This window comes from Faecalicoccus sp. LCP19S3_E2, assembly GCF_052121255.1.
Taxonomy (GTDB): domain Bacteria; phylum Bacillota_I; class Bacilli_A; order Erysipelotrichales; family Erysipelotrichaceae; genus Faecalicoccus.
This window is the reverse complement of record NZ_JBQKEP010000011.1, coordinates 1-57671: the sequence shown is the minus strand read 5'-3', so window position 1 is coordinate 57671 and position 57671 is coordinate 1. Positions and strand designations below refer to the sequence as shown.

The 57671-nt window shown below is 40.5% G+C and carries 60 protein-coding genes, 1 rRNA gene, 1 riboswitch and 2 other annotated features (1 of these 64 running past the window's edge); of the genes, 3 read left to right on the top strand and 58 right to left on the bottom strand.

Translation table 11 applies throughout. The features are described 5' to 3' along the window. On the top strand, nucleotides 1–162 hold the end of the coding sequence (locus ACTQX6_RS09855; protein WP_117447300.1) for a YdcF family protein. The gene continues 411 nt to the left of window position 1, outside the view; 162 of the gene's 573 nt are visible here — the last part of the coding sequence; its start codon lies beyond the left edge, outside the window; the stop codon is at nucleotides 160–162. Here the strand turns inward: ACTQX6_RS09855 and ACTQX6_RS09850 are convergent, their stop codons facing one another. The 18 genes from ACTQX6_RS09850 to ACTQX6_RS09765 form a co-directional block, all read right to left on the bottom strand. Further along, on the bottom strand, nucleotides 163–2367 hold the full coding sequence (locus ACTQX6_RS09850) for a RelA/SpoT family protein (protein WP_168965548.1): 2205 nt from the start codon (nucleotides 2365–2367) through the stop codon (nucleotides 163–165). 24 nt (nucleotides 2368–2391) lie between these two features. Further along, nucleotides 2392–2913, bottom strand: a complete 522-nt coding sequence (locus ACTQX6_RS09845) for an adenine phosphoribosyltransferase (RefSeq protein WP_117447302.1) — start codon at nucleotides 2911–2913, stop codon at nucleotides 2392–2394. Between the two features lie 61 nt (nucleotides 2914–2974). After that, entirely contained in the window at nucleotides 2975–4528 is a 1554-nt protein-coding gene (locus ACTQX6_RS09840; protein ID WP_294688544.1) for a single-stranded-DNA-specific exonuclease RecJ, read from the bottom strand. Between the two features lie 81 nt (nucleotides 4529–4609). Continuing rightward, nucleotides 4610–5605 (bottom strand): Holliday junction branch migration DNA helicase RuvB, encoded by a 996-nt coding sequence (ruvB, locus tag ACTQX6_RS09835; protein ID WP_117447306.1) that lies wholly within the window; start codon nucleotides 5603–5605, stop codon nucleotides 4610–4612. Nucleotides 5606–5619: 14 nt separating this feature from the next. Beyond that, on the bottom strand, nucleotides 5620–6198 hold the full coding sequence (gene ruvA, locus ACTQX6_RS09830) for a Holliday junction branch migration protein RuvA (protein WP_117447304.1): 579 nt from the start codon (nucleotides 6196–6198) through the stop codon (nucleotides 5620–5622). Between the two features lie 15 nt (nucleotides 6199–6213). Then, nucleotides 6214–6963 (bottom strand): exodeoxyribonuclease III, encoded by a 750-nt coding sequence (locus tag ACTQX6_RS09825; protein WP_168965552.1) that lies wholly within the window; start codon nucleotides 6961–6963, stop codon nucleotides 6214–6216. A gap of 162 nt (nucleotides 6964–7125) precedes the next feature. Next, nucleotides 7126–8409 (bottom strand): GTPase ObgE, encoded by a 1284-nt coding sequence (gene obgE, locus ACTQX6_RS09820; protein WP_195221923.1) that lies wholly within the window; start codon nucleotides 8407–8409, stop codon nucleotides 7126–7128. A gap of 48 nt (nucleotides 8410–8457) precedes the next feature. Further along, the gene (rpmA, locus tag ACTQX6_RS09815; protein WP_022789148.1) at nucleotides 8458–8742 is read right to left on the bottom strand and encodes a 50S ribosomal protein L27; all 285 of its coding nucleotides are present in this window, start codon (nucleotides 8740–8742) and stop codon (nucleotides 8458–8460) included. Between the two features lie 2 nt (nucleotides 8743–8744). Beyond that, a complete protein-coding gene (locus ACTQX6_RS09810; protein ID WP_117446697.1) occupies nucleotides 8745–9059 on the bottom strand; it encodes a ribosomal-processing cysteine protease Prp in 315 nt (104 codons plus the stop codon). Nucleotides 9060–9061: 2 nt separating this feature from the next. Continuing rightward, nucleotides 9062–9364, bottom strand: a complete 303-nt coding sequence (rplU, locus tag ACTQX6_RS09805; RefSeq protein WP_022789150.1) for a 50S ribosomal protein L21 — start codon at nucleotides 9362–9364, stop codon at nucleotides 9062–9064. A gap of 17 nt (nucleotides 9365–9381) precedes the next feature. Further along, nucleotides 9382–9451, bottom strand: a sequence feature (ribosomal protein L21 leader region). Nucleotides 9452–9548: 97 nt separating this feature from the next. After that, nucleotides 9549–10013, bottom strand: a complete 465-nt coding sequence (locus tag ACTQX6_RS09800; protein ID WP_294688539.1) for a B3/B4 domain-containing protein — start codon at nucleotides 10011–10013, stop codon at nucleotides 9549–9551. A gap of 221 nt (nucleotides 10014–10234) precedes the next feature. Beyond that, on the bottom strand, nucleotides 10235–11119 hold the full coding sequence (gene murB / locus ACTQX6_RS09795; RefSeq protein WP_294688537.1) for a UDP-N-acetylmuramate dehydrogenase: 885 nt from the start codon (nucleotides 11117–11119) through the stop codon (nucleotides 10235–10237). An 18-nt stretch (nucleotides 11120–11137) separates the two neighbouring features. Then, nucleotides 11138–14209 (bottom strand): DNA polymerase III subunit alpha, encoded by a 3072-nt coding sequence (gene dnaE / locus ACTQX6_RS09790; protein ID WP_441657447.1) that lies wholly within the window; start codon nucleotides 14207–14209, stop codon nucleotides 11138–11140. Nucleotides 14210–14277: 68 nt separating this feature from the next. Continuing rightward, a complete protein-coding gene (locus ACTQX6_RS09785; protein WP_195221936.1) occupies nucleotides 14278–15204 on the bottom strand; it encodes a DHH family phosphoesterase in 927 nt (308 codons plus the stop codon). Beyond that, on the bottom strand, nucleotides 15194–16393 hold the full coding sequence (locus tag ACTQX6_RS09780; protein ID WP_294688531.1) for an acetate/propionate family kinase: 1200 nt from the start codon (nucleotides 16391–16393) through the stop codon (nucleotides 15194–15196). Before ACTQX6_RS09780 ends, ACTQX6_RS09785 begins: the two co-directional genes overlap by 11 nt. 13 nt (nucleotides 16394–16406) lie before the next feature. Then, entirely contained in the window at nucleotides 16407–16697 is a 291-nt protein-coding gene (locus ACTQX6_RS09775; protein ID WP_022789155.1) for a sigma factor-like helix-turn-helix DNA-binding protein, read from the bottom strand. Further along, nucleotides 16690–17655, bottom strand: coding sequence for a signal recognition particle-docking protein FtsY (gene ftsY / locus ACTQX6_RS09770; RefSeq protein ID WP_320863442.1), 966 nt, complete (start codon nucleotides 17653–17655; stop codon nucleotides 16690–16692). Before ftsY ends, ACTQX6_RS09775 begins: the two co-directional genes overlap by 8 nt. A 1-nt stretch (nucleotide 17656) precedes the next feature. Next, complete coding sequence (locus ACTQX6_RS09765; protein WP_195221928.1) at nucleotides 17657–20584, bottom strand: AAA family ATPase; 2928 nt, start codon at nucleotides 20582–20584, stop codon at nucleotides 17657–17659. Between the two features lie 101 nt (nucleotides 20585–20685). On the opposite strand from ACTQX6_RS09765, the gene trhA reads away from it, so the two are divergent. Then, nucleotides 20686–21351, top strand: a complete 666-nt coding sequence (trhA, locus tag ACTQX6_RS09760; RefSeq protein WP_414601313.1) for a PAQR family membrane homeostasis protein TrhA — start codon at nucleotides 20686–20688, stop codon at nucleotides 21349–21351. 50 nt (nucleotides 21352–21401) lie between these two features. Here trhA and ACTQX6_RS09755 read toward each other — a convergent pair whose 3' ends face one another. The 12 genes from ACTQX6_RS09755 to lysA form a co-directional block, all read right to left on the bottom strand. Further along, nucleotides 21402–22472, bottom strand: a complete 1071-nt coding sequence (locus ACTQX6_RS09755; protein ID WP_195221929.1) for a M50 family metallopeptidase — start codon at nucleotides 22470–22472, stop codon at nucleotides 21402–21404. A gap of 10 nt (nucleotides 22473–22482) precedes the next feature. Then, nucleotides 22483–23253, bottom strand: coding sequence for a phosphatidate cytidylyltransferase (locus ACTQX6_RS09750; RefSeq protein ID WP_294688872.1), 771 nt, complete (start codon nucleotides 23251–23253; stop codon nucleotides 22483–22485). Then, nucleotides 23250–23945 carry an isoprenyl transferase gene (locus ACTQX6_RS09745; RefSeq protein ID WP_117446706.1) on the bottom strand — a complete coding sequence of 232 codons (696 nt, stop codon included), beginning with the start codon at nucleotides 23943–23945 and terminating at the stop codon, nucleotides 23250–23252. The genes ACTQX6_RS09750 and ACTQX6_RS09745 overlap by 4 nt, the downstream gene beginning before the upstream one ends. 48 nt (nucleotides 23946–23993) lie before the next feature. Beyond that, nucleotides 23994–24539 carry a ribosome recycling factor gene (gene frr, locus ACTQX6_RS09740; RefSeq protein ID WP_022789165.1) on the bottom strand — a complete coding sequence of 182 codons (546 nt, stop codon included), beginning with the start codon at nucleotides 24537–24539 and terminating at the stop codon, nucleotides 23994–23996. 9 nt (nucleotides 24540–24548) lie between these two features. After that, nucleotides 24549–25259: a UMP kinase gene (gene pyrH, locus ACTQX6_RS09735; protein WP_022789166.1), complete on the bottom strand. Its 711-nt coding sequence runs from the start codon at nucleotides 25257–25259 to the stop codon at nucleotides 24549–24551. 312 nt (nucleotides 25260–25571) lie between these two features. Beyond that, nucleotides 25572–25799 carry a hypothetical protein gene (locus ACTQX6_RS09730; protein WP_195221930.1) on the bottom strand — a complete coding sequence of 76 codons (228 nt, stop codon included), beginning with the start codon at nucleotides 25797–25799 and terminating at the stop codon, nucleotides 25572–25574. 116 nt (nucleotides 25800–25915) lie between these two features. Next, nucleotides 25916–26509 (bottom strand): hypothetical protein, encoded by a 594-nt coding sequence (locus tag ACTQX6_RS09725; protein ID WP_294688870.1) that lies wholly within the window; start codon nucleotides 26507–26509, stop codon nucleotides 25916–25918. Between the two features lie 249 nt (nucleotides 26510–26758). Then, entirely contained in the window at nucleotides 26759–27436 is a 678-nt protein-coding gene (dapD, locus tag ACTQX6_RS09720) for a 2,3,4,5-tetrahydropyridine-2,6-dicarboxylate N-acetyltransferase (protein ID WP_294688868.1), read from the bottom strand. Between the two features lie 4 nt (nucleotides 27437–27440). Continuing rightward, on the bottom strand, nucleotides 27441–28148 hold the full coding sequence (dapB, locus tag ACTQX6_RS09715; RefSeq protein WP_294688866.1) for a 4-hydroxy-tetrahydrodipicolinate reductase: 708 nt from the start codon (nucleotides 28146–28148) through the stop codon (nucleotides 27441–27443). After that, on the bottom strand, nucleotides 28139–29023 hold the full coding sequence (gene dapA, locus ACTQX6_RS09710; RefSeq protein WP_117446711.1) for a 4-hydroxy-tetrahydrodipicolinate synthase: 885 nt from the start codon (nucleotides 29021–29023) through the stop codon (nucleotides 28139–28141). Before dapA ends, dapB begins: the two co-directional genes overlap by 10 nt. Further along, the gene (gene dapF, locus ACTQX6_RS09705; protein WP_195222775.1) at nucleotides 29010–29828 is read right to left on the bottom strand and encodes a diaminopimelate epimerase; all 819 of its coding nucleotides are present in this window, start codon (nucleotides 29826–29828) and stop codon (nucleotides 29010–29012) included. Before dapF ends, dapA begins: the two co-directional genes overlap by 14 nt. Next, on the bottom strand, nucleotides 29812–31092 hold the full coding sequence (gene lysA / locus ACTQX6_RS09700) for a diaminopimelate decarboxylase (protein WP_294688865.1): 1281 nt from the start codon (nucleotides 31090–31092) through the stop codon (nucleotides 29812–29814). Before lysA ends, dapF begins: the two co-directional genes overlap by 17 nt. 57 nt (nucleotides 31093–31149) lie before the next feature. After that, nucleotides 31150–31314, bottom strand: a riboswitch (Lysine riboswitch). A gap of 72 nt (nucleotides 31315–31386) precedes the next feature. Here lysA and ACTQX6_RS09695 point away from each other — a divergent pair. Continuing rightward, on the top strand, nucleotides 31387–32475 hold the full coding sequence (locus tag ACTQX6_RS09695; RefSeq protein WP_294688863.1) for a M20 metallopeptidase family protein: 1089 nt from the start codon (nucleotides 31387–31389) through the stop codon (nucleotides 32473–32475). A 19-nt stretch (nucleotides 32476–32494) separates the two neighbouring features. Here ACTQX6_RS09695 and ACTQX6_RS09690 read toward each other — a convergent pair whose 3' ends face one another. The 28 genes from ACTQX6_RS09690 to rrf form a co-directional block, all read right to left on the bottom strand. Beyond that, nucleotides 32495–32839 (bottom strand): cupin domain-containing protein, encoded by a 345-nt coding sequence (locus ACTQX6_RS09690; protein WP_117446715.1) that lies wholly within the window; start codon nucleotides 32837–32839, stop codon nucleotides 32495–32497. Continuing rightward, a complete protein-coding gene (gene argF / locus ACTQX6_RS09685; protein ID WP_294688862.1) occupies nucleotides 32836–33750 on the bottom strand; it encodes an ornithine carbamoyltransferase in 915 nt (304 codons plus the stop codon). Before argF ends, ACTQX6_RS09690 begins: the two co-directional genes overlap by 4 nt. Then, nucleotides 33747–34928, bottom strand: a complete 1182-nt coding sequence (locus ACTQX6_RS09680) for an aspartate aminotransferase family protein (RefSeq protein ID WP_294688860.1) — start codon at nucleotides 34926–34928, stop codon at nucleotides 33747–33749. The genes argF and ACTQX6_RS09680 overlap by 4 nt, the downstream gene beginning before the upstream one ends. Nucleotides 34929–34937: 9 nt before the next feature. Then, nucleotides 34938–35798, bottom strand: coding sequence for an acetylglutamate kinase (gene argB / locus ACTQX6_RS09675; RefSeq protein ID WP_294688858.1), 861 nt, complete (start codon nucleotides 35796–35798; stop codon nucleotides 34938–34940). After that, complete coding sequence (argJ, locus tag ACTQX6_RS09670) at nucleotides 35795–37003, bottom strand: bifunctional glutamate N-acetyltransferase/amino-acid acetyltransferase ArgJ (protein ID WP_294688857.1); 1209 nt, start codon at nucleotides 37001–37003, stop codon at nucleotides 35795–35797. Before argJ ends, argB begins: the two co-directional genes overlap by 4 nt. Nucleotides 37004–37017: 14 nt before the next feature. Beyond that, complete coding sequence (gene argC / locus ACTQX6_RS09665; protein WP_294688856.1) at nucleotides 37018–37923, bottom strand: N-acetyl-gamma-glutamyl-phosphate reductase; 906 nt, start codon at nucleotides 37921–37923, stop codon at nucleotides 37018–37020. Beyond that, a complete protein-coding gene (gene argH / locus ACTQX6_RS09660) occupies nucleotides 37916–39304 on the bottom strand; it encodes an argininosuccinate lyase (protein WP_294688855.1) in 1389 nt (462 codons plus the stop codon). The genes argC and argH overlap by 8 nt, the downstream gene beginning before the upstream one ends. After that, nucleotides 39304–40542: an argininosuccinate synthase gene (locus tag ACTQX6_RS09655; protein ID WP_022789180.1), complete on the bottom strand. Its 1239-nt coding sequence runs from the start codon at nucleotides 40540–40542 to the stop codon at nucleotides 39304–39306. The genes argH and ACTQX6_RS09655 overlap by 1 nt, the downstream gene beginning before the upstream one ends. A gap of 110 nt (nucleotides 40543–40652) precedes the next feature. Next, nucleotides 40653–40863 (bottom strand) — a binding site (T-box leader). A 91-nt stretch (nucleotides 40864–40954) separates the two neighbouring features. Beyond that, nucleotides 40955–41845: a translation elongation factor Ts gene (gene tsf, locus ACTQX6_RS09650; protein WP_117446721.1), complete on the bottom strand. Its 891-nt coding sequence runs from the start codon at nucleotides 41843–41845 to the stop codon at nucleotides 40955–40957. A gap of 19 nt (nucleotides 41846–41864) precedes the next feature. Continuing rightward, complete coding sequence (gene rpsB, locus ACTQX6_RS09645; RefSeq protein ID WP_117446722.1) at nucleotides 41865–42782, bottom strand: 30S ribosomal protein S2; 918 nt, start codon at nucleotides 42780–42782, stop codon at nucleotides 41865–41867. A 153-nt stretch (nucleotides 42783–42935) separates the two neighbouring features. Next, nucleotides 42936–43847 carry a site-specific tyrosine recombinase/integron integrase gene (gene xerA, locus ACTQX6_RS09640; RefSeq protein ID WP_117446723.1) on the bottom strand — a complete coding sequence of 304 codons (912 nt, stop codon included), beginning with the start codon at nucleotides 43845–43847 and terminating at the stop codon, nucleotides 42936–42938. After that, nucleotides 43840–45135 (bottom strand): methylenetetrahydrofolate--tRNA-(uracil(54)-C(5))-methyltransferase (FADH(2)-oxidizing) TrmFO, encoded by a 1296-nt coding sequence (gene trmFO / locus ACTQX6_RS09635; protein WP_294688852.1) that lies wholly within the window; start codon nucleotides 45133–45135, stop codon nucleotides 43840–43842. The genes xerA and trmFO overlap by 8 nt, the downstream gene beginning before the upstream one ends. Then, on the bottom strand, nucleotides 45132–47270 hold the full coding sequence (gene topA / locus ACTQX6_RS09630) for a type I DNA topoisomerase (RefSeq protein ID WP_294688851.1): 2139 nt from the start codon (nucleotides 47268–47270) through the stop codon (nucleotides 45132–45134). The genes trmFO and topA overlap by 4 nt, the downstream gene beginning before the upstream one ends. A 55-nt stretch (nucleotides 47271–47325) precedes the next feature. Further along, nucleotides 47326–48066 (bottom strand): DNA-processing protein DprA, encoded by a 741-nt coding sequence (gene dprA, locus ACTQX6_RS09625; RefSeq protein WP_294688849.1) that lies wholly within the window; start codon nucleotides 48064–48066, stop codon nucleotides 47326–47328. 54 nt (nucleotides 48067–48120) lie between these two features. Further along, entirely contained in the window at nucleotides 48121–48729 is a 609-nt protein-coding gene (locus ACTQX6_RS09620; RefSeq protein WP_117446727.1) for a ribonuclease HII, read from the bottom strand. Beyond that, nucleotides 48722–49576 carry a ribosome biogenesis GTPase YlqF gene (gene ylqF / locus ACTQX6_RS09615; RefSeq protein WP_294688847.1) on the bottom strand — a complete coding sequence of 285 codons (855 nt, stop codon included), beginning with the start codon at nucleotides 49574–49576 and terminating at the stop codon, nucleotides 48722–48724. Before ylqF ends, ACTQX6_RS09620 begins: the two co-directional genes overlap by 8 nt. 5 nt (nucleotides 49577–49581) lie before the next feature. Continuing rightward, on the bottom strand, nucleotides 49582–50277 hold the full coding sequence (gene lepB, locus ACTQX6_RS09610; protein WP_022789189.1) for a signal peptidase I: 696 nt from the start codon (nucleotides 50275–50277) through the stop codon (nucleotides 49582–49584). An 80-nt stretch (nucleotides 50278–50357) separates the two neighbouring features. Beyond that, complete coding sequence (rplS, locus tag ACTQX6_RS09605) at nucleotides 50358–50705, bottom strand: 50S ribosomal protein L19 (RefSeq protein WP_022789190.1); 348 nt, start codon at nucleotides 50703–50705, stop codon at nucleotides 50358–50360. A gap of 91 nt (nucleotides 50706–50796) precedes the next feature. Beyond that, nucleotides 50797–51528 (bottom strand): tRNA (guanosine(37)-N1)-methyltransferase TrmD, encoded by a 732-nt coding sequence (gene trmD, locus ACTQX6_RS09600; RefSeq protein WP_117446730.1) that lies wholly within the window; start codon nucleotides 51526–51528, stop codon nucleotides 50797–50799. Further along, on the bottom strand, nucleotides 51525–52013 hold the full coding sequence (gene rimM / locus ACTQX6_RS09595) for a ribosome maturation factor RimM (RefSeq protein ID WP_117446731.1): 489 nt from the start codon (nucleotides 52011–52013) through the stop codon (nucleotides 51525–51527). Before rimM ends, trmD begins: the two co-directional genes overlap by 4 nt. A 38-nt stretch (nucleotides 52014–52051) precedes the next feature. Then, complete coding sequence (locus ACTQX6_RS09590; RefSeq protein WP_022789194.1) at nucleotides 52052–52300, bottom strand: KH domain-containing protein; 249 nt, start codon at nucleotides 52298–52300, stop codon at nucleotides 52052–52054. Then, the gene (gene rpsP / locus ACTQX6_RS09585) at nucleotides 52300–52572 is read right to left on the bottom strand and encodes a 30S ribosomal protein S16 (RefSeq protein WP_022789195.1); all 273 of its coding nucleotides are present in this window, start codon (nucleotides 52570–52572) and stop codon (nucleotides 52300–52302) included. The genes ACTQX6_RS09590 and rpsP overlap by 1 nt, the downstream gene beginning before the upstream one ends. A 77-nt stretch (nucleotides 52573–52649) precedes the next feature. Continuing rightward, nucleotides 52650–54068 carry a signal recognition particle protein gene (gene ffh / locus ACTQX6_RS09580; RefSeq protein ID WP_294688841.1) on the bottom strand — a complete coding sequence of 473 codons (1419 nt, stop codon included), beginning with the start codon at nucleotides 54066–54068 and terminating at the stop codon, nucleotides 52650–52652. 15 nt (nucleotides 54069–54083) lie between these two features. Then, nucleotides 54084–54572 (bottom strand): GNAT family N-acetyltransferase, encoded by a 489-nt coding sequence (locus ACTQX6_RS09575; protein WP_294688838.1) that lies wholly within the window; start codon nucleotides 54570–54572, stop codon nucleotides 54084–54086. Next, nucleotides 54563–55504, bottom strand: coding sequence for a glycosyltransferase family 2 protein (locus ACTQX6_RS09570; RefSeq protein WP_294688836.1), 942 nt, complete (start codon nucleotides 55502–55504; stop codon nucleotides 54563–54565). The genes ACTQX6_RS09575 and ACTQX6_RS09570 overlap by 10 nt, the downstream gene beginning before the upstream one ends. 12 nt (nucleotides 55505–55516) lie before the next feature. Then, nucleotides 55517–56245, bottom strand: coding sequence for an ABC transporter permease (locus ACTQX6_RS09565; protein ID WP_320863439.1), 729 nt, complete (start codon nucleotides 56243–56245; stop codon nucleotides 55517–55519). An 81-nt stretch (nucleotides 56246–56326) separates the two neighbouring features. Beyond that, nucleotides 56327–57184, bottom strand: coding sequence for a YitT family protein (locus tag ACTQX6_RS09560; protein WP_320863438.1), 858 nt, complete (start codon nucleotides 57182–57184; stop codon nucleotides 56327–56329). A 377-nt stretch (nucleotides 57185–57561) separates the two neighbouring features. Next, nucleotides 57562–57671 (bottom strand): 5S ribosomal RNA (gene rrf, locus ACTQX6_RS09555); the annotation flags it as partial.

Sequence of the window (57671 nt, the reverse complement as noted above, 5' to 3'; positions counted from 1 at the left end):
CGACGTGCCTGCGCCATCGGAAAAAGTTTTTTTAAAGAATACAGCGGTCTCTGGTATCCGGATCATAAGCCCAAACACATCCTTCGTGAGATCGCATCACGATGCATCTACATTTCTATCGAATATAAAAAGAAAAAAGCTACAAAACATATCGTTTCATAGCTATTGAATCGTTCGTATGACGTCGGTGACACTGCGAACTTTTTTTAGATTGGTCATGATCACTTTTAAATGATCGGCATCCTGCACCGTGATTGCAAGTTTAGTCGTAGCCGTCAGATTGTTTTCATCAACACAGGAATCTACATGGCGTAAATACGCGTTGCATTGTTGTAGTGTTGTCACGATATCGCTTAAAAGGAAATTACGATCATCACTGTAAACGATCAGTTTCACCTCGTAGCGTTTTTCATCGATATGCTCTGCCCAGCTTACCGGAATCAGACGTTTTTTCTCATTGGCAATGTTTGGACAATCAGCACGATGTACTTTAACACCCTGCCCTTTTGAGATATAACCTACGATCGCATCACCCGGAATCGGTGAACAACAGTTGGCCAGAGAAACCGCAATCGTATCGATACCCGGAACGATAACACCACAGCTTGTGGCTTTTTGTTCTTTTGGTAACGCTTTATTAAACTGTTTAACAATTTCTTCATCGCTTAGAGCCGACTGACGATTTTTGACAAGTCGATCCACGACCGCCTGTACAGAAACCCGTTTATTGGCAATCGCCACATAAAGATCATCCAGTGCTTTAAACGATAAAGAATGTAAGATGCCTTCTATACGCTTTGGCTGCAGATAGGACTCATCCAGCTTTTCCTTTTTGAATTCCTCCTGCAACATCTCCTGTCCTTTTTTGATGACCTCCCGCCGGTCACTTTGTTCCTGACGCTGTAAAAAAGAACGAATCTTATTACGGGCATGACCGCTTTTAACGATCTTGATCCAGTCCTTTGATGGTCCCGGTGAATTGTTATTGGTTAAAATATCGACAACATCGCCGGTTTTTAACGGGGTGTTTAAGGGAACGATGGCGCCATTGACAGTAGCTCCCACCGTCTTATGGCCGACTTCTGTATGTACACGATAGGCAAAATCGATTGGTGTTGAACCACTTGGTAAGGCAATAACCTTCCCTCTTGGTGTCAGACAATAGACATTGGCTTCAAAGATATCTTTTTGAAGCACATTCATATATTCTAACGGATCTTCACTTTCCTCATCGGTCATCATGGAAAAATCACGGAACCAGGAAAGCTTGTCTTCGATTTCTTTTTGTTCGATTTCCGGCACGGAATTTGGTTTTTCCTTATAACGCCAGTGGGCCGCAACACCACGCTCGGCAATCGCATCCATATCTTCCGTACGAATCTGGATTTCAAAAATATTACCATGTTGAGGCTCTACGATTGTTGTATGCAAAGACTGATACATATTTGCCTTGGGCATGGCAATATAATCTTTAAAACGTCCGGGAATCGGACGATAGGTCGCATGAATATAGCCCAAAATTTCATAACAATGCGTTACAGTATCTGTCACGATACGAATAGCTAAAAGATCCAGGATCTCTTCAAACCGTTTATTTTTGGTTACCATCTTTTTATAGATGCTGTAAAAATGCTTAGAGCGTCCAAAGATGCGGTATTTGATATTATACGTATCCAATATCGTAGTGATGTCTTTGATCATCATTTGAACTTGTTCATTTCGCTCTTCTTCTCTTTGTTTGACAAGACCTTTGATCTCGTTATACTTTTTCGGATCGATATACTTAAAGGATAGATCTTCCAGTTCGTTTTTGATTGAACTGATACCTAAACGATGGGCGATGGGCGCATAAACACTCAGGGTTTCTCTGGCGATCTTCTGCTGCTTTTCCGGTTTCATATATTCCAGCGTTCGCATATTGTGCAAACGGTCTGCCAGCTTGATCAAGATTACGCGAATATCCTTAGCCATCGCAATAAAAAGCTTTCGATGGTTGTTTGCCTGGTATTCTTTTTCATCCTTGAACTGAATATTTCCGATCTTCGTAACGGCATCCACCATCGTTTGGATCTCAGCACCAAATTCCTGACGAATCGTATCATCCGTTACATCGGCACAGTCTTCCACCGTATCATGCAAAAGGCCGGCCGCAATCGTCTTTGGCCCACAATGCATCTCAGCCAGTGTATTAGCCACTTGTATGACATGCGTCACATAAGGAGCCCCGCTTTTTCGAAACTGCCCCTCATGATGTTTTTGGGCAAACTGGTAAGCCTTAACGATCAGATCTATATTTTCCGGACGTTTGATGTAGGTCTTGATCTGTTTTAGACATTCATCAAATGTCACTTCTTTTTTATGTGCCACACCAAAGTCTCCTTTCTTTGATCCCTATTCTCCTTCAAAATGTGTCAGAGAAAACACCGGTATATCCTTAAATTTTTCTTTACCTTTTAAATCATCCAATTCGATCACAAATCCAATTCCTGCCACGACTGCCTGTTTGGATTCCACCATCTTGATCATCGCTTCTACCGTACCTCCGGTAGCTAATAAATCATCAATGATGACAACACGCATTCCTTTTTGAATGGCATCAACATGCATTTGCAGCTCATCCACACCATATTCCAGCTGATATGACTGTGACATTGTTTCCCTTGGCAACTTACCGGGTTTTCGTACCGGCGCAAAACCAACATGACATTCCAAGGCCACCGGAATACCGAAAAAGAAACCTCGTGCCTCCGGGGCAATGATCAAGTCTGCCTTTACCTCTTTGGCAAATGCCGAAAGTTTTTCAGTAACGTATTTCATACAATCCGGATTTTTCAAGATCGGTGTTACGTCCCGAAAAATGATACCTTCCTTGGGAAAGCCGGGAATACTGGCAATGTATTGTTTAATATCCATATGTGATCTCCTTTAAATTACTTCTATTTTACATGAATCCCTACACTGAAACAATGACATTTCACTTATAGAGAATTTGATCGATGATAAAGCTGACTCGTTTTGAGCCTCTATAATAATTGATTTGCGGTGAACCGACAAATCCCCTGATTGAATTTACACTTTTTGCCTTATCGGATGGCGAGATGTTAAAACATAAACACTGTAAGCCGCTTTGCAGCGTAAACCGTCGATGCTTTCCATTGCTTAGATCATAAACCGATTTGATATTGACTGGCGAAATTTCAAAAGCCGGCAGCTGAAAACCCGGTCCAAACGGTCGTAAAGCATCCAGACTCTGTACAGACTGCGTTGTGATATCTTCCGGTTCGATGTGCAGAGTTTCCTTTTGTAAAGGTGTCCAATGAAAAGCTGCTCCGGCTTTTTTGACATATTTGACAAATGCCGGAAAGCTTTGTAGATCCAGAGAAAAACCAGCTGCCTGTGTATGACCACCCAAGGCTCTAAAATCGTCAAACCCGGATAAAAAATCCATACAGTCAAAACCTTCCGGGGAACGCATACTGGCTTTATAGCTATCCGTATTTTGTGCCAGCACGATAGCCGGCTTTTGAAACTGACTGCATAAAGAGCCGGCCACAAGACCGATGATGCCCTCATGAAAGCTTGGATCACTGACCAGTGAGACAGGATCCTGCGGGGTACACTTACGCAAAGCACAATCTGTCATCTTTGTACTGATTTGTTTGCGCATATCATTGACGTGAACGATCTGATCGTAGAACCGACGAATCTCTCGTTCATCCTGATTTAGAAAATAACGAACCGCATTGTTCACATTGGCCATATTGCTTAAACGACCAATCGCATTTAATTTAGGCACGATCTGAAAACCAACGCTAGTTTCATTCAACATGCCATCATTGGCCAAGATATAAGTATGTTTTTCTTTTGATGTATTTAAAAGCTGTAAGCCATTTTGAATCAATGCTCTTGTCTGATGGGTTACCGGCATAACATCACCGATGCTGGCGATGGATGCCAGAATCAAGTGATAAGGTGTATCGACACCTAGTGCCCGTATGCACTCATAGGCAACAGCCGCACCACATAGCGTTGAAAAAGACTCCTCCATTTTTGTGGGATGCACAAGTACATCACAACAAATCTCTTCCTCAATTCGATGATGATCGGTTACAATTGTTTCCATACCACTTTCTTTGGCAAGTGAAAGTGCATCGTGCGCCTTGACCCCATTATCGACCGTCACTAACAACTCGTAGCCTTTTTTATGAGCCAATGAGACAGTGTTGCAGTTAAGCCCATATCCTTCCTTGATTCTGTTCGGAATATAGAATCCGACTTCTAAGCCATACTTCTGCAAGCCATCCACCATGATTGTCGTTGCCAGAATACCATCGCAGTCATAATCTCCACAGACAATCACTTTCTTGTTTTGTTCTCGCGCATTTTTAATACAATCCACAAATGCATGCATACAAGAGGCATCGCTGACGGCTTGAAGCTCTTGTTTTTCAAGCCAGTAAGACCACCGGTTTTCATCCGGTTCTAAATATCGTAAAACTTTTTCTGAAAATGTTGTTAAATTTGCCATGCAACTATTATAGCACGCTTCCTAATATTTTATGGTACAAAAGCTTGGAAAGGACAAAAAGAAAAAGTCGGTTTTTCCGACTTATTCAAACAAAGGATTTTGATAGCTAATTTGTAGATGCTCATAAGCCTTTGGTGTTGCCACACGACCTCTTGGTGTTCGGTTGATAAAACCAATCTGCAACAAATAAGGCTCGTACACATCTTCCAGGGTCATCGGTTCTTCTCCAATGCTGGAGGCAATCGCTTCCAAACCTACAGGGCCACCTTTAAAGCGTTCGATAATACCACGTAAGTATTTATGATCGACTGCGTCCAGCCCCAGATGATCGACCTTTAAACGATCCAAAGCATCCTTGGCCACATCCAGTGAAACGATTCCTTCATTATAGACCTGCGCAAAATCCCGTACTCTTCGAAATAAACGATTGGCAATACGCGGTGTGCCGCGAGAGCGCAAGGCAATTTCATGTGTGGCCTCCGGATCGATCGTAGTATCCATCACATGACTGGTTCGATTTACGATCTTTTCTAAATCCTCCAATGCATAATATTCTAACTGCGATACGATACCAAAACGATCACGCAAAGGTGCACTTAAATCGCCGGCTCTGGTTGTAGCTCCCACCAAAGTAAAAGGCGGTAAGGTCAGACGGATATTGTGTACAGTGGCACTATCCTTCCCCACTAAAATATCCAGACAATAATCTTCCATGGCCGGATACAACACTTCTTCCACCTGTTTTGGCAAGCGGTGTATCTCGTCGATAAACAATACATCGCCTGGCTCTAAAGTCGTCAAAATGGCCGCTAAATCTCCACTTTTTTCAATGCTGGGACCACTTGTCGTTTTGATGTTTCCATGCATTTCATTGGCCAGGATATAAGCCAATGTTGTTTTTCCCAATCCCGGTGGCCCATACAACAAAACATGATCCAGGGCTTCCTGACGCTGTTTGGCAGCACGGATAAAAACACTGAGATTCTGTTTTAAATCTTTCTGGCCGATATATTCCTGCAAGGTGCTGGGACGAAGCGTTTTTTCAAAGTTGTCCTGCTCCTGCATATGTGCATCCATTTCTCTATCCAAATTTATACCCCATTTCTTTTCGCAAGCAAAGCCAATGCCTTACGAAGCATCGCATCCACACTGATATCCTGTGAAGCCAATTCTTTTTTTACCCCTGTCAGCTGATTTCCTTTATAACCAAGGGATAAAAGCGCCTCTTTAACTTCTTCCCAGACAGGATTTGTATCCACACTTTCTTCTTCAATGGCCGATACAAATTTTCCCTTTAGATCAAGAACGATTTGTGATGCCGTCTTTGCCCCGATACCCGGCAATGCCTTTAATCGCTTTACGTCATCTTCTTCGATGGCCTGTATCATCTCTTTTCCTGAACAGGCTCCTAACATATTTAATGCCGTACGCGGTCCGATTCCTTTTACATTGATCAAACGCATAAAAACTTCATAATCCTTTTCATGCACGAAACCAAATAAAAGGATCGCATCCTCCCGCACATGTTGATAGGTGTATAAAAACTGATCTTCTCCCAATTTAAAATTATAAGGATGGCTCACATAGACCTCATATCCTACACCCTGTACATCTAAAACGATCGTATCATTTCGTATGAGTCGTACCGGTCCCTGTATAAATGCTATCAAAAGAAAATCCTCCCTTTACAGTGTAATATCCAATTCGATTGGACAATGATCACTACCATAAATATCTGTTAATATTTTAGAATCTTCTACTTTTTCCATCAGTTCCGGACTTACCAGCCAATAATCAATGCGCCACCCGGCATTGTTTTTACGAGCATTAAAACGATAGCTCCACCAGGAATATTGCACTTTGTCTGGGTATAAGGTACGGAACGTATCCTTTAAATACGGTAAGAGGTTAGCTTTAAAGCTATCTCGCTCCTCATCGGTAAAGCCTGCATTTCTTCGATTTGTCTTAGGATTTTTGATATCTATTTCTTCATTGGCCACATTAAGATCACCACAGATCACAACAGGCTTATCCAACGATTGAATATACGAACTGAATGCTTTATCCCATTCCATGCGATAATCTAAACGCTTTAGTCCATCTCCGGAATTTGGTGTATAAACCGTCACTAAATAAAAGTTTTCAAATTCAGCCGTGATGACACGCCCTTCCTGATCATGTTCTTCAATCTGCAGACCATAAGAAACTGAAAGCGGTTCCTTTCTAGACAAAATCATAGTCCCGCTATAACCTTTTCGAACAGCACTATATGCATACTGATAGGGATATAATTCTTTAGATATTTCAATCTGCTCCGGCTGTGCCTTTGTTTCCTGTAAACAAAAAATATCGGCATCCAGTGTATCTACGATATCGATAAAACCTTTATTGATACAAGCTCTGATTCCATTTACATTCCATGATATTAATTTCATAAAGTGTCTCCTTTAAAACTATGTATATTCTAGCATATCTTTTCTCATTCCTATAAAAAGAATGCACATTGTCTTTGTATTTACATATAAGAAGAGGATGTAAAAAATCGGAATACAGAAATCATCCCATATTCCGATCGATTCATTTTATGCAAATAGTTTTTAACTTTCGACAAATTCAAATTCATAGCCTAATAACTGTACAGTATCGCCATCTTCACATCCAGCCTCGCGCAATGCCTTATCAATACCAAGATAACGCATTTTATTGGCAAATTCAAAGTAGTCTTCTTCGGTATTCAGTTTTTGAATATCAAAGACTCTTTCCACTCTTGGCCCGGAAACTTCCCATACATGAGAATCCACTTGTTGAATTTGAAGATCGCTCTTTTTCTCTTCAAAGGTATAAACAACACCATCGTTTTTCATTTCACCATCGGTGATGGCAAAGGCCGGAGTTACCGCCAAAAGATCGGCTGCCTTTGTCAAAACCGGCTCGATTCCTTCATGAATGATAGTGGTAGTCGGATATACCGTAACATGCGGATAAGCTTCTTTAAAGCGCTTTAAGTTTTCTTCGGCATGTTCCAGATCCATTTTATTTGCTACTACAATTTGTGGTCTTTCCAGTAAACGAATTTGATAAGATCCAAGCTCATCGTTAATGATCTTATAATCTTCCAATGGATCACGGCCTTCTTCGGCTCCCATATCAACGACATGCACGATAACACGACAACGTTCAATATGACGTAAGAACTGATGTCCTAAACCCTTTCCGGTACTGGCACCTTCAATCAAGCCGGGCAGATCTGCCATGATAAAGCTGCGGCCATCTCTAGTCTGTACGACACCGACATTGGGTGAAATCGTTGTAAATGGATAATCACCGATTTCCGGTTTTGCTCTGGATACCGCATCCAATAAAGTGGATTTCCCAACGCTTGGAAAACCGACAAGACCAACATCTGCTAATACACGAAGCTCCACAATGCAGTCAAATTCTTCCCCCAGCGTTCCTAACTCCGCATATTTTGGTGCGGTATTCCGGCTGGATTTAAAATGATAATTGCCGCGACCGCCTTTACCGCCTTTGGCAATGACTTGCTGCTGATGTGGCTCGGTTAGATCGGCAATAATCTGTCCGGTATCTTCTCTTTTGACGATCGTACCTAAAGGAACTTTGACAATCTTATCTTCCCCATTGGCCCCATGCATCTTTTTATTTTTTCCTTTTTCACCGGGAGTGGCCTTGATTTTTCGATGATAGCGCAGATCCAGCAAAGTTGTCATACCCGGATCCGCCTGAAAGATGACACTGCCGCCATTTCCGCCGTCGCCGCCAAAAGGACCACCGTAAGCTACATATTTTTCATGACGAAAGCTAACGATACCGTCACCGCCTTTTCCCGCCTGTACATGTATTTTGACCTGATCAACGAACATAAGATTTCCTCCTTCTTGAAAAAAAGATCCCCGAAGGGATCTTATCAACTATGCCTGTGGATAAACAGAAACTTTCTTCTTATCCTTACCAAGACGTTCGTAGCGTACAACACCGCTGACCATTGCGAACAATGTGTCATCAGCACCACGTCCTACATTCGTTCCCGGATGAATCTTTGTACCACGCTGACGATAGATAACGCTTCCGGCATGACAAGACTGACCATCGGCTACTTTGGCCCCTAAACGTTTCGAATGGGAATCACGACCGTTCTTAGTAGAACCAACTCCCTTTTTAGAAGCGAAATACTGAATATCTAAACTAAAACGCATACTTACACCTCTTTTCTTGTGATTTGAATGGATTGCGGATATTGTTCGCTTACTGTTTCCAGTTGAATTCTTAGAAAATCCAGAGAATTTTGAACCTTATCCGTATGATTTAAAACCTGAATATCAATCCGATTATCCTGCATCTGCAGGGCACAATCTTCATGACATAATACATCCAGTGCATTTAAAGCACCGATACTTGCAACACTGACTCCGGCACACACGATATCCTGTCCATAGGGACCGCTTTGCGCATGTCCGGTAATCTGAATACTTGACACCTGATCCTTATGATATGTCAGGATGACCTTGATCATAATTAAGCCTCGATTGCTTCGATCTTAACACGAGTGTAAGGTTGACGGTGTCCCTGTTTTCTACGTGTAGAAGATTTTTTAGGTTTATATTTTACAATCGTAATTTTCTTACCTTTACCCTGTTTTTCAACAGTTCCTGTAACTTTAGCACCTTCTACATAAGGTTTACCAAATTTTCCATCAGCGAATAAAACCTTATCAAATGTAACTGTATCTCCTTCGTTAGCATCTAATTTTTCTACGAAGATCACAGCATCTTTTTCAACTTTGATCTGTTTTCCGCCTGTTTCAATAATTGCGTACATGCAAGCACCTCCTATTCTATGTTCCTGATACTCGCCATGAAGGTGGATTTCTCACTTTTTACCTTTTTTGTGCGGTTGCAAGATCAGAACAGAATCTGCAACATAGGTAGTATATAAAATCTGATCGTCTTCGTCAAGAAAGAATCCATTTATTTCCTTAGAAATCTATCCTTCGAACGCGAGATCAGACGATCCATGTTTCAACATTCTTTGCCCCGGCATATTCCGCAAGCAAAAGTTTGGATGTATCCAAAAGTGATGAGAGATCAAGCTCTGCTTCAAAACAATAGATAACGCTTAAAATATGTTGAGATCGCATTGTCACCATGGTACGGATAGAATCAGACAAGGAAGAACCGAAGATTCCTTTCTGATCCGCAAGCACCAGCATATTTTCCATGTCGATAAATGATTTTCCAATCCCTATATAGCCTTCCTGGAAACCGGCTTTACGAAGAAGAACATCGCCCTTGATCTGTTCTATATCATATGATCCAACAGACAGGCCACTTTGTATTGAAATCAGATTATTGACATCGACAACTATATTAATACGGTACAAAGGATCTAAACGTCGTACCCTGCGTAATAAAGCCTCCGAAGAAACCCGATACCTGCCTGGGTTTCTTCCAAAAGCCTTATACGCCAAACGACTTCCTTTAACACCGGGAATTTAATTCCATTCCTTTCCCTCTAAAGACTGTCTTATGCCGGGTATCACATCATTATCTACATGTTCCCAGAATTTTGGCTGGGATTCCTGAACCATCGCATCAAATTAAATACAACCTAAACGGATATCTCTATATTGCGTAAATAATGCTTGATCAATATCAACTTTTACTCTCATGGTTTCCTACCTCTCTTTATTTATCTTCTGCCTATGATTCGAACTTCCGGTTCTAAATGTACACCAAATTTTTGATCGATCACTTTTTGTATATAGGCAATCAATTCCTCATAATCTTTTCCGGTCGCATGATCGATGTTCACAATAAAGCCGGCATGTTTTTCAGAGATCTGCGCTCCACCCCACTTTAATCCCTGCAGTCCGGCCTGTTGAATCAAAGCGCCGGTATAATGTCCTTTGGGCCGTTTAAAGACACTGCCGCAGGATGGATATTCTAAAGGTTGTTTACTGCGTCTAAGTTCCATTAAATGATCCATTTTTTCTTGAATTTTTGACGGATCACCAGGAGTCAGTTGAAATTCTGCCTCTAATACAATCGCTTTTCTTTCCTGTAAAATGCTGTGACGATACGAAAAATCCATGTGTTCTTTTGTCCATGTTTCAATCGTTCCTTTTTCCGTTAAAACCGTGGCACCGTAAAAGACTTCATCAATCTGTCCATCATAAGCACCGGCATTCATATAAACAGCCCCACCGATGCTTCCCGGTATGCCACAGGCAAATTCCAAGCCGCTAAGTGCATATTCGCAAGCCCTGGCACAGACCGCTTTCAAGCTGGCTCCGGCCTGGGCAACGATTCGATTTTCCTTGACATGGATCTGTTTTAGTTGTGTCGTTAAGATGACTAAGCCTTCGATACCCTGATCCCGTACGATCAGATTGCTGGCATTTCCTAAGACAAGGTAAGGTATTTTCTTTGTTTTGGCATAAGCAATGTAGTCACAAAGCGCTTCAATCGTTTCCGGTAAGGCTAAATAATCCGCCGGTCCTCCTGTCTTTGTATATGTGTATTTTTTTAATAATTCATTCTTATAAATGGTCGTGTTATCAAAAATATCTTTCAAAATAGACCTCTTCTTTCTTTAGCTTTCCGCATCGATCCAGCGAAGTTTTCGTGCTACGATCGACTGAGGGCGATTTTTATTTCCCTGCACAAAGACAATACGATCTTTGGCAATTTGATCTTTTTCCTTCGCATATACAGCCGGCATCAGTACGATATCGATCTTTCCGGTTTCATCTTCCAGTGATACAAAGCACATAAGCTCTCCCTGCTTTGTCGTATGGGTACGAAAGCTGGTCACTCGCCCAATCACCTGCATAAAGCCATTTTTATTTTCAGCCTGTGAAAAAGGAATACATTGTTTAAATGTTTCCTGTCGTAACTGTTGTACCGGATGTTGGCTTAAATAAAAGCCATAGACCATGAACTCTTTCCTGGCTCGCTCCATTTTATTTTCTTTGACCTTGATCAAATTAGGCTTAGAGACAACTGAAAAATCAAAGGAAATCTGTCCCATCGCTTCAGTTCGTACTAAATCGGCATAGACTAGAACTCGTCCTAAATTTTCATGCATGGTAGCACGATTGAGTCCAAGAGAATCTAAAGCACCACCATCGATCAAAATACGCATGCTGGATTCGGTCAGTTTTCTGGCATTGCATCGAACGACAAAATCAATATAATCTTTATACACTCCATTCTGACGCTCTTTTAAGATGATCGGATAAATAGATTGTCCGATTCCTTTTAATACCTGCAGCGGCATACGCAATGCCTGATTTTCAATATGATAATGATCCTGTGAAGCATTGACATCCACACATAAGATCTTAACATGTCGATGCATACATTCCTGCCGATACTGATTGGTTTTTGTTTCCGAACCAATCACACTGTCTAATAAACACTGATAAAAATATAAAGGATAATTAGCCTTTAAATACGCCATTTGATAGGCAATCAGAGCATAGGCATAGCTGTGTGATTTATTAAAGCCATAGCTGGCAAACTGGGCCATGGTATCAAACAAGCCATTGGCCTGTTTAAACGTACATTGATGCTGCAAAGCACCTTGAATGAATAACTCCTTATAACTTTCTATCTGTTCATGATTTTTCTTAGACATCGCCTTACGCAAAGAATCGGCCTGTGCCAGACTTAAATTACCAATCGCTCTTGCGATCTGCATGACCTGCTCCTGATAGATCATGATGCCATAGGTTTCCTCCAAGATCGGCTTGGTCAAAGGATGAGGATATTCGATCTTTCGAGGGTCTTCTTTACGCGCAATATATAGATCAATATTATGCATGGCACTTGGACGATATAAGGCCAGTACCGCACAGATATCTTCAAACCGTGATGGCTTCATTTTTCTAAGCAAACTTTGAATGCCTGAACTCTCCAACTGAAAAACACCCAGGGTATCGGCTCTTGCCAATAACTGATACGTTCTTTGATCGTTTAATAGAATCTTTAAGATATCAAAAGGCTGGTGTGTCTTTTTTTGAATTTGTTTAACGATTTGATCAATCGTTGTCAAATTTCTTAAGCCCAGAAAATCCATTTTGATCAAGCCCAGTTCTTCCAGATATTCCATAGTAAACTGGGTAGCCTGATTATCCGCATCCACCTGTACTTTAGGACATACATTAGTAATCGGCTGATCGCTTAAAACAATACCGGCGGCATGTAAGGAAATATGGCGTGGCAAGCCTTCTAAAGCCAGACAGTTATAATACAATTCTTTTAAAAGATCATCTTTTTGAACTAAAGATTGAAACTTTGTATTTTCCTGATAGGCCTGTCGCAGCGTCATATTGGGTACGTTTCGAATTAATTTGGTCAAGGAATCAATTTTGGAAGAAGAAATTGAATACACCCGACCTACATCTCGTAAGACCTGTTTTGCCTTTAATGTGTTGAATGTCACAATATGACAGACATGCTGCTCACCGTACAAGTTTTTGACATATTCAATGACCTCATCGCGACGATCATCGGGAAAATCGGTATCAATATCCGGCATAGAAACACGATCGGGATTTAAAAAACGTTCAAACAATAAATGATTCTGAATGGGGTCGATGTGCGTGATTCCTAAACAATATGCAACCAGAGAACCGGCTGCACTGCCTCGCCCCGGTCCGACATAAATGCCCTTTGTGCGGGCAAAACGAATAAAATCATAGACGATCAAAAAATAGTTAGTAAAGCCCATCCGTGTAATCACAGATAATTCATATTCCAGTCGTTTTGTATAGACTTCATTCTCTTTTTTATGCAGTCTCTTTTGTAGTCCGGCCTTACACAGCTTGATCAAAAAAGAAGACGAGTCAATGCCTAATTTATTTTGAAAGACCGGTAAATGGCTTTTTTCCATAGCCATCTGCACATTGCACATCTTGGCAATTTCTTCGGTTTTTTGAAGATCCTCCGAATCATATAATGATTCCATCTCCTTCATGGAGCGAATATAACGATCGTTTAAAACATTTAAGTTTTGATCATGTATGCGTGCCTGTTTTTGAATAGCTTTTAAGATACGCAGCTGTTTGACATCTTCTTTTTTTTCATAAAGAATATACGATAAAGCACAAGTCGGGATGGATAATGATCGAACCAATTTTTTTAATTCGATATTTTTGGCTCGCCAAAAACCGGAATCATTACAGGCAATACCGGCATAAAAACAAGGGAAACTGTTTTTACACGTTATAAAATACTCTTTCAGCTTTTCTGTATCATCATGTAAGATCCAGCCATTGAGGATGTCATGATCTTGTATGCCGCAGGAAATTACGACACAATCTGCACTTCGCTTACATAATTCTTCAAAGGTTACAGTATTCTGTATCTGCATTCTCTGTGTCGATAGCGCATACAAATTCTGCAGACCGCGATCATTTTTCGCAAGCAGGATAAAAGTAGAAGGTCCCTGTTTCATCTGTACATCCAGCTCCAGTCCAAGAATGGGATGTATATTTTTTGATAAAGCATATTTATAAAACTTCATCGTGGCAAACATCGCATCTTTATCCGTTAATGCCACATGTCGATATCCCAACGCCGCACTTTGATCAACCAGTCTTTCCACACGCAGACTGGATTCTAAAAGGCTGTAACAACTGCGGGCATGTAAATGAACCATAGAAGAACCTCCTTTCTTTTTTTTCATTGTACAGGAAATGAAAAAAGTGTTCAAATGAACTGAACACTTTACATTGTACTTCGTATCGCAAGCTGATCGATAATTTCATGAACCTGCTTAATGGTCAGATTTTTAATACCGCAGGCACAGGCATGACCACCGCCATGATAGGCCTGGGCAATATCGCGAATATCGATCGTTTTGGAGCGTAAAGATGCGCTGTAGTGCACACCATCTTCCATACGCGTAAACAAAGCCCATATTTCAATTGAAGAAACACCGCTTAGCGCATAGACCTTTTCTTTGGCTTTCGCAAAGGTTTTCATGAGCGGTAAATACTCTGCCGTTTCCATAATTGCCGTCATACATTTTTGTGATACTTTGGCCTTGTTGCGAATCATCGTTTCATACTGAAAGTCTTCCAGCGTACTGGAAAAATTGATACGATCGGCCTGTACTACATCGGCGCCCTTCTCAAATAAGAAGCCTGCTGCCTGAAAAGTTTCCCTGCGCACGCTGGTGGTCGTAAATCGAACATTATCGGCAACCAGTCCCTGATACAACATCTGCGCCGCCTCTTTCGAACAATCTTTTTCCATCAGCAGCAATCCTAACATTTCACAGGTCGCACTGGCCTTTTCATCGATCCATTCCAAATCACAAAAGCTTTCGGTCTTTATATGATGATCAATGCGAATCGTAAAATCACAAAGCTTGTAGTTTTCATCATCTATCCGGTTGGCTGTTGAAGCATCCAACAAGATTCCAAGCGATCTTGCATAAGTATCATCCGCAATGGTATCAAAAGAAAGCTGAAGTTCCTTCGATAAGGCATTCGCGCTTCCGGTGACATAAATCTGTTTTTGCGGATAAGTTTTTTTAAGCCAATAAGCCAAACCAAACTGGCTGCCCAAGGCATCCATATCCGGCAGGACATGACGAAACAAAATGATGGAATCGTATTGTTCGATCAATGAGAAGATCTTATTTTTCATCGCAAAGGTTGGCATAAGCATCTCTTGCCATCACAAGTTCTTCATTGGTTGGAATCAGCCATACGCTGATCTTAGAATCATCACTGCTTAATTTCTTTTCAATACCGCGAACACCCATATTTAAGCCTTCCGGCACCTTAACGCCTAAAACAGACAAACGATCGCAGATTTTTTGACGCATCACAAAGTCATTTTCACCGATACCGCCGGCAAAGACGATCGCATCCGCACCACCCATCAAACCATAGTAACCACTGACAGTTTCAACGATGGAATTGACATAGATTTTCTGTGTCAGGATTGCTCTTTTGTTTCCGGCTTCGGCAGCGGCTTCTACATCACGTCCGTCACTGCTGATACCTGATACACCAAGCATTCCGGATTTTTTATTTAAGATCGTATCCATTTCATCTGGTGTATAACCATATTTCTTTTCCAAAAACATGATGATGGCAGGATCGATATCACCACAACGCGTTCCCATCATGACACCGGAAAGCGGTGTAAATCCCATACTGGTTTTAAAGGACTTACCGTTTTTGACAGCCGTAATACTGGCACCGTTTCCTAAATGACATGTGATGATGTTCATATCTTCCACTGGTTTATCCAAAATTTCTGCCAATCGATGTGTTAAATACAGGTGACTGGTACCATGCATTCCATAACGGCGAATTTCATCTTTTTCATAATATTCATAAGGAATCGGATAGATATAGTTTTCTTCCGGCATGCTTTGATGGAAGGCTGTATCAAAGACAAAGGTATGCTTACATTCCGGCAAAGCCTTCTTAAAAGAACGATACCCTAGTAAACCAGCCGGGTTGTGCAAAGGCGCAAGCACCTTTAATTCATCGATCTTATCTTCGGCTTCTTTACTTTCCGGTACGGAATGATCATAGTATTCTCCACCATGAACCATACGATGACCAATAGCCTTGATATCTTCCAAGCTTTCTACAATGTGATACTTGATCAAAACTTCCATAAGCTTGGAAACAGCTACCCCATGATCCGGGATATCTAAGACTTCTTCGACTTTCTGATCGTTAAACTTCATTCCTACAATGGAATCGTTTAATCCGATTCTTTCAATGTTTCCCTGCGCTAATACTTTTTCTTCCGGCATTTGGAATACCTGAAACTTCAATGAACTGCTTCCGGCATTGACACTCATTACGATTGGCATGTTTTATTACCTCCTATAATATGCTCAATATTTCCTCTTTTATCTTATCATCATCCAAATCTTTTAAAAGAGAAACAATACGTTTTCTTTTTGATACATATTGAATGATGTCTTCGTATTTATGTAGCTGCTGCATCGATTTTTTTAAACTGTCCTGCACAGCGGCTCTGGATATTTCCAGGGCCTCACTGATTTCTGTGTAAGAAAAATCTTCTTCAAAATACAGCGAACAAATCTCTTTTTGACGCTTTGTCAGCAAATCACCGTAAATATCAAATAATACATTGGATTCTAATCTATTCATCCGATTCCAGTCCTTTTGTGATACCCATTAAGTAACTGTTGATCTCAAACGGTTTTAAATCCTCCGGCTTTTCACCTAAACCTAAGAAGCGTACCGGAATATGCAGACTGTCGCGAATGGCCAATACGACCCCACCTTTTGCGGTACCATCCATTTTGGTCAGGATAATACCGGATACTGAAGTCGCCTCCAAAAACTCCCTGGCTTGTGAAATACCATTTTGACCGGTGGTCGCATCCAGTACCAGCCATACTTCATGTGGCGCTCCTTCGATTTCACGATCACAGACACGAACCATCTTGCTTAATTCTTTCATCAGATTGGTTTTAGTCTGTAAACGACCGGCCGTATCCGCCAACAAGATATCAATTTGATGTTCTTTAGCGTAGCGACATGAATCGACCAAAACAGAGCTGGGATCTTGATTTGGTTTCCCTTTAATACACGGAACTCCTAATCGATCGGCCCATGTGGCTATCTGATCGACCGCACCGGCACGAAATGTATCAGCTGCTGCCACTGCAACGGAAAGATTTTGATCCTGGTAATATTTGATCAGCTTAGCCGAGCTGGTCGTTTTTCCTGAACCATTGACACCCACCATAAAAATTACCGTAGGTCCATTCTCATTATACTGAATATCTTCATCGCTTTCCTGATCATAAAAATCATGTAGGATGCTGATAAAATAATCTTCCATAGAATCATAATCGCGAATATGAGAAGCGCTCTCCTCAAACTGATCCACAATCTTTTGTGCCGTATGAATACCAACATCACTTTCCAATAGAATGATCATGATTTGTTCCAGTAACTCATCATTAACACCATTAAAGCTGTTGGACAAGGCACGTAGTCGATCTCCAAAGCTTTTACGTGATCTTCCTAAACCGGATAAGTATTTATCCTTATCTTTATTTTTGACAAAGGCTTCTTTGATGGATTGAAAAAATGCCATTCTAATTTTCCTCCTTTTCCAGGATATGTACCGCATCTTTGAGCTGTACCTTTAATAATTTAGAAACACCGTCTTTTTGCATCGTAATCCCATACAACATTTCACATTGTTCCATCGTTCCCGGACGATGTGTTACAACGATAAACTGTGAACGATCGCTGAAATGTGATAAATATTTCGCAAAACGTTCGACATTGGCCTGGTCAAGAGCCGCTTCAACTTCATCGAAAATACACAAAGGCATCGTTCTTGCCTGCAAAATGGCAAATAAGACACTGATCGCAATCAACGCTTTTTCACCACCGGAAAAAGACTGTAGGTTTTTGACCATCTTTCCCGGAGGCTGTACATCGATTTCGATTCCCGTATTCAACACATCCTGGGGATCGACCATGGATAAGCGAGCCTTCCCACCGCCAAACATTGCTTTAAAGATACCATCCAGCTCCTTATTGATCTTGTGGAACATTTCCGTAAACTGTATCTTCATCGTTTCATCCATTTCATCAATGGCCTGTAAAATCTGGGCAGAGGCTTGTTCCAGGTCTGCTTTTTGACCCTGCATAAAATCAAAACGTTCCTTGATTTCCGAATATTGTTGCGGCGCATCTAAATTCACATTCCCCAGACGATTGATGGCCTGGCGAAGTTCTACGACGCGATCTTTTGCTTTCTCGATATCGATTTCCTTGCGCTGTTCACAAGCATATTCGTAAGTCATCTGATAGTCCGCATTCAAACGATTTAACGCGCTTTCCAAATACGCCTGTTTTTTAGCCTGCTGCAGCTCCGCATCATGAATCTCCGCCTGCAGGGCATTCATTTCACGCCTTGTCATACGCATCTGATTTTCCAGCTGCTCCACCATGCTTCCTTTATCGTAGCGGCGTTTTCGCAAAGAAGAAATCGACGAAGTGATCTCATCAATGCGGGCATGCATTTTTGACATCAAAACAACGATATCATCTTCCTGCAGATCCTGTGTGGTTTCCTGTGGAACCAGCTCATTATATTCCGCCTGCAAAGATTCATATTTTTCCTTTTTCGTCTGAAAAATATTTTCCAGCTTTGCGACTTCAATCTGCAGCTGCATACAAGTATCCGTTTCATTATCCATCTTACTTTCAATCAAACGGTTTTCTTCCGAAATATGAGCCACTTTGATCTTCTGTCCTTCAATCTGCTCTTTTAAGCGGTTCAGTTCATGTTGTGCCGTCACCGGTGTGCTTTGGTGACGATTGGCCCCTCCGGTCATACTACCACCGGCATGAACGATATCTCCATCTAAGGTCACGATCTTGACTTGATAACGTAATCGTTTGGCACATTCATTGGCATTAACCAGATTATCGATGATCAATACATTTCCCAACAAACGATCTCTTAGATCATTAAAAATTTCCTTACACTCAACACTTTCGTTAGCCCAGCCTAAATACCCTTTGGATTGCGAAGCAATGACTTTCTGCTCTTTGGATGGATAACGAGGACGCATGATATCCAATGGCAAAAAGGTGGCACGACCACTGCGATTTCGTTTCAAGTACCCAATAGCCTCTCTGGCACTGGCTTCATCTTTGGTAACGATATGATAAATACTGGCTTGCAGAGCCGAACTGATCGCATTGGCTCGATCGTCCTGTGCAATCAACAATTCACTGACAACACCTAAGATCCCGGATAATGAATGTCGTGCGGATAAGACCGCTTTAACACCTTGTTGATGCGTAAAAGGCTGACGAATCATGTTTTCCAGGACTTGTTGGCGGTTTTTTAGCTGTTGAAGAACTTGTTGCTCTTCCACATTCTGCTGGATGATCTCACCCAATTTTTGTTTCAGCATATTTAAGCTCTTAGTATGAAGTTCTAATTCTGCCTGTAATCGCTGCAGACGATTTTTACGATCTTCAAACTCAAAGCGGGCTTCCTGCACCATTTGTGAAAGCTCATCTTTTCTCTCTAACGCATCCGCCTGACGTAAACGATATTTTCGTTTTTCATCCAGCTCGACCTTGCGTTTTTCAAGCTGATAGCTTTCTTCCATCGCTTTGGTGTATTCTCCCTGTAGATCATTGATCTGACGATCCAGGGCATGCATTTCCTTTCGTAATTCCTGTATATCAATTTCCTGCTGATCCAAGCTGGCTTCCTTGGATACATGAATCGTATTATTTTCAAATAATGTATTTTTGATCGTTTCGATTTCTTCATTTAAGGCTTCAATTTCTTCGACTAACACGCTGATTTCAATGGAAGACAATTCCTCTTTATACGTTTTGTACTGCTTAGCCTTTTTTGCCTGCTTTTCCAAAGGTCCTAACTGATGTTCCAGTTCATCTAAAATATCTTGTAAGCGATCTAAGTTCTCCTTAGTTTTTTCCAGCTTCTGCAAAGAAACTTTTTTACGCTTTTTATATTTGGCAACCCCGGCAGCTTCTTCAAACAACGATCGTCTTTCTTCCGGTTTGGCATCGGCAAATGAACTGATATTTCCCTGCGTAATGATACTTAAAGAATCTCGCCCTAAACCCGTATCCATCACCAGATCATTGATGTCTTTCAAACGACAAGGCGTTTTATTGATAAAATAGCTTGCTTCATTGGTTGAACGCTGCAATTGTCTTGTGATCTCGATTTCTTCAAAAGGCGAGTCGAACACCTTGGTCGTATTATCAAAAACCAGTGTTACCTTTGCCATATTAACCGGTTTGCGATATTCACTTCCACTGAAAATGATATCGGTCATACTGGTACCGGAACGAAGACTTTTGGTACTCTGCTCTCCCAATACCCAGCGTATCGCATCGTTGACATTACTCTTCCCACAGCCGTTTGGCCCTACGATACCGGTTATATTATGATCAAATTGTAATATCGTTTTATCCGCAAAACTTTTGAATCCTTGTATCTCAATCCGCTTTAAAAACATAACTCACCTTCATCCTAACTTTAACATTGTATCAAAAAGCACCCTAAAAATCGACAATCTTTCCCTTGAATTTTAACACTAACCTTTTTAAAATAGTGGGTATGAAAAAGAAAATGAAAGAAAGCATGAAAAATGTATTCCCACTTTCTTTTGGCGAAGAAGTGGGCAATTCAGTCAGTCATGGGGTCATGGCCCTGCTCTTATTATTCGCATTACCTTATTACGCCATACGCGCTTATCTGCAGGCAGGCGCTTTGCATGCCACAGGTATTTCCATATTCATAATTTGCATGATCTTTATGTTTTTAGGCTCCTGTCTTTATCACAGCATGCCACATGATACGACTCATAAACTAGTTTTTCGAAAATTAGATCACATTATGATTCTTTTGGCCATTGCCGGAACCTATACACCGGTATGTTTAAGCTTGATGAATAACTGGATTGGATATACGGTCTTAGCTATCGAATGGCTCATGGTTATCGCCGGTGTGCTTTTAAAATCCATCTCCAATACCAATCACAAAGTATTGTCGATGACGATCTATATGACGATGGGATGGATGGCAATCTTTATCTTACCGGCATTGATACAAAAGTGTTCCCTGCCATTCTTCTTATTAATCTTAGCTGGCGGCATACTTTATACGATCGGAACTTATTTTTACGGACATCCACAAAGAAAGTTCAATCACTTCGTATGGCACATTTTTATCATTCTGGCATCTATCTGCCACTTGATTGCGATTCTCTATTTTATGATTTAGGCACCTAACGGTGTCTTTTTCTATCCCATAAAAAAAGGGACATGAAGTCCCTAAAATAAGCGAATGATATCGTTATATGTCGCAAAAACAAATAATCCGATCAATAACACAAAGCTGGCGACAATGATATTTTCTACGATTTTTGTGTTGATCTTTCTTCTAAACAGCTTTTCTAAAAGTAAGATCAAAATACGTCCACCATCCATTGCCGGAATCGGTAAGATATTAAAGATACCGATGTTTAATGAAATCAATGCAAACAGACTTAAATACGAGCGTAATCCCATTGAAGTAGCCTGTGTTGTGACTTGGGCAATACCAACCGGCCCGGATAAATTCTGTAAGCCTTCTCCTTGAATCAGATGCGCTAAAGCACTGAATATGGCGGTACTGGAATCCAACATATCCAGCGTACCATAATAGAAACCCTGATACCAGGGAATCGGTTGTGCATATGCCTGTACCACATAACCTAAAGTATAAGTATTGGATTCTTCGTCCAGCTGTGGTGTAATAGGCACAGTTAGAGTTTGATCATCGCGTTTTACACTCAGTTCCAGATTTCCATGGTGATACTGCAGCCATTCTAAAAAATCATATTGCGTTTCTGGTTCAATGGTATCTTCGCCATCCGCCGCTTTAACGATCGTATCGCCTGGCTGTAGTCCGGCTTCCTGTGCCGGTGAACCTTCTACAACTTCATAAACTTGTGCAATAGGTTCTTCTACCACATATCCTTGTGTCATGGATAACCCGACAAATAAAACCCATGCCAAAACTACATTCATACAAACGCCGGCTACCATAACTAAAATCTGCTGCCAACGTGGTTTATGATTTAAACGCTTTTCATCCGGTACATTTTTTAACCAGTCATCTTCCTCGTCCTGTGATCCATCTTCTTCACCGGCCATCATTACATAACCACCAAAAGGAATGGCACGAATGGAAAACTGTGTTTCCTTACCTTGTCTGGCATACAACAAAGGTCCCATACCGATAGAAAACTCTTTACAAAAGACACCAAAATGTCTGGCAACCATAAAATGACCGAGTTCATGAATGAGCACGATCACGCTCAACATAAAGAAAAAGGCAATCAACCCAATAACAAACTGCATTTCATTCCTCCTACATAAAGAACGTTGAAGTGAGCACACCAAATAAAAGTACATTCATCAATAAAGAATCTACTCGATCGAGTATGCCGCCATGACCTGGCAACAACTTCGAAAAATCTTTGATATGATAAAAGCGCTTGATGGCACTAAAACAAAGATCTCCGAATTCCGCAACAACAGGGCATAAAAGACATAATAAGAATACTAAAACCACTGAAACTTGATCTAAAAAGAAGAAGGTAGGAATCCATCCTATAATAAATCCACTGATAATACCGCCTACAAAGCCTTCCCAGCTTTTTTTAGGAGATATACGCGGGTTCATCTTATGTCTGCCATAGCGTCGGCCAAAAAACCAGGCTCCCGTATCACTGCCATACGTGGCAAATACGATTGTGATTAAGTATAAATGATTTTCCTGAAGGAGTCCAATACATTGATAGATCAACGAAAAGATCACAAAGAATGAAATAGCGACAAACGCATTACCAATCGTATAAGATTCCAAAAAGATAGGCAGTCCCCAAAGATACACCAGGCACAAGATCCAATACGAAAACTGGTACGATTGCGGAATAAAACGCGAAGCAATCGTCAATACTAATAGACTAACAGGTACAAATAAAGGCCATTTGCGAAATTCAGTTTGTGTAGAAAGCCATTCGTAAAGACTTCCTGCCAAAATCAATAACGCTAAAATTTCCAGAGGAATTCCACCCGATGCTACCGGAAAGATACAAACTAATATGATCAATATTGCTGTAACGATGCGCGTTTTCATGAGGTCAATCCTCCAAAACGGCGATCTCTGGATGCAAATTTGCGAATGCAGTCATCCAGTGCCTTTTCATCAAAATCGGGCCAGGCAACCGATGTAAAAATCAATTCCGAATAAGCAATCTGCCACAACAAAAAGTTTGAGATTCGCAATTCCCCACTGGTACGAATCAAAAGATCAATCTCTTCCGGAACCATCAAATATTGCGCAAACTCTTCTTCTGTCAAATCATTTGCTCGTTTCTGCTCCAAAACATCCTGTGTATATTTCTGCACTGCCAAAAGAATCTCACGACGAGAACCATAATTGATCGCAATACAAAGCTCCAGTCCCGTATTTTCCTTTGTCTGATTTACGGCTTTTAAAATCACTTTCTGCGTTTCAACTGGGAAGCGTTCCAATTCTCCGACAAAAGTAACTCGTATGTTATTGATCATCAGATCCTTTATAAAACGATTAAAGAAAATTCCCGGCAATTTACAAAGATAGCTGACTTCTTCCTCAGGACGTTTCCAGTTTTCCGTTGAAAACGCATATAAGATCAGTTTTTCAACACCGATTTTATTCGCATGTAATGCTACAGTACGAATCGTATCAGCTCCTTGTTTATGCCCTGCCGTTCTAGGCAAGCCCTTTGCCTTGGCCCAACGACCATTTCCATCCATGATGATGGCAATCGTTTTGGGAAAACTCATATCGAACCCTCCTAAAAAAATTTGCCCAATGCACATTGGGCAATCTTATTACACGTTTAAAATTTCTTTTTTCTTTTCATCAACGATTTTTTCAATATCTTTGACAAAACGATCGGTTAATTTTTGAGATTCCTCCAAATTCGCCTTACGATCATCTTCCGTTTCTTCTTTATCTTTCTTGATCAAATCGTTTGTATCACGACGAATGTTACGAATCGCAACCTTTGCCTCTTCTCCATATTTTTGTGCTTCTTTGGCCAGTTCTTTACGACGATCTTCTGTTAAAGCCGGCACCTGAATACGAATACAGTCTGCTTCTGCCTGCGGGTTTAATCCTAAGTTAGCTGCCTGAATGGCACTGGAAATCCCTTTGATGATCTGACGATCGTATGGACGAATCACAAGCTGTGTTCCTTCTACGACCTGAATCTGTGCCATCTGGTTGATCGGTGTTGGTGATCCGTAATAATCCACCTGTACACGATCCAACATCTGCGCACTGGCACGTCCGGTACGAATCGTACGAAGATTCGATTCTAGATTTTCAATAGCGGACATCATTTTCACTTCTGCATTTTCTAAATAATCACTCATAAACTACTCCTATTTCTTTTTTGTAACAACGGTTCCCGATACTTTCTGAGTCACCGCGTTCATTATATTTCCTGGTTCGTTCATATTAAATACGACCAGATCAATATCATTATCCATACACATACTGATTGCCGTTGAATCCATGACCTGTAATCCTTTATTAAGTACATCAAGGTAGTTCAACGTATCAAAACGCTTAGCTTCCGGATTCTTCTTCGGATCGCAATCATAGACTCCATCCACGCCATTTTTAGCCATCAAGATGACATCGGCATCAATTTCACTGGCACGAAGTGCAGCTGTCGTATCCGTTGAAAAATACGGTGAACCGGTACCAGCGCCGAAAATCACGATACGTCCTTTTTCCAAATGACGAATGGCACGACGTAAAATGAACGGTTCTGCCACTTTCTGCATTTCCACAGCAGTTTGTACTCTTGTCTGTACACCTTCCTGCTCTAAAGCATTTTGAACGGCTAACGCGTTGATCACGGTTCCTAACATGCCCATGTAATCAGCCTGTACTCGATCCATACCTAAGTCTGCCATCATTTTACCGCGGATAAAGTTTCCACCACCAACAACAATGGCCAGTTCAACACCTAGGCTCTGTACTTCTTTTAATTCTTTTGCGAGATTTTTAAGCACTTCCGGATCTAAGGATTGTCCATGACCGGATAAAGCCTCCCCGCTTAGCTTTAATAATACACGTTTATACATAGATGATCTCCCCAATAATTCAATTCAATAGAATTATACACTAAGCAAAGACCAAAAGAAAGTGGAAGTCATTAGAATGACAAGAATGCGAGTTTCACAAAATATACAAAAAGATATTCATTCTAATTGAGCACATCTTTCTTAAAATCCAACATCGTGTATTCCTTTTACTAAAACTTTTTAACTGTTGAAATATTAATTACAATAACCCCAAAAATATATCATTTAAGCCAAAAACAGAGAGTCAAAATATCGTGACCCTCTATTCTTTAATAATACCCATTTTCTAAATGATATATGCTATATTGATTTCTAATGTATCTGTATCGATTGTAGAATACTTGGTCTTAATGAAGCTTCTACCCCTAATAAGTCCATAGCTTCTTCAATGCTTGAGACAACATGATTTTGAATTAAATTTTGTATATTCTTTATCGAATTTGACAAGATTCCTTCATTTTTTCCTCTTTCCCATACCGCATCGCTAAATGTACACATCCTTCTCATCTCACTTTCTACTTCCTTTTTCAATATTACCATACTTTTTCAATAGGATTTCTTTTCTTTGCTCATATTCTCTTTTCGATATAAACAAAAGCTTGAGATACTCCATCACATTCTTTTCGCCATCCAGTATCTCTTCCATCGTCTTTTCATCACTGGTATTGCCGGGGATACATCACCTGTATCTCTATCAAGTCATAAAAATCTTTAGAGTGTTTCAACTGTCCCAGTATGCACTTTTCTTCAAGCACATACTTATTGATCGTATCATTTTTATATTTCGCATGTTGTAAACAAATCCAAAGAGTAATTATTTTTTGTATGTTGTCAAAGTCATCTTCCCTGAAACCTTCCGGATCATTTCTTTGTCGTCCCACCATTCTTGCACCATAGTAAAAGGCTCGATGAAACAGATCATAGGCACCGGGATCCATTCCCTGTGGCTCAATATTGATCCACAAAAATTGATTGTTCAAAGGATTTCGAACCTTATACAACAGGTCATAACGTACCATGCTTCCGGCCACACTTTGATCTTCCACGTTTCGGCTGATCATCTTTTCATGGGGTTGTTCTTCATCCAGCAGATCCTGTATCTCTTCCAGGCTCATATCCTTACATTCTTCCAGACAGCACTGAAAAAGATAAGCCAATATCGGTTTAAACGATAGGATTTTCTTACACTGCTCGTCATACAGACGTTTCTGTTTCTGGATCACATGTTCCAGTTCATAATTTTCTACCATTTTGAATATCCTCCTTATTTCTAATATTAATTACGTAAAAACAACCAAAAAGGTATGAAAAAAAGTTATAAAAAAAGTAAGTGAGAACTAATTTATAAAACTCACTTACTTTTTTCTTAATAAATTTTATAGAGCGAAAACATGGAATAAAAGTGTTCTAAAAAACTTTAAGATTTTAATCTATGATTTTTCAGAAATCTCTTTTATCCATAAGAAAAAAACAGCCATGATTGACTGTTTTGTGTTCTATTATAAGGATCGTAATGCTTGTACTAAAGCGGTTTTATCGGTTGCCTTTTGATCCTTTTGTTTGATGACTCTGGCTGGAGTTCCGGCTACGACCACATTTTCCGGTACATCTTCTATGACAACAGCACCGGCTGCCACTACTGAACCTTTCCCGATATGTACGCCTTCGATCACAACCGCATTGGCACCGATCAATACATCGTCATCAACGATAACCGGTGTAGCACTGGCTGGTTCGACAACACCGGCCAACACAGCTCCGGCTCCGATATGACAATTCTTTCCAACCGTAGCTCGACCGCCAAGTACAGCGCCCATATCGATCATTGTATTGTCACCAATTACAGCTCCAATATTGATGATGGCCCCCATCATAATAACCGCATTGTTTCCAATTTCTACCTGATCACGAATAATAGCCCCGGGTTCAATTCTAGCTTGTATGTTCTTTAAATCCAACAAAGGAACAGCACTGTTGTGACAATCGTTTTCAATCACATAGTCCAGTTCCGGATACGAGCCCAAAACGGGTTTAATATCTTTCCAATCTCCGTAAACGATATTGCCAAAGACTCTACAATTGTTCCAGTAAATATCTTTATCACTGTTAAAGATTACTTTGACTGGTGTTTTCTTTTCGGCATTGTGTATAAAATCAATAATTTCCTGCGCTTCCATACTTCTATCCTTTCATCATATCTTCCATCGTGTACCAGCCTGCTTTTTTATCTGATACATACATAGCTGCTTTGATAACACCATTGACAAAAATTTGACGGCTGGTTGCCTGGTGGGTAAACTCCAACACTTCATCCTGCCCTAAATATAAAACAGAGTGTTCACCGGCTAAAGTTCCTCCACGAACCGCATGAATACCAATTTCTTTTTGACGGGCACCTACCATCCCAACGCGACCAAACTGATGTGTATAAGCATTTTGTGGATCGATTGCCTCTAAAAGCTGTAAGGCAGTCCCACTTGGAGCATCTTTTTTTTGATTGTGGTGTTTTTCAATAATCTCCATATCAAAATCAGCTTCTAAAAGCGGCGTGATTTCTTTGATTACCTTGGTCAAAACCGCAATCCCAATAGAATAATTGGCAGAGTAGAAAACCACATTTTGTTTGGATGCTGCTTTTAGTTTTTCTTTATCTTCATCGTTTAAACCAGTCGTACCATAAACCAGGGCAGCATGTGTTTTCTGCACATAGTCAATGACCCAATCTAAATTATCACGATGACTGAAATCAATCACCAGATCGACCGTTTGGCTCAATAAAATTTCCTTATCGGTAATATCAAAGAGTCCGACTACCTGCATTCCTTTAGCTTGGGCTGTTTGTGCCAATAAAGTTCCCATCTTTCCTTTTCCAATAATGGCTACTCGCATAAACCAGCCTCCTTAAGTGCCTTGTGTAAACGTTTCTGGTTTTCCGGCGCCATTTCACAAAGCGGCAAACGATAACCGCCCACCGACATATTCATTAAACGCATCGCCTCTTTGACCGGAATCGGATTGACTTCACAGAATAAGGCATGAATGACATCCAGATACTTTAACTGCAGCTGCAGACTTTCTTTGACTTTTCCTTCATGGAACAAAGAAACCATATCGTGTGTCTGTTTAGGCAAAATGTTACTTAAAACACTGATGACTCCACTGGCACCAATAGATAGTAAGCTGGTGATCATATCGTCATTGCCGGAATACATCGCAAAATCATCACTTAGATAACGAGCGATTGAAGTCGCATAAGAAATATTTCCACTGGCTTCTTTAATTCCGCAAATATTTGGATGCTTACTTAATACTTTGACAACTTCTTCGGAAATCGAACAACCGGTTCTTCCCGGAATGTTATAGAGGATGACCGGACAATCGACCGCATCCGCGCAAACAGTAAAATGTCGAATCATCCCTTGTGTGTTTGCCTTGTTGTAGTAGGGAGAAATCAACAATAACGCATCGGCTCCCATCTTTGAATATTTGATACTTTTTTCTAACTGTGTCTGTGTGCTGTTGGAACCGGCTCCGACGATAACCGGAATTCTTCCATTGACCTTTTCAATGGTAAAAAGAGCCACCTCATCATCTTCTTCATGCGTCATGGTCGTACTTTCTCCGGTCGTGCCCAAAACCAGAATGCCATCCGTACCATTTTTGATCTGATATTCGATTGTTTGTTCCAATCGTTTAAAATCAACGCTTTCATCTTCTTTAAACGGTGTGACCATCGCCACAATACTACCCTTAATTGGTTTCATAGACATATTCTCCTTTCGCAATGCACTGTGCATTTCCTGTCATATATACATCCCCGTTTGTATCAATATGAATTTTTAAACGCCCTTTCGGAAGCAGGACTTCCACACTATCTTTACATTTGCCTAATTGATAAGCACAAACCACACTGGCGCAGGCCCCTGTTCCACACGCTAACGTCATGCCGCATCCTCGCTCATAGGTCTGCATCTGTATATGAGTTGGATCGATACACTGGACAAAATTGACATTGGTTTGTAATGAAAACATCGGATCTTCACAAATGATCTTTCCATCCTTTCGCATCCACTCTTCATTCAATTCATCGACAAAGACAACTGTATGGATCGTACTTTGAAAAAGTGTATGTAATCGGTAGTGCCGATCTTCAATGGTGTACAAGTCATCCCAGATTCTTTTCGAGGTACCGGTAAGGCTTAGATCATCAAACTCGGGCTTGGACATATTCACCTGAAAGGTCTGATCATCTAAAACACGAATGATCTTATCACCAGCCAATGTTGTTACCACAAACTCTTTTTTATGAACGATGCCTTCATCAATACAGAACTGTGAAAAACAGCGTATCCCGTTTCCACACATCGGTGCCCGAGATCCATCCTGGTTATAATACAACATCTCCAGCGGTTCTTTTCGGACAACGATAAATCCATCGGCGCCGATCCCCGTATGTCGATCACAGCTTTGTACGATCAAATCTTGTAACAGCTCCGGATAAATTTCTTCTTCCTGTACGATGATAAAATCATTTCCACATCCATGATATTTTCTAAACGGGATCTTCATCACACACATCCCCTCTCAAAAGCTCTTGCAGCGTTTCTCGTTTTACAACCAGGCGACTGTTCCCTTCTTTGACAAAAACAACGGCCGGACGTAAATTTCGATTGTAGTTATTAAACATACTGAAACCATAAGCACCGGTCGAATAGACCATCAAAAGATCACCGCTGTCACAAGGTGGCAAGGCAATGGAATCGATCAAGATATCTCCTGATTCACAACACTTTCCGGCTACACAAACTATTTCGGTTCTCTTTTGATCCATATGATTGACAATATCGGCCTCATACTTTGCCTGATATAAGCTGGGACGAATATTATCAGACATACCGCCATCTACAAATACATATTTTTTATGTGGTGTCTTTTTGATAAAACCGACTGTATATAAAGTCGATCCCGCTTCGGCAACGATACTTCGTCCCGGTTCGATTAAGATTTTCTGAATGTTTGTATGATACAATTCCTGCATCTTCTGACAGGTTTCCAAAATCACAGAACTGAAAACGGAAATCGGAATCGGTTGATCTTCATCGGTATAATGTACGGCAAAGCCACCACCTAAATTCAAAGTATAACATAAAATACCCTTTTTCTGCATTGTATCGATTAAAGAAAACATCGTTTCGATTTCTTTGACAAAAGCTTCTTTTTCAAAGATTTGCGATCCAATATGTGCATGAAATCCATCAAAGACAATATGATTCGATTGTTTCAGTGTTTGGATCAGATCTACAATTTGCGATATCGATTCTAAATGAATGCCAAATTTGGAATCTATATTGGCCGTTTGAATATAAGCATGCGTATGGGCTTCAATACAAGGATTGATTCGTAATAAAACATGCAGAACATAATCTCTTGTTTTCATCTCTTCCACCAATAAATACGCTTCCTGTAAATTGTCGACAATAAACGTTTGAACATGATTATCCAGCGCATATTGAATCTCTTCCAAAGTCTTATTGTTGCCATGAAAATAGATGCGATCAGGTGATATACCGGCTTTTAATGCGGTAAACAGCTCTCCCATTGACACAACATCAACACTGAGTCCCTGATTTTTAACTAGACGAAGCATTTCTATACAGCTAAATGCCTTGGACGCATAAAGCACTTCGGTATCAAAGGCATCGCAGCTAAAATATTGACTATATTGCCTGCATTGATGAAGCAGTTTTTCTTCATCATATACATAGAGCGGTGTTCCATATCTTTCTTTTAATTCGGTAACCGGAACTCCGCCAATCTTTAAAACGGCATCCATACTCAAGCCCTCCTATGAAAAAAGACAGGATAGACTATCCTGTCGGTACGATCAAAATCGTGCGATAGCCCTCCTACATCCGTAGACAGTCCGATAAATATTCTTTATCGGCCCACTGTTTGTTCATGCCTGAAAAAACAGTTCGGCAAAGTTGCCCCCAAAATGGATCAAATGCCTGCCGGCTTTCCATTTTTTCATCGTCTTTGCGCCTCTATCATGAAAGAATTATACATAATATGAAAGAAAATGTAAATAGTTTTTGAAAATTTTCAAATTTTTCGATAAAATAACTCTATGTTAGAAAAAGTGAGAAAATATAGAAGGGATCTTCATCAGATTCCTGAGTTAGAACTTGTACTGCCCAAGACCAAGCAATATATCCTGCAAGCTTTAGATGGGCTGGATTGCCAGATCGAATCACCGATTGAAAGTGCTGTTGTAGCCTATTTTGACAACCAAAAGCCAATTACGATTGCATTTCGCAGTGATATGGATGCTCTTCCTGTTAAAGAGATGACAGAGGTTCCTTTTAAAAGCGGACATGAAGGATGTATGCATGCTTGTGGACATGATGGCCATATGGCCTTGTTGCTGGGATTTGCCCAGGAACTCAATACCTTTTATAAAGAGCTTTCCTGTAATGTACTGTTGATCTTTCAACCCGGAGAAGAATCACCCGGCGGTGCCAAGCTTTTGTGTCAACAAGGTATCTTAGAAAAATATAAAGTCAAAGAAATCTATGGCACACACCTTTGGCCCTTTCTTCCTGCCGGTCAGATTGCCACGATCCCGGGGCCTATGATGGCAAGAAGCAGTGAGGTAAACATCGATATTTTCGGAAAGACCAGTCATGCGGCCAAATATAAAGAAGGAATCGACGCTCTGGAAATCGGTGCCCGTTATCTTCTAGACCTCTATCAAATGGAATCCCAGATTGATCCAAAGTATGCCCGATTACTTCGCTTTGGAAGAATAGAAAGCGGAACAGTACGAAATGTAGTCAGTGATCATTGTCATTTAGAAGGTACGATGCGCTCCTTAGATGAGGATATCTACCAATATCTAAAGGAACAGCTATATAGTTGTGCAAAAGCATATCAAGAAGCTAGATTCGAGTTTTCCATCAGTGAGGGCTATCCTGTCGTATTCAATGATAAAAAGCTTGTACGAAAGGTACATACGATTCTGGATTCTCTATCGATTTTAGATACTCATGAAATGATTTCCGAGGACTTCAGCTGGTATCAACAATATGTACCGGGCGTCTTCTTCTTTTTAGGCACAGGAACAAATATTCCCCTTCACAATTCACATTTTGATTTTGATGAAGAAATCTTATTGCAGGGGATCCAGGCATATATTCAAATTGCCAAAAACGCATAAAAGAGCACATCGTGCTCTTTTATTGTGGTTTTGAATTAATGATCAATGCCATAAAGACTAGATCTTCACTTCCCGGATTCGAAATAGAATGTCCCTTTCCATCCGGACAATACAAATGTTCACCCGGTAAAAGCGTTACTTCTCTTTCCTGATTATCGTTGACAAGCGCTTTCCCTTTAAGGATATAATAATCCTCACCATTTCCGATATGTGTATGATATCCGATAGAGCATCCAGGCTTTAATGTAACCTGGGCATACATCTTGTTCATACCTTTCATTTCTTCACTGGTTAGAATGTGTTCAAAATGAACCGTACCATTCCCGTTTTGAACATTCGTTCGATCTTCTGGTGTTAACTTCAAGCTTTTTCTCCCTTCATCAATAAGACCATGACGGCCTTTTGTGCATGTAAGCGATTTTCGGCTTCTTCAAAGATTTCATCGGCATGATCCTCAAAGACTTTTTCTGTGATTTCCTGACCACGATAAGCCGGCAAACAATGTTGAACCATGGCTTGTGGCTTGGCCAATGCCATTAAATCATCATCAACCGTATAGCCCTGAAACGCCTTTTGGCGAATTTCCTTTTCTTCTTCCATTCCCATGCTGGCCCAGGTATCGGTAATCACAACATCCGCATCTTTGATGGCTTCTTTAGGCTCGGATGTCCAGCTAAATGTCGCATAGTCTTTGGCAAAATCCATCACTTTGGCATCCGGTTTATAATCAACCGGTGTTGCCACACTGACCTTCATACCGACAAGCAACCCTCCGACGATCAAAGAATTCGCCATATTATCGCCATCACCAATATAACACATTTTTAATCCTTCCAGTATTCCATAACGCTCACGAATCGTCATGAGATCAGCCAGTACCTGGCAAGGATGGCTGTAATCAGTCAAGCCATTGATGACAGGGATGCTTCCATATTTTGCCAGATCTTCTACTTCTTTTTGGTCAAAGGTTCGAATCATGATCATATCCAAATACCGGGAAAGAACACGGGCCGTATCTTGCACCGGCTCTCCTCGTCCGATCTGTAAATCACGACTTGACAAAAACAAAGGCTGTCCACCCAACTGATAAATACCGGTTTCAAAGGAAACACGTGTCCGGGTACTTGATTTTTGGAAGATCAGACCTACACTTTTGCCTTCCAGATGCCGATGTGGAATCTGATGTTTTCTTTCATATTTTAACTGATCGGCCAAATCCAAAATCTGAAGGATCTCTTCTTTGTTCAAATCTTGCATTGTAAGTAAATGTTTCATGAAAATACCTCCTGAAATGCCTGAATCACCTGATCCAGTTCTTCTTTAGAAATGATCAATGGTGGCAAAAGACGAATGGCCTGTGATCCTGCTGTTAAGACAAGTACACCCTTCTTTTGAAGTTTCTTGACAAAACCGGCTCGTTTCTTTTCATCCACAACTACCCCGATCATCAGTCCTATACCACGCACTTCTAAAATATCCGGGCTTTGTATGTTTTGTAGGGCATCCATGAAATACTGTCCTTTTTCTTTCACGCTTTCCAAAAATTCCTTTTGATTAACGATCGATAAAACCATCATAGCTGCTCTTGTACTCATTAAATTCCCACCAAATGTCGAACCATGCATGCCGGCCTGTAAGACGGTTGAACATTTTTCATTGGTCATGATGCCTCCAATCGGAAGGCCGCCGCCTAAGCCTTTAGCCATCGAAACAATATCCGGTTGAATTTCATATTGTTGATAACAGAATAAGCTTCCGGTTCGACCGATTCCGGTTTGCACTTCATCAACAGCTACCAGTACATCCTTTTGATGACAAAGTTTTGTGACTTCCTGCACGAAAGTTTTATCAAGTGGTAATACACCGCCTTCTCCCTGAATCATTTCCATCAAGACAAGGCATACAGAATCGTCCAGCTTTTGTTTGAAATCTTCAATATCATTGGTAATAACATATTCAAAGCCATCCGGAAACGGATAAAAATACTGATGAAATTTATCCTGACCGGTTGCCGTTAATGTCATCATCGTTCTTCCATGAAAAGACTGCACCAGACTTAATACTTTATATCGATGTTGTCCATAGCGATCACTGGAGTATTTACGTGCCAGCTTGATGACACCTTCATTGGCTTCTGCTCCTGAATTGGCAAAGAACACTTTTGACATTCCGGTTGATTCCACTAACTCTTTGGCTACCTGTACCATTGGTTCAGTGTAATACAGATTGGAAGTGTGCATAAGCTTTTGACTTTGATCGTGTAATGCTTCTACCAATGCCGGATGATTATGTCCCAGGCAATTGACACCGATACCGGATGTCATATCGATGTAGCTGCTTCCTTGATCATCATATAACAAACATCCTTGCCCTTTGACCAAAAATAAGTCATTGCGCGCATAGGTCTGCATCACATATTGTTTTTCCAATGTTTTTATCTCTTCTAAATTCATGATGGCCTCCTAATAGAACATCGTACCCACACCTTGATCGCTAAATAACTCAATGAGGATCGAATGTGGGATGCGTCCGTCTTGTATATTGGCAGAATGAATTCCCTGACGTACTGCCTCAACACAACACTGTACTTTAGGAATCATCCCTCCGGAAATAATACCTTCTTTTTCCAGGGATCGTACCTTTGAAACTTGAATCGAAGAAATCAGGCTCTCCGGATCTTCTATATCCTCCATGACACCACTAACATTAGTCAGCAGGATAAACTTCTCAGCCTTTAAGGCAATGGCAATTTTTTCTGCTGCCAGATCGGCATTGATATTGTAGCTTACGTCATCATCATAGCCGGAAGCAATACTGCTTAAAACTGGAATATAGCCTTTATCAAGTAACTCCTGCACTAAAGAAGCATCTACTTTGATGATATCGCCTACATATCCATAATCCGTACGATAAATATCGGTATGGCGTAAAGCTTTAAATATGGAAGCATCCAATCCGGAAAGACCGACCGCTTTTCCGCCGGCTTTTTCTAAAAGGGAGACTAAATCTTTATTGACTTTTCCACATAAGGCCATCTGTACAAATTCCATTGTTTCCGCATCGGTATAGCGAAGGCCATTGATAAATTGTGTTTCTTTACCGACTTTTTCCAATAAATTGGAAATTTCCGGTCCTCCACCATGAACCAAAACCACATGGACACCGACCATGTTTAATAACACGACATCCTGAATGACCGCCATTTTCAGCGCTTCATCGATCATCGCATTTCCGCCATATTTAATAACGATCGTTTTTCCTCTATATTTTTGGATATAAGGCAAGGCCTCTACCAAAACTTGTGCTTGTGTTTCTGGTTTCATGTTCTATAATCTCCATTTATCTTTACATAATCATACGTCAGATCACAACCCCAGCACGTAACAACCTCATCCCCTTGATGCAGATCGATCAAAACTTGAACGGAATCTGTCTGGAGAATTTTTTTGACTTGTTCTTCATCAAAATCCAGGGCTTTCCCACTCTGGCATACTTGAATCTTGCCAAATTTTGAGGCAAATGTCACATCCACGATTTCCGGATCAAAAGCTGCCTGTGAATACCCCATGGCACAAAGAACACGACCCCAGTTGGCATCACTGCCAAACATCGCCGCTTTAAACAATGTACTGGAAGCAACAGATTTGGCAAGCTTTTCGGCCTGTTCTTCGCTTTGGGCATCATACACGGTCACGCTCAACAAGCGGCTGGCACCTTCTCCATCACTGGCAATTTGTATCGCCAGATTTTCCATGACCGTATGTAACGCTTTTTTAAACGTATCAAAGGCTTCACCTTCCGTTTGAATCGGTTTGTTTTTGGCCATGCCATTAGCCAAAACCACACACATATCATTGGTGGAAGTATCTCCATCCACACTGATTCGATTAAAAGTCTTCTTAGTAATTTCCTGTAACGCTTTTTCCAACAAAGAAGATTCGATATCCACATCACTGGTAATAAAAGCTAGCATCGTTCCCATATTTGGATGAATCATGCCAGACCCTTTGCAGATTCCGCCTAAATGAACACGAATTCCGTCCAATTCAAAAGAAACTGCACAGCTTTTTGTTTTAGTGTCTGTTGTCATGATAGCCTGCGCTGCTTCCAATGAATTATTTTCTTTAAGCTCAATCTGCATGGCACCTCGTTCGATAGCTTCGATCGGTAAGGTTTGCCCAATTACACCGGTACTGGCGACAATGACATCCTCGGTATCTAACTGTGTTAATTTGGCACAGGCAACAGCTTCCTTTAAGGCATTTTCTTTTCCAAAAGGAGCACATGCATTCGCATTCCCTGAATTACAGATAATAGCCTGTGCTTTACCGTTTGATAAATGTTCTTTGGTCAACTTTAAACAATCGGCCTTAACTTGATTGGTCGTATAGACGGCTGCAGCCGCACAAGGCTTTTTCGAATAGATTACCGTAAGATCCAGCTTGGACTGTGATTTACGCACACCACAATGCACCGCTCCTGCCAAAAAACCTTTTGAAGCGCAAACGCCTCCTTGTATCAATTCCATTTCGATGCTCCTTCCTAGTAAGATAATCCTTTATATTCTTCGAATCCTAACATTAAATTCATATTTTGAATGGCGGCTCCACTGGCCCCTTTACCTAAATTATCAAACAAGGCACTGATCATCACTTGTTGATCATTACCATGAATACAAATCTTCAAGTTATCCTTTTGGGCATATAAATTGGCTGAGAGGTAAGTGTCTTCATCCTTTGTGACTTCAATAAAAGTATCTTGATACAAATCTTGATACAGTTGAACAATTTCTTCTTTATTGCCCTCGATCATGATCGTTGTCAACATGCCTCGATAATAATCATCGACGACCGGACAAAATAAAGGTGTTTTTTCTAAATGACAGATTTGTTTCATTTCCTTTAAATGCTTGTGCTGTAAAGAAAGACCATAGAGTCTGGGAGCATATAGATCCGATGTTTTCTCCGTCTCGTATTGGGCAATCATCGATTTCCCACCACCTGAATATCCGGTCAAGGATGTGCACGATAACAATGTATCCTTTTGAATGAACTGATGTTTCATCAAAGGATAGACAATGCTGATAAAACCTGTTGCGTGACATCCAGGATTGGCCACCCGATAACTTGACTTGATCTTTTGTTTCTGTTGATTTGATAATTCCGGAAAACCATAGACCCAATCCGGATCAGTTCGATGTGCCGTAGAAGCATCAATGACTTTCGTTTTTTCGTCCATGAGCTTCATTGCTTCAATACTGGCAGCATCCGGCAAGCATAAAAACACCAGGTCTGCTTCTTTCATGTATTCTTTTCGTACGACATCATCATGTCTTTTATCGTCCGGTATTTTTAGAAGTTCAATATCTTCTCGATTTGACAAGCGCTTTACGATTTCCAGACCGGTCGTACCAGCCTGTCCATCGATATAAATCTTCGGCTTATTCATGAAAACCACTCTCACTCAAAAATTCTTCGATCTTTTTAATCTGGTGACTAACCTCTTCCGGTGCCGGGCCACCTAGGCTCTTTCGCTGTGCCAGACAAGTCTGCAGATCTATGGCCGTATAAACATCTTCACTAAAGAGTGCGGAATATTTTTGAAACTCTGTAAGTGTTAAATCGTTTAACGCTTTTTTGTTTTCAATACAATAAGCAACCAGTTGGCCTACACACTTATACGCATCTCGAAATGGCATACCTTTTTTTGTCAGATAATCGGCACAATCGGTCGCATTGATAAAGCCACCCAAGGCCGCCTGATGCATTTTTTCCTTGTGAATAACAGCCGTCTCAAACATTGGAATCATGACCTGCATCGAGTGAATCGTGGTATCCAGGATATCAAAGAAAGCTTCTTTATCCTCCTGCATATCTTTATTGTAGGCAAGTGACAATCCTTTCTGCATAGTCAACAGTGTCATCAGATCTCCATAGACACGCCCGGTTTTGCCACGGATCAATTCACATACATCCGGATTCTTCTTTTGTGGCATGATACTCGAACCTGTTGAAAAGGCATCATCGAGTTCCATAAAGCCAAATTCACCGGAACACCATAAGATCATCTCTTCACACATTCTGGAAAGATGCATCATCAAGATCGAACAGGCATTGCCGATCTCCATGCAGTAATCTCGGTCACTGACACCATCCATCGAGTTATCTGTTGGACACCGAAATCCTAACAGAGCACAAGTATAGTCTCGATCGATCGGATACGTGGTTCCGGCTAATGCACCAGATCCAAGCGGCATCTCATCCATCAACTCTAAAGCATTCATCAATCGCTTATGATCTCTTTTTAACATATTGGCATAAGCCATCCACACATGCGCCACGGTCACCGGTTGTGCTCTTTGTAAGTGTGTATAACCTGGCATTACGGTCGTTAAATGCTCTTTGGATTTTGTACAGAGAGCCTGTAACATCGATAAGACCAAATCGGATAGAATAGTAACCTGCTCTTTGGTAAACAGCCTCAAATCTAAAGCAACTTGATCATTTCTCGATCTTGCGGTATGTAATCTTTTTCCGGCATCACCGATTCGTTTGGTCAGCTCCTGTTCGACAAACGAATGAATATCTTCTGCGTTACAGATAACAAGCATACCGGATTCAATATCCTTTAAGATGGACTCTAACCCCGATTGAATCAATTCCTGGTCTTCAGACGAAATGATTCCTTGTTTGCCAAGCATTTTGGCATGTGCCATAGAGCCTTGAATATCTTGTCTGTATAATCTTTTATCAAAAGGAAGGGATGCGTTTAATTGATCTAACAGCGCATCCGTCTCTTTTGAAAAACGTCCGGTCCAAAGCTTACTCATTATTCCACTCCCGGAAAATCTTCAACTTCTTTTGCCTTTAAGGCTCTTACCTTCAACGGCAAACCAAACAGATGAATGAATCCGGCAGAATCACTCTGGTCATAGCAATCATCTTCATCAAAAGTGGCCATACCGGCACTGTATAAAGAATATGGACTTGTTACAGAAACCGGAATGATATTTCCCTTATATAATTTTAAAGTCACATCCCCTGTTACGGTTTCCTGTGTACTGGTCACAAAAGCTGTCATCGCTTTTCTAAGCGGTGTGTACCATTGTCCGTTATAAACCAGATCGGCAAACTTTAAAGCCAGCGATTGTTTATAGTGCTGTGTTTCTTTATCCAGTGTGATTTCTTCCAGTTTTTCATGAGCTTTATACAGTACTGTACCGCCCGGTGTTTCATAAACACCACGACTCTTCATACCAACCAGTCTATTTTCAACGATATCTAAAATTCCACAACCATTGGCACCGCCAACCTCATTTAATTTCTCAATGATTTGTGTCGGTGTCATCTCTACACCATCAACCGAGGTAGGTACCCCTTTTTCAAAGTGAATCGTTACGTTTGTTGGTACATCCGGTGCCTGTTCCGGAGAAACGCTCATTTCCAGGAAGCCCGGTTTATTGATCGGTGCTTCGTTGGCTGGATCTTCCAGATCCAAACCTTCATGACTTAAATGCCATAAGTTCTTATCTTTGGAGTAGTTGGTTTCTTTATTGATCTTTAACGGAATGTTGTGTGCTTCGGCATAAGCGATTTCCTTTTCACGAGAATTCAATTCCCAGAACCGCCATGGCGCAATGATATCAATTTCCGGTGCAAAAGCCTGAATAGCCAGTTCAAAACGTACCTGATCGTTTCCTTTTCCGGTACATCCATGACAGATCGCATCCGCCCCTTCTTTTTTCGCAATCTCTACAATTCTTTTCGCAATGATCGGACGGGCAAAGCTGGTTCCAAGTAAATATTGTTCATAAGTAGCACCTGCCTGCATCGTTGGAATCACATAATCATTCACAAATTCATCCGTTAAATCTTCAATGTATAACTTACTGGCTCCGGTTTTTAAAGCTTTTTCTTCCAAACCATCCAATTCTGTACCTTGTCCTACATTTCCGCTGACCGCAATGATCTCAGCTCCATAATTTTCTTTTAACCAGGGAATCAATACCGATGTATCTAATCCTCCTGAATATGCTAAAACGATTTTGTTGTATTTTTTCTTTTCCATGTTATTCTCCTCCATCTTTAAATTCATTCAAGCTATATAAACGACACCCACATCGTCGGACTTTTTCAGACATCGTTCTCACTCCCATCTATAAAAAAACGTCCTTTTCTTCAAAGGACGTGAATACGCGGTACCACCTTATTTCCATCTACACTATGTAAATGACACCTTATCGTTAACGCGGATCGCGTCTATGCCTCACTATAATGTTTCGACATAGAAGTTCCAAGACACGTTCCAGAGCTTCTCTTTATGGCTTGCACCATCCGCCAATTCTCTTAAAATAAAAGTCTCTGTACTCCTTCTCTTCACAACTTATGTACATTATTATACATTTTTGAAAGTGATTTTCAAGAATAATTTTCAATTTCTTACATCATATTTTCATTTCATAAAAAAAGAGCTAATTCAATTAGCCCTTAATTTGTGACATAACTTCTTCAGCGAAGTTTTCTTCTTTCTTTTCGATACCTTCACCAGCCTGATAACGTACGAAGCATACAGCTTCAGCTCCGTTTTCTTTCAAGAACTGAGATACTTTTTGTTTTGGTTCCAAGAAGTATTCCTGATCATTCAAGCAAAGATCTTTAAAGTGTTTGTCAACTTTTCCTTTTAAGATACCCTGTAATACTTTTTCAGGTTTACCAGCCATCTTAGGATCGTTCTGCATCATCTGCATCTGTAATTCACGTTCATGTTCTACAACATCTGAAGGAATTTCAGACTGACTTACATAAACCGGAGACATAGAAGCAACTTGCATAGCAATGTTCTTTGCGATCTGTGCATCCTGTGTACCCTTCAATACAACAACAGCTGAAATTTTTCCACCCATGTGCATGTAAGTTCCAAAAATTTCATCATCTTTCTTTTCTACAACATCGATACGACGGAAAGAAATCTTTTCACCGATCGTAGCAGTAGCGTTTGTAATTACTTCTTCTACAGTACCTTCTGGTGTAGATACCTTTAACGCTTCTTCTAAAGAAGCAGGTTTTGTTTCTAATAAGCTTGCCTGTAATACATCCAATACATGCAAGAACTGTTCATTCTTGGCAACAAAGTCTGTTTCAGAGTTGACTTCGAAAATAACCGCATGGTTTCCCTGTGCAGCTACACGAGTCAAACCTTCTGCTGCGATACGTCCGGCTTTCTTTTCAGCCTTAGACATACCTTTTTCACGCAGCCAGTCAACAGCTTTAGCCATATCTCCATCGCATTCCGTCAGGGCTTTTTTACAGTCCATCATTCCTGCGCCGGTTTTTTCACGTAATTCTTTTACTTGACTTGCGGTAATAGCCATGATTTTTCCTCCTGTTTGATTATTCAGCAGCTGGCTGTTCAGCCGGTGCTTCTTCTTTTACTTCTGTTTTAGCTTCTTCTTTAGGAGCCTGTTTGTTGAAACGACGGTTTCTTCTTTCGAAGTTTCTCTTTCTCTTTTCTTCAATACGCTGACGACGACGTCTTTCGTTTTCGGCAATCTGCTGTTCAACGTTTTTGATAACGTCATCCATTGTTACATCATCTTCTGTGTTATCCAGATAAGCTAATTCTAAAACGCCACCTTTAGCATCTACAATAGCATCTGCCAAGATTGTAGTAACTAATTTGATAGAACGAGCTGCATCATCATTAGAAGCAATTGGATATGTTGCATCATCTGGATCACAGTTTGTATCCAACATTGCAAATACCGGAATACCTAATTTCTTAGCTTCCGCAACAGCGTTGTGTTCTTCCTTTGGATCGATAATGAATACTGCATCTGGCAATTTTTTCATTTCTTTGATTCCACCTAAGCTGCTTTCCAATTTAGCTTTTTCCTTACGAAGATTCGCCTGTTCCTTTTTCGTATATACTTCGATTTTTCCACTGGCTTCCATTTCTTCGATTTCAACCAAACGTTTAACACGCTTCTGAATTGTACGGAAGTTTGTTAACAAACCACCTAACCAACGTTTGTTTACATAGAAAGAACCAGAACGTAAAGCCTGTTCCTCGATAACGTCAGCAGCCTGTTTCTTTGTTCCGACAAACAGAACCTTTCCACCGTTTTCACTGATTTCTTTTAATTTCGCATATGCTTCTTCGATCTGTTCGATCGTCTGGTTTAAATCTACGATATAAACCCCGTTACGGCTGGTGTAGATGTATGGTTTCATCTTTGGATTCCAGCGGCGAGTCTGATGTCCGAAATGTACACCATTCTCCAACAATTTCTTCATTGATACAATTGACATAATAGCCCTTCCTTTCCGTTACTCCTCCATCATTTCCAACGAATGCAACAATAAATTGCACGGGCATTCGAATCCATGATGTGTGTATTCGCGCTTGCACGCTCATTTATATTAGCATGACAAATTCGCAAATTCAATATATTTACATGAAATCTACCCTTTTATTGAATGATTTGCCAAAGGGTGTGATTTTTCATACTCTTTCTGCAGTTTTTTCGTTGAAACATGTGTATAGATCTGAGTCGTTGAAAGACTGGAATGCCCTAACAATTCCTGCACGATGCGGATGTCAGCACCGTTATCCAGTAAATGTGTGGCGAAGCTGTGACGAAACATATGCGGATGCAGATTATTGGATATGCCTATTTCCTCGGCATGTTGACGCATCAACATCTGTACGGCTCGTGTTGTCATTGGTTTTCCGCGAAGAGACACAAATACCGCATCAGTATGTTTTGCCGTCTTTTCCCAGAAAAACAGTTTGTAATGACGAAGTTGTTCAATCATATCTTTATAAAAAGGCACCAGACGCTCTTTATCACCTTTTCCTCGAATACGCATAAAACGCTCCTGAAGATGAATATCCTCCCATGTCAGATTTACGATTTCCTGTACACGAAGACCACAGGCATATAGCACTGTAAACAACATCTGGTCACGACACTTTACCGGTTTGCTTGTATCATACGTTTCTAAAAAATACTGGATTTCTGACAGAAACAAAAACTCAGGAATCTTTCTTGTATTCTTAGGAGAATGAATCGAGACCAAAGGGTTGGTCTGTATTCCGATATATTCATTTAAATAATGATAGAAAGATCGATACGTACTTAACTTTCTGGCAATAGTTGCGTTTTTAGCTACTCTCCCATCCGGTAATTCTCGACAGGAAGCTAAAAATTCCATAAAGACCAAACGATCAACTTCCTCAAAGCTTTCAATTCCCTGACTCAACAAATAATCACGAAATTGAAACAAATCTCTACGATAGGCATCAACGGTCTTCTCAGATTGAGAATGACGATGATAAATATATTGAAGAAAGCGATCAATCAGCTCATTCATCTAACATCTCTTTGATCTGCTCGATGCGAGATAATGCCTGCTGGCAGATTTTTTCCTTTCGCATGTTCTTCTTACATTTTTCTTTTAATTCTACAATGCCAAAATTCGCATTCATCGGCTGAAAATGCTCTGGCGTACAATGTGTAATATAATGAGCCTGGCTGCCCATGATACACGTATTACCAAAAACAATCGGTTCTTTACCTTCCAGATAACGAGCCATATTGATACCCGCAATCAAACCGCTGGCACAAGATTCCACATAGCCTTCCACACCGGTCAGCTGTCCGGCAAAGAAAAGATCTTCCCGCTTTTTGGACTGATATGTTTCCTTTAAAACCTTTGGTGCGCATAAGAAAGAATTTCGATGCATAACACCATAACGAGTAATACGAAGATTCTCCAATCCCGGGATCAAAGAAAATACTCTTCGCTGTTCAGGCCAAGTCAAATGTGTCTGAAACCCTACTATATTATATAAGGAACCGGCCACATTATCCTGACGCAGCTGTACAACCGCAACAGGATGATGATTTTCATCCTTTTCCAATCCAACTGGCTTTAACGGACCAAACAGCATCGTTTTCTTACCGCGGCGTGCCATTTCTTCAATCGGCATACAGCCTTCAAACACCTTCAGTTCAAAATCATGCATTTTTACACATTCCGCATGAATCAGCGCCTCATAAAAACGATCAAATTCTTCTGCATTCATCGGACAGTTGATATAACTGGCCTCTCCTTTATCATATCGAGATTTAAAATAAGCCTTTGAAAAATCGATGGAATCTTTCTCTACGATTGGTGCTGCCGCATCATAGAAGTGCATAGGTTCTGTTTCCAGATATTCATCAATTGTTTTCGCAAAGGCATCACTTGTCAAAGGGCCGGTAGCAATGATGACCGGTCCATCCGGAATTTCGGTCACTTCCTTTTCGGTTACACGAACATTAGGATGCTCTTTGATTGCTTTTGTGATCTGTTCTGAAAAAAGCGTACGATCAACAGCTAAAGCACTGCCGGCCGGAACACTTGTTTCATCCGCTGTCTTTAAAATCAAAGAATCTAAGATTCGTAATTCTTCCTTTAAAATACCTACAGCATTATTTAACGCATTGGAACGAAGAGAGTTAGAACAGACAAGCTCCGCAAAATTTCCTGTATGAAATGCAGGGCTTTTCTTAGTAGGTCGCATTTCGATCAAATGAACCTGTATGCCTCTTTTAGCACATTGCCAGGCCGCTTCACAACCGGCTAATCCGGCACCGATGATCGTTACTTCTTTCATGACTTTTCTTCCTTTTTCTTTGTTTCTTTTTTGATATAGCGACACTTTGGATAGTTACTGCAACCGATAAAGGTCGTTCCAAAACGCGATTTACGCTTTACCAGATCATGACCACACTCCGGACATTTTTCTCCTGTCGGTTCCGGTTTAGCCTTTTCCTTTAATGGTACGATTGTTTTACATTCCGGGTAGTTTGAACAAGCCCAGAAAGGTCCATAACGACCTTTTTTGATGACCATCTTAGCCCCACAGTTCGGACAGAATTTCTCTTCCTGTCCTTCCGGTGCAGTCTGTTCATCCTGCTCACTTTCTGTATAGCGACATTTTGGAAAATTGATACAAGAAATAAACTTACCATATTTTCCGTTACGATAGACAAGTTCACCACCACATTCCGGGCAGGTACGCCCCACTCGCTCCAGTTCTTTTTTAGGCATCTTTTCATAAGCTGATTGCACTAAAGGGGCAAATTCATCATAAAAAGTATGCATATAGGCAATCGGGTCGATCTGTCCTTCCGCAATTTCATCCAATGTATTTTCCATATTGGCCGTATATTCGACATTGATCACACTTTTAAAATATTCCTGCAGCTTTTCATCCGTCAACATCCCCTGCTCACTTGGAAAGAAAACTTTTGTCTTCGTTGTCTTGTTTGGATCGGCCTTGAGTTCGGCATAGCCTCTTTTTTGCAGTGTATCAATGATCATCGCATAAGTGCTTGGACGACCAATGGATTTTTCCTCCAGCTCCTTGATCAATTTTGCTTCCGTATAGCGAGCCGGTGGTTCGGTAAAATGCTGTTTAGCATCAACAGGTACATCTTCAAAGACATCTTCCTTTGTCAAAGCCGGTAAAAGATCATCTTTTTGTTTCTCATATTTATCATAGACCTTTAAATAACCATCAAAGGTTAAGATGGAACCGGATGCCGCATATTCACAACCGTTGCAGTCTAATTTTACATTGGTCACACTAAAAACCGCATCACTCATCAGATAAGCCATTGTTCTGGCATAAATCATCTCATAAAGACGGTACTGTTCATTGGTCAAGTAAGGTTTGATTCTTTGCGGCGTATTTAAAACATTGGTCGGTCGAATCGCTTCATGTGCATCCTGTGCGTTTTTAGCATTTTTCGCATGAAGCTTTCCCACATATTCTTTTCCGTATTCCTGCTCGATCTGCTGCATCGCATCTTTGACAAAGATGTCACTTAATCGAGTGGAATCACTACGCATATACGTGATCAAACCTTCCATCTGACCACCCAGGTCGATACCTTCATACAGCTTTTGGGCAATACTCATCGTCCGACGCGCACCAAAACCGAGCTTTGTACTGGCTTCCTGCTGCAGCGTTGAAGTAGTAAATGGTAATCGAGCCTGTTTTTTGCGAGAACGTGTCGTCAAAGAAGAAATCGTAAAAGGAGCTTTGCATCGTTCTACGATTTCCTGTGCCTGTTCTTCATTTTTCAGCTTCGGTTTCTTTCCATCTACTTTATTCAAAAGCGCTTCAAACGATTGTCTTCCCTTTTTTAACGTCGCATGAATGCTCCAGTATTCTTCAGATTTAAACGCCTGAATTTCCTTTTCCTTTAAAACGATAAGATGTAACGCAACTGACTGTACACGACCAGCTGATTTTGACTGGATCTTATTTTGTAGAAGCTTGCTCAGTTTAAAACCGATGATTCGATCCAGCATTCTTCTAGTTTCCTGTGAATGCACCAGATCCATATCAATGTGTGTTGGCTCTTTGATAGCTTCCAATACGGCCGGTTTGGTGATCTCATGAAAGATAATACGATTTGTTGTATCAATATCCAGATCCAAAACTCTTGCCAAATGCCATGCGATCGCTTCTCCTTCACGGTCCGGGTCGCTTGCCAGATAGACAGAATCACTTTTTTTCGTGAGATCCTTCAATTCCTTTACCACATCTTTTTTATCTTTACTGATCGTATAAGTCGGAGTAAAGTCACGATCTACATCGATACCAAGTCCTTCTTTTCCGGATGTCGCAAGGTCACAGATATGTCCCTTGCTCGATACTACTTTAAAATCTTTACCTAAATATTTTTCAATCGTCTTCGATTTGGAAGGCGATTCCACAATGACTAAATTCTTCCCCATATCTATCCTCCTATGGTTCGTTAGATATCAAACAATAAAAAAAGTGTTTTGTCAATTATATTTCATACAAGTCTTGTTCCTGTACGATGCTCAGTGCTCCGTTTTGGATCAAGACATTACACCCCTGATAGACTTTATCTTCATAGGCACTGGGTAAACAATAGACTGGCTTGGAAAGCTCCAGACATTCATTGACCGTATGCATGGTTCCACTTTTACATCGTGCCTGAATAACGACGATGGATGAAGAACAAGCCGCAATCAAACGGTTTCTCCAGGGAAAATGATGAGCCTTTGGCGCTGTCTGCATGGGATATTCACTAAGGATCAAATGTTGATTGGCCATGCTCTGATATAAATTCTGGTTTTCTTTAGGATAAATACGATCGATTCCACACCCAATGATTCCAATTGTTCTTTGATCAAAAGCACTATTATGGGCCATCGCATCAATTCCTTTGGCAAGCCCTGAGACGATCACATATTTTTTCTTTAGAATATTCACCACTTCTCTGGTATTTTTTAAAGCTTGATCCGTGCAATCTCTAGCTCCGATGATTCCCACACATTTTTTCGATAAATAAGAAAGCTTTCCCTGATAAAAAAGGATCCATGGTGGATAACGCAGCTTTAAAAAGCATCTTGGATATTCCTTATCGGCCCTAGTGACAAAGGGATACGCATACTCCACTTTTTTATAAGGTGCTTTTACCTGCAGGCAATGAGCAATTTGTTTCCAATCGCCATCATTTTGAATGGCATACCATAAAATCGCATCTCTTAAATTTTTCTTCATACTATTTAATACGATAAAAAAATAAAAAAGATAGAAAAAATTTTAATTTTTCTATCAAAATAGCTTTATTTCCAATTTTTCTTTGACCGGCCCATACGATTTTCGATGACATGGCAATACACCATATTTTTCTAAAGCCTCCAAGTGTGCTTTGGTCGGATATCCCTTATGTTTCTTAAATCCATATTCAGGATACCTCTGATCCAGTTCCATCATGATATGATCTCTGGTGACTTTAGCTAGAATGCTGGCAGCCGCAATCGATACTGATTTAGAGTCTCCTTTTATAATGGCTTCATATGGCTTTAAATAACCTGGAAGCTTCATCGCATCCGTCAAGCAGTAAGCACAATCAGCACTTTGCGCAATCGCAAGCATCGCATCCTGAGTAGCTTTATAAATGTTTTTTTGATCGATCTCTTTTTCAGAAATGACCTCTATCGAAAACCATAAGGCATCTTCTTGAATTACCTGAAAAAGCTGTTCCCGCTTTTTTTCAGTCAGCTTTTTAGAATCATCGATGTCCGGATGCCAATATCCTTTTTCAAAAACACAGCCGGCAACGACCAGCGGACCGGCAATAGGTCCTCTTCCAGCCTCATCAATACCTACGATGGAATCATAGGTTTGCCAGAGTTCCTTTTCCAAAGGTTGTTCAATCATGAGGAAACTCCCAAGTCAAAGGACCTAATTTATCTTCGCGAATATCTTTGATAAAAGAGCGAACAAGGCGATTTTCATCAATGCTTCCTTTTTGAAGATACCCTCGTTTTAAGGCAATTTTTTCCATGGTCTGCCAAGGATCCTTTTGTTCTTCGATCTGATACAGGCTTGCCAAAAGACCCGGTTTTGTTTCCTGCAGCCATCGGCAGGCGTAAATAGCAAGTTCCTGCATATTGACTACTTCATCTCGAACCGACCCTAAAATCGCAAGACGCATACCGGTATTAGGATCTTCAAACTTTGGCCATAATACGCCCGGCGTATCTAATAATTCCAGAGACTGCCCTAACTTGATCCACTGCAGGGATTTTGTCACACCCGGACGATCGGCCGTCTGTGCTGCTTTTCGCTTGGCCATCGTATTGATAAAGGTACTTTTCCCTACATTGGGAATCCCACAAACCATGGCGCGTAAAGCTCTGGGACGAATGCCTCGTCTTTTTTGTTTATCAATAATTTTTTGACAAGTCGTCTGCGCTGCCTGTACCAAAGCCTTAAAATACGAATCCTTGATCAAATCCAGGGCTAAGACTTGATGCCCCTGAGAATGCAGTTTTTGAATCCATTCTTTGGTGGCAGCCGAATCCGCTTTATCTTTTTTTGACAAAAGGATCAGACGCGGTTTATTTTGAATCAGTTCATCCAACATTGGATTCTTGCTGGAATCGGGAATACGGGCATCCCGAATTTCAATCACAAAATCAACCTTCTTCAAATTCTCTTCCATTTGCCGTTTGGCCTTGGTCATATGACCGGGAAACCATTGAATCGGATTTTGATTCGACATACGCTCTATCCTTTCAATCCCAGTTCATCAAATGGATAAAGAACTAAGACGCCTACACCATAGATTTGGTTACGCTGAATAACACCGATAGCACTGTCACGAGAATCTTTTGAAACCGGACGGTTATCTCCCATGACAAAATATTCATCTTCTCCCAAAGTCACTTCCGGAAAATCGACATAATCCACAACCGTTCTTCCTTCATCATCAGTCGAAATCTGCTCGATCTGGTTGAAATAACCATATTTTTCACGACATTCTTTGATATAATCCGGATCGATATAGTCTTCATCCAGCTTTGCCCCGTTGATATAGATTTCATCATCAATACAAGATACTGTATCTCCCGGCATTCCGATCACACGCTTAACGATCTGAATCGTTTCATTGGTCGTTTCGCCGGTTTGTGAATCAGTTATATCCTGCTGAGTAGTGACCACAACGATATCATATCGATTGATCTGATTCAGCCAGACGCTAGCTAGACTGGTAAAACCAAATTCACCGTCCTCCAAAGTAGGATCCATACTTTTTCCATTCACTTTAATCGGATGCGCAATAAAATTCATAAAGACTAAAATAACAATAGCGGTGATCGCAAAAACTTTGACAAACCCTAATATATCTTCTAAAAGTGTTCTTTCGTCCTCTTCGTTATATCGATAAATCGCTTTCTTTTCACGTTTACTTGCTTTTCTCATTCTGAAACCCCTTTTCATTACATACAGGTATTATACACTAAAGCCCCCAAATAAAAAATGCCGATTTCTCGGCACTTTTCTTAGCGTACTTCTTTAAGACGAGCCGCCTTACCAGAACGTCCACGCAAATAATGCAATTTGTTACGACGAACCTTACCGTTACGAACGACTTCGATCTTATCGATGATTGGTGAATGTAAAGGGAATTTACGTTCTACTCCAACCCCATTAGACATCTTACGTACAGTGAAAGTTTCTGCGATTCCTCCACCAACGCGTTCGATAACAACTCCTTCAAAAACCTGAATACGGCTTTTGTCACCCTCTTTGATACGTACGTGTACACGAACAGTACTTCCAGAGCGGAATGAAGGAATATCACTTTTTAACTGTGATTTCGTGATTTCATTGACTAAATTTAAGTTCATCTTTTTTCCTCCTTTTCTTCCATACGGCATCCTTGTTCATTCACACGTAAAGTGTCAGCGGAACAAAACCGTGCAATAATGCTTTAAAATACTAGCATACTTCCTCTTTGTTTTCAAGAAGATTTGAAAGAAACTCCTGATCTTCTTTTGAAAGCTCTTTTTCCTTTAAAAGATCCGGACGATGCTTCCATGTATTTTTTAAAGCCATCTGGTGACGCCATTTTTTAATATTGGCATGATGACCGCTTAGTAAAACTTCCGGAACTCTTTTTCCTTCATAGACCTCCGGGCGCGTATATTGTGGATATTCCAATAAACCATCGGAAAAGGAATCATCTTCCCAGCTATCCTGTCGAATCGTACCCGGCAGTAAGCGTAAGATCGCATCACACATGACCACGCAGGCCGGTTCCCCTCCTGTAAGAACAAAATCACCTAAAGACAACTGAACATCGACATAATCGCGAATACGTTCGTCAAAGCCTTCATAATGTCCGCAAATAAAGATTAAATGCTCTTGTAAAGATAGCTCTTTGGCAACCGATTGAGAGAAAGTCTTTCCCTGTGGGGTTAAAAGGATCACCGTGCTTTTTGGGGTTCGTACACTGGCCAAAGCATCCAAAATCGGCTGACACATCAACACCATGCCGGCACCTCCGCCATAAGGGGTATCATCGACATGGCCATGCTTTTCTTTCGTAAAGGTACGAAAATCGATACATTCAAACTCGAAAAGTTCCTTGTCTTTAGCTCTTTTGATAATGCTTGTTTCCAACAAAGAGCGAAAATAATCAGGAAACAAAGTCAAGACCGTTATTTTCATCGAAGCCCCTCCATGTCTTTAAAGATGATCTTTTTCGTCTCTGGATCAACTTCTAAAATAAATGCCGGCACAAAAGGAAGCAAAAATGAATCCTGATCTTTGGAAATACGCAGGACGATATGTTTCCCGGTTTCTAAAATATCACTGACAATTCCACATTCATCGCCTTTATCATCATATACGGTACAATCCATCAATTCATGATAATAATAAGTTCCTTTTTCCAATGGAGGCAAATCTTCTTTGGCAATCAAAAGATCAAACGTTTTCAATTTTTCAGCATCATTGATGTCCTTGATCTCTTCAAATTTCGCATAACCAAATCCCTTCTGCATACGAAAGGAAGAAACGGTCAACTTTTTTCCATCCGATAGGTGCAGGATTCTTCCCTTGGCAAAACGATCTTTTACATCATCTGTTACCAGATAAATCTTACATTCGCCTTTTAACCCATGTGTATTGATAATTGTTCCTACTTTGATCATCTATTTCACCCTTAAAAAAATTAGGATGTTTTCACATCCTAGTATGCTTCGAATTTCACAGAAATTCTTTTTTTGATATCACGCGCCGCAATCGACATCATTTGACGAAGACTGCTGGCCATCATACCTTTGCGACCAATCAAACGCGCTACATCTTCACTGTTGGCATATACATACAACAAGACTTCGTTATCATTGGTGCTGGTCATTGTTTTGACAGACAGTGCCTGTTTGTCATCCACTAAAGGAAGACAAAGATCCATCAATGTCTTTTCCAGATCTGTCATTACTTCTTAACCATTTTTGTTTCGTGGAATTCTTTCATAATGCCTTCTTTAGAAAGAATTGAACGAACTGTATCGCTAGGTTTAGCACCGTTCTGTAACCATTTCATAGCTAATTCTTTGTTGACTGTCACCTGATTTTCAGAAGCGATTGGATTGTATGTACCAATTTCTTCAATGATACGTCCATCACGAGGACTTCTTGAATCTGCAGCTACGATACGGTAGAAAGGACGACCCTTTTTACCCATTCTTTTTAAACGTAATTTAACCATTTCAAATACCTTCCTTTTCTTTTGCCTGATAAATGTACCATAGCAAAATAAAAGTGTCAAGCATTTTTACTTGACACTTATTTTTTCTTTTTCTTCTTTTTGCTTTTTTTCTGTTTCTTGCTTCCGGCATGTTTGCTGGCTCCCTGCATACCACCGACGCGCTGCATGTTTTGGAGAGCTGACAAGTTAGGCATACCGCCACCGGACATCATTTTTGTCATCATCTGCATTTGTTCCAGCTGCGAGATCAATCGATTGACTTCCATGACCTTAACACCGGCCCCCTTGGCAATACGATTCTTTCGGCTGGCCTTTAAACAAGACGGATTTTCTCTTTCATACGGTGTCATAGACTGAATGATTGCCTGCGATTTTTTCATGGAATCATTCATTTTTTCATCATCCAACTGTTTGACCATTTTGCCTAATCCTGGAATCATCTTTAACATGTTCTGCATCGATCCCATTTTCTGCATCTGGCCAAATTGATCCAACATATCATTGAAGGTGAAGATCCCCTGTGCCATACGATTGGCCGTTTTTTGTTGGATGTCCATATCCAGCTTTTCCTGCGCCTGTTCCACTAAGGTAACGATATCTCCCATACCCAGGATACGATCCGCCATACGATCCGGATGAAATTCCTCTAAGTCCTCTACCTTTTCTCCATTGGATACAAATAGAACCGGAACATTGGTAATGCTGCGAACAGACAACAAACCACCACCACGGGCATCGCCATCCATCTTGGTCACAACCAAACCTGTGATAGAAAGCTGCTCGTTAAATTCTCTGGCAACCGTTACGATATCCTGACCGGTCATCGCATCCACTGTCAATAAGATATCGTCCGGCTGTACAAGTGCCTTCATTTGAGAAAGCTCCTGCATCAGCTCTTCATCTACGTGTAAACGACCGGCCGTATCAAAGATCACAAGATCTTTTTGTCGATCATAGGCATAGCCCATCGCCTGGCGAGCTGTTTCAACAGCACTGACCTGGGTTCCTAAGCTAAAGACTTCAACATCGATTGATTTTCCCAATGTCTCCAACTGTTCGATAGCTGCCGGACGAACAACGTCACAGGCAACCAATAACACTCGTTTTTTCAGCTTCTCTTTACAGAAACGAGCAATTTTGGCACTGGCAGTTGTTTTACCGGTCCCCTGCAGACCGACCATCATTAAAGTCGATACTCCGCTTTTTTTCAAATTTAATCGAGCATCGGCACTTCCCAGTAATTCCTGAATTTCATCATGAACGATCTTAACGACCATTTGCCCCGGATTGACCGAATCGATGACTTCCTGCCCTAATGCTTTCTGTTTTACATTTTCAATAAATTCTTTAACGACATTGTAGTTGACATCCGCTTCCAATAAAGACATGCGCACTTCCTTCAACATGTCGTTCATATTGGATTCTGTCAGCTTCCCCTGTCCAGTTATATTTTTTAGTGCCTTTCCAAGGCGTTCACTTAAAGATTCAAAAGCCATTTTTCTCACTCCATCTTATTCTTTTACAGCCTGAAAGGCCATACGACTTTCGTGAATGGAAAGCAGTTCGATGTCTCCTACATACACAAAGCCGTTTTTCTTTAACATATTCTGCATGGGAATATTATCCTCATGCGTATCTATTCGAAGATTCTTTATTTTGGTAAAACAATAATTCAAAATCGATTGTCCAACATGAGGCACCCTTTGCCGTGATGCGATGCGATGAATCACACCATAAGGCGCATCATTCAACCATTTCCCATCAATTTTGGCATAGCTGGGATCTTCCCCAATAAAGAACACGAAAGCTCCTTCTATTTCTCCATTTTGCTCATACACATAAAGTTGTTTTGCGGCCATATCCTTCAAAAGAATTTTTTTACTGGGATATCCTTGTGGCCACTGAGTCGGATTTCCATTTTCAGCCATGAAACGTCTAGCTGTTTCATAAATCTCCATGAGCACATATATATCTTGTATCGTCGCTTCTCTTACAGCCATTTGTTAAACTCCTGTGTCTTTGTCTTAGCCCAACCAAATCGTAAGGAACAAATCCCCCGGCACAGCTCATAAGCCACATGCACAAAAGGATTGACTTTTTTCCAGTTGATCACAGCAGGCACAAATTGTGGATCATCTTTTTTAGTATAATACGCAAAAATCGTATATAAGATCACAAAATCACTGTTGACTAGATGAACATCAAAGTGGAAGTCTTCTTCCGGATACCAGCGTCGCAGACAACTTTCCTGATATTCATACGCTTTACGCATATCGTATGCCGTTTCCAGGTTCATACGATGAGTCAATGAACCCTGGTGCTGGACATAATGATAATATCGTTTGGATATACAGCCTATCGTATCGGCATTGCACAAGGCTTTAAAAACAGTATATGTATCCTCAAAGCCACGCATAAACTCCGGAAAGCTGACATTGGAAAAGCATTTTTTCTTATAAAGCTTGCCCCATGGATAATTGTTCATCCCTTTATTTTCCGCAAGCGAATGCAAAGCCTCTTGTTTTGTCATGACTTTCTTTGTCTCCACCTTACGATACAAAGCCCCAAAACGATAGTCCATCGTATAACCACAACATACGATATCACAGTTATAAGCTTCCATATGGTGCATCATCGCCTGTAAAGTTTGCGGTGCGATATAATCGTCACTATCTACAAAGAATACGTATTCTCCCTTCGCATGACGCAATAGACGATTGCGTGTTGTTGAGATCCCTGCATTCTCATAGTTATACAGATGAATAAACGAATAGCGGTTCGCATAAGAAGATGCGATATATTTGGAATGATCGGTCGATCCGTCATTGACCATCACAATTTCAATATCCTTATAAGTTTGTGCAAGTATAGAATCCAGACATTGAGATAAGTAGTTTTCTACATTATATACAGGTACCAAAATACTGATCATGTAACTGCCTCCTTACCCAAAAAGCCTTTCTAAAACTTTCTTTAATAGTTTATTAAAAATACATACACAAATCAATAGCCAAATTGTCCAGGCCATTACTCCGGCTAAATTCACGTTCAATCGATCATATTGCATATTTGCCCCAATTCCCAGGGAAACCGATGTCATGATTTCCGCCATAACAACCACTTTAAAACCAAGCGATGAACAAGTAATCCAGCTGGAAGCCATAGCAGGACGAAGCAATGGTAAATAAACCATTTGTATCTTTTTGAACCAGCTTTGTGGATAGATTTGAAAAATGTCTTTCCAGGATTGGCTTATATCTTGAATTGCTTCAAAAAGATTTTGATAAAAGATCGGAAACAAAAGTAGAAAAGAAACAATATAAATGCTGATCTCCCGGCTCACCCAAAACAACAATAAGATCACAAAAGTCACATTGGGAATGCTTCTCAGAAGTAAAAGAATAGGCTCAAAATATTGGGCAAAGGTTTTAAAACGATTGGAAAGAAAAGCCAGGAAAAACGCAATCACAGAAGAAATAAGCACCGAAAAAAGTACACGAAAAAAAGTCATGGCTAATGATTCATATAATTTTACATCCTGCATTTGTTCTGTCATCTGTGTCAAAACCTCATACGGTGTCGGCAAGATAATGGAATTATCGATTCCTAATGAAGCCAAAGTCCATACAATGAGAATCCCTGACAACAAAATAAGCCATTGTCTAATTTTCATACGTATCCTTTCTTTTAATCCTATAAATATTGATATATAGTCTTCTTGATTATACCAAAAGAAAAAAAGCACGCAATGTGCTTATCTCAGTTTTCGTTTATTGATCTTCCATGTACCAATGACTTCATTGACTGTAGAAACGGTCACAAAAGCTTGAAAATTGCTTTTATGCAGATAATCCAGCAGCTTTTTATATTCATTGCTCGTCATGATCGTTACCAATTCTACACGTTCCTCTTTTTTAAAACCACCTACGGCTTTATATAGAGTCACCCCACGATTCATCGAATTCATGATGTAATCTTGTATAACCGGATATTCTTCAGATAGAATACAAATTTTTTTCTTTTTATGAAATCCGTCGATAAAGTAATCAATAGCTTGTCCGTTGGCATAGGTCCCAATCAAGCTGACCACAAGCGTCCCGACATCATAAACAAGAATCGAGGTCATAGAAGTAATAAAGCCAGAAAGCATCAAAGCTTTACCAATTTCCATATGCGTATATTTGCTGACGATTTTTCCTACAATATCCAATCCTCCACTGGATGCATTCACATTAAACAAAATCGCCTGACCAAATGCGATGATCAATGTATAAGTAACCAAGTCATATACATTATTACCAGTAATTGATTCACTTAAAGGAAACAGAATTTCAAATACAGCTAAGAAAACAGGTAATAATATTGATGTATAAACTGTTTTGGCACCAAATTCTTTTCCAATGAACAAAAAACCGATCACTAAAAGTCCCATGTTTAAAATCAAAGTCAATATAGAGATAGATAAAGGTAACAATTGATTTAATACCATGGCTAAACCTGAAATACTTCCTACGACAATACCACTGGGTATCAAAAAGAAATAAATTGAAATCGATATAATAAACATCGCAAAGGTTATCAAAGAAAATTCTCTTACTGTCTCACTTTTCATTTCTAAATTCCCCCATCATTACCTTGGCTATTATAACAATGAAATAGATGGAACAACAGCAGAAAAAAATGAATATATTTTTGAAAAATATTGAAAATAAAATGTGTTATTCTGGTTCACATTGATCAAAAAAATCTAAAAATGCTTCAGCCGTTAAAAGAATGGAAGTATCTTGTCCTACAAAACAAAAAAGAACATTCTGTGTCGCTCCACAACAATTCTCATCATAAACAATGGAAAAAGAGCCGATCTGATTGATCCAATCTTTAACGGCTCCCTTATATATAAATGTCTTATCTTTACGATTTCGGCAGATTGAAATCGCAAGCTGCTCCTTTTCAAAATGATCCATAATAAGTTCCATATATAAAAAAATGACCCGGCAACGTGCTATCTTGGCAGGGGCAGGCCCAACTATTGTCGCCGCTGAAGTGCTTAACTTCTGAGTTCGGTATGAGTTCAGGTGGTTCCACTTCGCTATCGTCAC

What these genes read in the sequence shown, in the direction of transcription:
- ACTQX6_RS09845 (WP_117447302.1), bottom strand. Translation starts at nt 2,913, where the DNA reads ATGGATATTAAACAATACATTGCCAGTATTCCCGGCTTTCCCAAGGAA.
- ACTQX6_RS09840 (WP_294688544.1), bottom strand. Translation starts at nt 4,528, where the DNA reads ATGGCAAATTTAACAACATTTTCAGAAAAAGTTTTACGATATTTAGAA.
- ruvB (WP_117447306.1), bottom strand. Translation starts at nt 5,605, where the DNA reads ATGGATGCACATATGCAGGAGCAGGACAACTTTGAAAAAACGCTTCGT.
- ACTQX6_RS09825 (WP_168965552.1), bottom strand. Translation starts at nt 6,963, where the DNA reads ATGAAATTAATATCATGGAATGTAAATGGAATCAGAGCTTGTATCAAT.
- obgE (WP_195221923.1), bottom strand. Translation starts at nt 8,409, where the DNA reads ATGTTCGTTGATCAGGTCAAAATACATGTACAGGCGGGAAAAGGCGGT.
- rpmA (WP_022789148.1), bottom strand. Translation starts at nt 8,742, where the DNA reads ATGCGTTTTAGTTTAGATATTCAGTATTTCGCTTCTAAAAAGGGAGTT.
- ACTQX6_RS09810 (WP_117446697.1), bottom strand. Translation starts at nt 9,059, where the DNA reads ATGATCAAGGTCATCCTGACATATCATAAGGATCAGGTGTCAAGTATT.
- rplU (WP_022789150.1), bottom strand. Translation starts at nt 9,364, where the DNA reads ATGTACGCAATTATTGAAACAGGCGGAAAACAGATCAAAGTTGAAAAA.
- dnaE (WP_441657447.1), bottom strand. Translation starts at nt 14,209, where the DNA reads ATGGTTCATTTACATGCCCGCAGTTGTTACAGCCTTTTAGAATCCAGT.
- ACTQX6_RS09785 (WP_195221936.1), bottom strand. Translation starts at nt 15,204, where the DNA reads ATGAAAAATAAGATCTTCTCATTGATCGAACAATACGATTCCATCATT.
- ACTQX6_RS09780 (WP_294688531.1), bottom strand. Translation starts at nt 16,393, where the DNA reads ATGCCAATCGTAATGAGTGTCAATGCCGGAAGCAGTTCATTGAAGTTT.
- ACTQX6_RS09775 (WP_022789155.1), bottom strand. Translation starts at nt 16,697, where the DNA reads ATGAATAGATTAGAATCCAATGTATTATTTGATATTTACGGTGATTTG.
- ftsY (WP_320863442.1), bottom strand. Translation starts at nt 17,655, where the DNA reads ATGGCATTTTTTCAATCCATCAAAGAAGCCTTTGTCAAAAATAAAGAT.
- ACTQX6_RS09765 (WP_195221928.1), bottom strand. Translation starts at nt 20,584, where the DNA reads ATGTTTTTAAAGCGGATTGAGATACAAGGATTCAAAAGTTTTGCGGAT.
- trhA (WP_414601313.1), top strand. Translation starts at nt 20,686, where the DNA reads ATGAAAAAGAAAATGAAAGAAAGCATGAAAAATGTATTCCCACTTTCT.
- ACTQX6_RS09755 (WP_195221929.1), bottom strand. Translation starts at nt 22,472, where the DNA reads ATGCAGTTTGTTATTGGGTTGATTGCCTTTTTCTTTATGTTGAGCGTG.
- ACTQX6_RS09750 (WP_294688872.1), bottom strand. Translation starts at nt 23,253, where the DNA reads ATGAAAACGCGCATCGTTACAGCAATATTGATCATATTAGTTTGTATC.
- ACTQX6_RS09745 (WP_117446706.1), bottom strand. Translation starts at nt 23,945, where the DNA reads ATGAGTTTTCCCAAAACGATTGCCATCATCATGGATGGAAATGGTCGT.
- frr (WP_022789165.1), bottom strand. Translation starts at nt 24,539, where the DNA reads ATGAGTGATTATTTAGAAAATGCAGAAGTGAAAATGATGTCCGCTATT.
- pyrH (WP_022789166.1), bottom strand. Translation starts at nt 25,259, where the DNA reads ATGTATAAACGTGTATTATTAAAGCTAAGCGGGGAGGCTTTATCCGGT.
- ACTQX6_RS09730 (WP_195221930.1), bottom strand. Translation starts at nt 25,799, where the DNA reads ATGGTAATATTGAAAAAGGAAGTAGAAAGTGAGATGAGAAGGATGTGT.
- ACTQX6_RS09725 (WP_294688870.1), bottom strand. Translation starts at nt 26,509, where the DNA reads ATGGTAGAAAATTATGAACTGGAACATGTGATCCAGAAACAGAAACGT.
- dapD (WP_294688868.1), bottom strand. Translation starts at nt 27,436, where the DNA reads ATGGAAGCGCAGGAAATTATTGATTTTATACACAATGCCGAAAAGAAA.
- dapB (WP_294688866.1), bottom strand. Translation starts at nt 28,148, where the DNA reads ATGCGAGTAGCCATTATTGGAAAAGGAAAGATGGGAACTTTATTGGCA.
- dapA (WP_117446711.1), bottom strand. Translation starts at nt 29,023, where the DNA reads ATGAAACCAATTAAGGGTAGTATTGTGGCGATGGTCACACCGTTTAAA.
- dapF (WP_195222775.1), bottom strand. Translation starts at nt 29,828, where the DNA reads ATGAAGATCCCGTTTAGAAAATATCATGGATGTGGAAATGATTTTATC.
- lysA (WP_294688865.1), bottom strand. Translation starts at nt 31,092, where the DNA reads ATGGATGCCGTTTTAAAGATTGGCGGAGTTCCGGTTACCGAATTAAAA.
- ACTQX6_RS09695 (WP_294688863.1), top strand. Translation starts at nt 31,387, where the DNA reads ATGTTAGAAAAAGTGAGAAAATATAGAAGGGATCTTCATCAGATTCCT.
- argF (WP_294688862.1), bottom strand. Translation starts at nt 33,750, where the DNA reads ATGAAACATTTACTTACAATGCAAGATTTGAACAAAGAAGAGATCCTT.
- ACTQX6_RS09680 (WP_294688860.1), bottom strand. Translation starts at nt 34,928, where the DNA reads ATGAATTTAGAAGAGATAAAAACATTGGAAAAACAATATGTGATGCAG.
- argB (WP_294688858.1), bottom strand. Translation starts at nt 35,798, where the DNA reads ATGAAACCAGAAACACAAGCACAAGTTTTGGTAGAGGCCTTGCCTTAT.
- argJ (WP_294688857.1), bottom strand. Translation starts at nt 37,003, where the DNA reads ATGGAATTGATACAAGGAGGCGTTTGCGCTTCAAAAGGTTTTTTGGCA.
- argC (WP_294688856.1), bottom strand. Translation starts at nt 37,923, where the DNA reads ATGAATAAGCCGAAGATTTATATCGATGGACAGGCTGGTACGACCGGT.
- argH (WP_294688855.1), bottom strand. Translation starts at nt 39,304, where the DNA reads ATGAGTAAGCTTTGGACCGGACGTTTTTCAAAAGAGACGGATGCGCTG.
- ACTQX6_RS09655 (WP_022789180.1), bottom strand. Translation starts at nt 40,542, where the DNA reads ATGGAAAAGAAAAAATACAACAAAATCGTTTTAGCATATTCAGGAGGA.
- tsf (WP_117446721.1), bottom strand. Translation starts at nt 41,845, where the DNA reads ATGGCTATTACCGCAAGTCAAGTAAAAGAATTACGTGAAAAAACCGGC.
- rpsB (WP_117446722.1), bottom strand. Translation starts at nt 42,782, where the DNA reads ATGTCAATTGTATCAATGAAGAAATTGTTGGAGAATGGTGTACATTTC.
- xerA (WP_117446723.1), bottom strand. Translation starts at nt 43,847, where the DNA reads ATGAATGAGCTGATTGATCGCTTTCTTCAATATATTTATCATCGTCAT.
- trmFO (WP_294688852.1), bottom strand. Translation starts at nt 45,135, where the DNA reads ATGAAAGAAGTAACGATCATCGGTGCCGGATTAGCCGGTTGTGAAGCG.
- topA (WP_294688851.1), bottom strand. Translation starts at nt 47,270, where the DNA reads ATGGGGAAGAATTTAGTCATTGTGGAATCGCCTTCCAAATCGAAGACG.
- dprA (WP_294688849.1), bottom strand. Translation starts at nt 48,066, where the DNA reads ATGAAGAAAAATTTAAGAGATGCGATTTTATGGTATGCCATTCAAAAT.
- ACTQX6_RS09620 (WP_117446727.1), bottom strand. Translation starts at nt 48,729, where the DNA reads ATGATTGAACAACCTTTGGAAAAGGAACTCTGGCAAACCTATGATTCC.
- ylqF (WP_294688847.1), bottom strand. Translation starts at nt 49,576, where the DNA reads ATGTCGAATCAAAATCCGATTCAATGGTTTCCCGGTCATATGACCAAG.
- lepB (WP_022789189.1), bottom strand. Translation starts at nt 50,277, where the DNA reads ATGAGAAAAGCAAGTAAACGTGAAAAGAAAGCGATTTATCGATATAAC.
- rplS (WP_022789190.1), bottom strand. Translation starts at nt 50,705, where the DNA reads ATGAACTTAAATTTAGTCAATGAAATCACGAAATCACAGTTAAAAAGT.
- trmD (WP_117446730.1), bottom strand. Translation starts at nt 51,528, where the DNA reads ATGAAAATAACGGTCTTGACTTTGTTTCCTGATTATTTTCGCTCTTTG.
- rimM (WP_117446731.1), bottom strand. Translation starts at nt 52,013, where the DNA reads ATGATCAAAGTAGGAACAATTATCAATACACATGGGTTAAAAGGCGAA.
- ACTQX6_RS09590 (WP_022789194.1), bottom strand. Translation starts at nt 52,300, where the DNA reads ATGACAGATCTGGAAAAGACATTGATGGATCTTTGTCTTCCTTTAGTG.
- rpsP (WP_022789195.1), bottom strand. Translation starts at nt 52,572, where the DNA reads ATGGTTAAATTACGTTTAAAAAGAATGGGTAAAAAGGGTCGTCCTTTC.
- ffh (WP_294688841.1), bottom strand. Translation starts at nt 54,068, where the DNA reads ATGGCTTTTGAATCTTTAAGTGAACGCCTTGGAAAGGCACTAAAAAAT.
- ACTQX6_RS09575 (WP_294688838.1), bottom strand. Translation starts at nt 54,572, where the DNA reads ATGGCTGTAAGAGAAGCGACGATACAAGATATATATGTGCTCATGGAG.
- ACTQX6_RS09570 (WP_294688836.1), bottom strand. Translation starts at nt 55,504, where the DNA reads ATGATCAGTATTTTGGTACCTGTATATAATGTAGAAAACTACTTATCT.
- ACTQX6_RS09565 (WP_320863439.1), bottom strand. Translation starts at nt 56,245, where the DNA reads ATGAAAATTAGACAATGGCTTATTTTGTTGTCAGGGATTCTCATTGTA.
- ACTQX6_RS09560 (WP_320863438.1), bottom strand. Translation starts at nt 57,184, where the DNA reads ATGAAAAGTGAGACAGTAAGAGAATTTTCTTTGATAACCTTTGCGATG.